At 65.0% G+C, this 57671-nt stretch carries 21 protein-coding genes (2 of these 21 only partly in view); 10 read left to right on the top strand and 11 right to left on the bottom strand.

The genetic code is table 11. From position 1 onward, the window contains the following. Both BLP99_RS07865 and tam read right to left on the bottom strand, forming a co-directional pair. Positions 1-481 carry the 5' end (the start) of a cupin-like domain-containing protein gene (locus BLP99_RS07865; protein WP_072392075.1) on the bottom strand. 653 nt of this gene lie to the left of the window's left edge, so the window shows 481 of its 1134 coding nt (coding positions 1-481); the start codon lies at positions 479-481; its stop codon lies beyond the left edge, outside the window. A 158-nt stretch (positions 482-639) separates the two neighbouring features. Next, positions 640-1410 (bottom strand): trans-aconitate 2-methyltransferase, encoded by a 771-nt coding sequence (tam, locus tag BLP99_RS07860; protein WP_072392078.1) that lies wholly within the window; start codon positions 1408-1410, stop codon positions 640-642. 279 nt (positions 1411-1689) lie between these two features. Between tam and BLP99_RS07855 the strand changes: the two genes are divergently transcribed. The 5 genes from BLP99_RS07855 to BLP99_RS07835 all read left to right on the top strand — a co-directional run bounded on the left by BLP99_RS07855 (position 1690) and on the right by BLP99_RS07835 (position 34721). Further along, positions 1690-2424 (top strand): thioesterase II family protein, encoded by a 735-nt coding sequence (locus tag BLP99_RS07855; RefSeq protein ID WP_072392081.1) that lies wholly within the window; start codon positions 1690-1692, stop codon positions 2422-2424. Positions 2425-2647: 223 nt separating this feature from the next. Next, entirely contained in the window at positions 2648-14992 is a 12345-nt protein-coding gene (locus BLP99_RS07850; RefSeq protein WP_092180105.1) for a non-ribosomal peptide synthetase, read from the top strand. Then, positions 14992-28530, top strand: coding sequence for a non-ribosomal peptide synthetase (locus BLP99_RS07845; RefSeq protein WP_092180103.1), 13539 nt, complete (start codon positions 14992-14994; stop codon positions 28528-28530). The genes BLP99_RS07850 and BLP99_RS07845 overlap by 1 nt, the downstream gene beginning before the upstream one ends. Beyond that, entirely contained in the window at positions 28527-31772 is a 3246-nt protein-coding gene (locus BLP99_RS07840) for a non-ribosomal peptide synthetase (protein WP_092180101.1), read from the top strand. Before BLP99_RS07845 ends, BLP99_RS07840 begins: the two co-directional genes overlap by 4 nt. A gap of 480 nt (positions 31773-32252) precedes the next feature. Next, entirely contained in the window at positions 32253-34721 is a 2469-nt protein-coding gene (locus BLP99_RS07835; RefSeq protein ID WP_072430711.1) for a TonB-dependent siderophore receptor, read from the top strand. 150 nt (positions 34722-34871) lie between these two features. Here BLP99_RS07835 and BLP99_RS07830 read toward each other — a convergent pair whose 3' ends face one another. The 5 genes from BLP99_RS07830 to pvdM all read right to left on the bottom strand — a co-directional run bounded on the left by BLP99_RS07830 (position 34872) and on the right by pvdM (position 44393). Beyond that, complete coding sequence (locus BLP99_RS07830) at positions 34872-39029, bottom strand: non-ribosomal peptide synthetase (protein ID WP_092180099.1); 4158 nt, start codon at positions 39027-39029, stop codon at positions 34872-34874. Between the two features lie 37 nt (positions 39030-39066). Further along, positions 39067-40725, bottom strand: coding sequence for a cyclic peptide export ABC transporter (locus BLP99_RS07825; RefSeq protein WP_072430709.1), 1659 nt, complete (start codon positions 40723-40725; stop codon positions 39067-39069). A gap of 89 nt (positions 40726-40814) precedes the next feature. Beyond that, a complete protein-coding gene (gene pvdO / locus BLP99_RS07820; protein WP_072430708.1) occupies positions 40815-41711 on the bottom strand; it encodes a dihydropyoverdine dehydrogenase in 897 nt (298 codons plus the stop codon). A 34-nt stretch (positions 41712-41745) separates the two neighbouring features. After that, on the bottom strand, positions 41746-43026 hold the full coding sequence (pvdN, locus tag BLP99_RS07815) for a pyoverdine-tailoring periplasmic protein PvdN (RefSeq protein WP_072430707.1): 1281 nt from the start codon (positions 43024-43026) through the stop codon (positions 41746-41748). Next, on the bottom strand, positions 43023-44393 hold the full coding sequence (gene pvdM / locus BLP99_RS07810; RefSeq protein WP_072392109.1) for a pyoverdine-tailoring dipeptidase-like protein PvdM: 1371 nt from the start codon (positions 44391-44393) through the stop codon (positions 43023-43025). The genes pvdN and pvdM overlap by 4 nt, the downstream gene beginning before the upstream one ends. A gap of 260 nt (positions 44394-44653) precedes the next feature. Between pvdM and pvdP the strand changes: the two genes are divergently transcribed. Beyond that, the gene (gene pvdP, locus BLP99_RS07805; protein WP_072430706.1) at positions 44654-46270 is read left to right on the top strand and encodes a pyoverdine maturation tyrosinase PvdP; all 1617 of its coding nucleotides are present in this window, start codon (positions 44654-44656) and stop codon (positions 46268-46270) included. 102 nt (positions 46271-46372) lie between these two features. Beyond that, positions 46373-46678, top strand: a complete 306-nt coding sequence (locus BLP99_RS07800) for a hypothetical protein (protein WP_092180097.1) — start codon at positions 46373-46375, stop codon at positions 46676-46678. Between the two features lie 234 nt (positions 46679-46912). Here BLP99_RS07800 and BLP99_RS07795 read toward each other — a convergent pair whose 3' ends face one another. The 4 genes from BLP99_RS07795 to BLP99_RS07780 form a co-directional block, all read right to left on the bottom strand. Then, positions 46913-47239 (bottom strand): DUF6124 family protein, encoded by a 327-nt coding sequence (locus BLP99_RS07795; RefSeq protein WP_072392118.1) that lies wholly within the window; start codon positions 47237-47239, stop codon positions 46913-46915. 523 nt (positions 47240-47762) lie between these two features. Then, entirely contained in the window at positions 47763-49157 is a 1395-nt protein-coding gene (locus BLP99_RS07790; protein ID WP_092180095.1) for an efflux transporter outer membrane subunit, read from the bottom strand. 10 nt (positions 49158-49167) lie between these two features. After that, a complete protein-coding gene (locus BLP99_RS07785; RefSeq protein ID WP_092180093.1) occupies positions 49168-51138 on the bottom strand; it encodes a MacB family efflux pump subunit in 1971 nt (656 codons plus the stop codon). Beyond that, positions 51139-52290 carry an efflux RND transporter periplasmic adaptor subunit gene (locus tag BLP99_RS07780; RefSeq protein WP_072392127.1) on the bottom strand — a complete coding sequence of 384 codons (1152 nt, stop codon included), beginning with the start codon at positions 52288-52290 and terminating at the stop codon, positions 51139-51141. Positions 52291-52601: 311 nt separating this feature from the next. On the opposite strand from BLP99_RS07780, the gene BLP99_RS07775 reads away from it, so the two are divergent. From BLP99_RS07775 to BLP99_RS07765, 3 genes are all read left to right on the top strand, one after another. Next, a complete protein-coding gene (locus BLP99_RS07775; RefSeq protein ID WP_072392130.1) occupies positions 52602-53084 on the top strand; it encodes a sigma-70 family RNA polymerase sigma factor in 483 nt (160 codons plus the stop codon). 153 nt (positions 53085-53237) lie between these two features. Continuing rightward, positions 53238-54572, top strand: a complete 1335-nt coding sequence (locus BLP99_RS07770; RefSeq protein WP_092180091.1) for a lysine N(6)-hydroxylase/L-ornithine N(5)-oxygenase family protein — start codon at positions 53238-53240, stop codon at positions 54570-54572. A gap of 272 nt (positions 54573-54844) precedes the next feature. Further along, positions 54845-57671, top strand: partial view of an ATP-binding protein gene (locus BLP99_RS07765; protein ID WP_092180089.1) — the 5' portion only. The gene runs 455 nt beyond the window's last position; 2827 of the gene's 3282 nt are visible here — the first part of the coding sequence; its start codon is at positions 54845-54847; its stop codon lies off the right edge, out of view.

Below are 57671 nucleotides of genomic sequence, written 5' to 3'. Positions count from 1 at the left end.
CCACCGGGATGCCGTGGGGCAGGTAGCGCGACTGGAACTCCTGCACCGACAGATCGCTGCGCGGGCGCCGCTCCACGGTGCGTTGAGTGGGCAGGCTGGCGGTGAGTTTTTCGCTGAAGCGCGGTGGGGTGGGATAGCGCTTGTTCATGTCGACTTTTTCTACCACGCCACCCCCATGCCGGGCATGGTCGATGATCTGCGGCAGCAGGGTCGCCAGGCCCATGTTGCCGCCGATCTTCAGGCGGCCGCTGGCGAACAGCTCCTCGACATTGGCCATGCCGGCCATGATCCCGAGGAAGTCTTTTTCCGCGACCTCGATGGTCACGTCGGGACTGGCGTGGTGGCCGGCCTGGGTGCGACTGCTGGCCTTGACCTCGGACCAGTACGCCTGATGAGGCCCGAACACGAATTGGAAAACGCCTTCGATACCAACGGCGCCGGCATTGGCGAACAGTTTGCCCAGGATGGTTTGCAGGTCCACGGCGGTCACTCTTGTGGGTTTTGGTCTTGGCAGGTAACGAGGGGCCGGAACAGAAATTTAGCCCCCCACCGCCGACCAGCGCCCAGGGCTTTGTACTTTTCGTACAAGCCCTGGTGGCCCGTGTGGTTCATTTGCCTGCGGGAATCAGCCACACGGTTTTAACGCGTGGCAACCATGAAGACCCGGGGGAACGGCAGCAGCACCGTGCCATCTTCCAGGGCGGGGTAGGCCTGTTCGATCGCCTTCAGGTATTGCTCCAGGTATCGGGCGCGCTGGGCTTCGTCCAGGGGATCGAGAAACGGCCGCAAGCCACTGCCCTTGAACCATTCCACCACCCCGGCGGCACCGCCGGCCAACGGATGGTGGTAGGTGGTGCGCCACACATCGACACGGGCGCAGTGGGGCTTGAGGATCGAGTAGTAGGTGCTGGCGTCTTCCACCTCGGTACGGGTATCGGCCGCCCCGGCCAGTTGGCTGGCCCAGGGACCGCTGGCGGCGATTTCGCGCATCAGGCGGTGGGATGGCTGGTGCAGGGTATCGGGCATCTGGACCGCCAGGCTGCCTCCGGGCGCCAGTTTGTCCACCAGCGCGGGGAGCAGGCGGGCATGGTCGGGCAGCCATTGCAGCACGGCATTGGCGAAGATCACGTCGAACGGCCCGGGCTCCTGCCATTGACCGATGTCCGCCACTTCGAACGCCACGTCGGGCAAGCGTTGGCGAGCGGCGGCGATCATGTCGGCGGAACTGTCCAGGCCCCGCACCGTCGCGCCGTCGAACTGCTGCACCAGCAGTTCGGTGGAATTGCCGGGGCCGCATCCCAGGTCGATCACCGAGCGGGGCGCCATGCTCGCGATGGCGGCCAGCAGGTCTCGGGCCGGACGGGTGCGTTCCTGTTCGAAGGTGACATATTGCTTGGCGGACCAGCTCATGACGGGCTCCTTTTCGGTGGGCCAGGCTCTGTACGAAAGTTTCGAGAGGAGGTCAGGCAAGGCGAAAGCAGCCGGGCAAGCGCAGAATGCATGAGCATTGCGAGGTTGTTCTCAACGCAGCCTGAACGAGTATCAAGGCTTTTCGTACAGAGCCTGGACAGGATGCCCGCCAGTATAAGGGCAGCCGATAGTCAGATGGCGCGTCGACGGTGCATTCGACTAATTCATTGCCTTGCCACTTCGTTATCTTCCATACACCACCGCTCGGAGAAAACCGCTGTGACCCAACTGACCTTGCTGTGCCTGCCTTACTCGGGCGCCAGCGCGATGGTTTACAACCGCTGGCGACGCAAGTTGCCCCAGTGGCTGCAGGTGCGGCCGGTGGAGCTGCCGGGGCGCGGGGCGCGTTTCGACGAGCCGTTGCACACCGACATGGGCCCGTTGGCGCTGCAACTGGCGCGGGAACTGCTGCCGACGCTCCAGGCGCCCTACGCCTTGTTCGGTCACAGCCTGGGGGCGCTGCTGGCTTGTGAAATCGCCCACGCCTTGCGTGAGCTGGGCTGCGCCGAGCCGGTGGCGCTGTTTGCCTCGGGCACTGCCGCGCCAACGATGCGGGCCGATTACGATCGTGGTTTCGCCGAGCCGAAAACCGATGCCGAGCTGATCGAGCAACTGCGCACCCTCAACGGCACCAGCGAAGAGGTGTTGGCCAACGAAGAGCTGATGGCGCTGACGTTGCCGGTCCTGCGCGCGGACTTCCTCATGTGCGGGCATTTCCAGCCCAGGATCCGGCCGCCCCTCAACTGCCCGGTGCATGTGCTGGGAGGCACCACGGACAAAGCCAATACCGAACAACTGATCGGCTGGCGCCGGGAAACCTCGGGCAGTTTTTCGGTGGACATGCTGGCCGGCGGCCACTTCTTCATCCACGAACACGAGGCCCGGGTGCTGCGGCTGATCAAGGATCAGTTGAGCGTGCATCACCGGCGCCATGGCCTGGCGATCAGCGCCTGACGCGCTGATGCACCCATAACCTGCTTTGTGGCGAGGGGATTTTCCCGCTGGGCTGCGCAGTCCAGCGGGAATCAATCCCCTCGCCACACTGTGGGCGGTCTATTGCACGTCGGGATGCTCTTCCTGACACAAATTCTCAAACGCTAATTTTTCCGGTCTGCATTCGTTTTATAGGGACGACTTGCCTTTGTGCCTTGTGCCCACTGATTCCGGATACCCAGAAATGAATGCTGAAGACGCCTTGAAACTTGCTCGCCGGTTTATCGGGTTGCCCCTGGAAAAGCGCCGGATGTTCCTGGCAGCGTTGGACAAGGAGGGCGTGCAGTTCAGCGGCTTCCCCATCCCCCAGGGCGTCGAGGCCGAAGATCGCCAGGCCTTGTCCTATGCCCAGCAGCGCATGTGGTTTCTCTGGCAGCTGGACCCTCACAGCGGTGCCTACAACCTGCCCGGCGCGGTGCGGCTCAAGGGCGCGTTGAGCCTGTCGGCCCTGGAGCAGGCCTTCGCCAGCCTGATGGCTCGTCATGAAACCCTGCGCACGGTGTTCCAGCGCCAGGCCGACGACAGCCTCCTGCAAGTGCCCATGACCGCGCCATTGGTGATCGAGCAAGAGGATTTCAGCGCGTTGGCGACCGCCGAGCGCGAGCGTGCGGTGGCCGAGGCGGCGCAACGACAGTCGCTGCTGCCGTTCGATCTGGCGGTCGGGCCGCTGTTGCGGGTCAAGCTGCTCAAGCTTGGCGAGCAGGAGCATGTATTGCTGCTGACCTTGCATCACATCGTCTCCGACGGTTGGTCGATGAACGTGCTGATCGATGAATTCATTCGCTGCTATGACGCGCATGAAGCGGGGCAGCCACCGCAACTCGCACCGTTGCCGATCCAGTACAGCGACTATGCCCTGTGGCAGCGCCGCTGGCTCGAAGCGGGCGAACAGGCACGGCAACTGGAATACTGGCAGGCGCAACTGGGGGATGAGCATCCGGTACTGGAATTGCCCACCGATCACTCCCGCCCGGCCATGCCGAGCTACCGTGGCAGCCGTCATGAATTCGCCATCGACGGCGCCTTGGCCGAGCAGCTGCGCAGCACAGCCCAGCAGCATGGCGTGACGTTGTTCATGCTCTTGCTCGGCGCGTTCAATGTGCTGTTGCATCGCTACAGCGGCCAGTGCGATATCCGTGTCGGCGTGCCCATCGCCAATCGCAATCGCGATGAAATCGAAGGCCTGATCGGCTTTTTCGTCAACACCCAGGTGCTGCGTACCGAGCTCGACGGGCAGACACGGGTGGTCGATCTTCTGCGGGCCGTCAAAGAGGCCGCCCTCGGCGCCCAGGCCCATCAGGACCTGCCGTTCGAACGCCTGGTAGAAGCCTTGAAGCTGGAGCGCAGCCTCAGCCATACGCCACTGTTCCAGGTGATGTACAACCATCAGCCGCAGGTGGCCGACGTCACCCGCATCAGCACGGCATCCGGGCTGGAGCTGGGCATGATCGACTGGCAGGGCCGCACCACCCAGTTCGACCTGACCCTGGACACCTTCGAGAAGGCCGGCAAGCTGCACGCCGCGCTGACCTACGCCAATGACCTGTTCGAAGCACCGACCATCGCGCGCATGGCGCGGCACTGGCTGCGTCTGCTGGCGGCGATGGTGGTCGATCCATCGCAGCGCATCGGCGAATTGCCCCTGCTCGATGCCGACGAGCACCAGGTCCTGGTGCACGACTGGAACACCACTGCCCAGCGCTACCCCACCGACCGGTGCATGCATCGGCTGATCGAAGCCCAGGTGGCGCGCACTCCGCAGGCCGTGGCGGTGTCTTGCGGCGAGCACAGCCTGACCTACGCCCAGCTCGACGCCCGTGCCAACCAACTGGCCCACCTGCTGATGGCGCAGGGCGTACAGGCGGACAGCCTGGTGGGGATCTGTGTCGAGCGCTCGGTGGAAATGGTTGTCGGCCTGCTGGCGATCCACAAGGCTGGCGGCGCCTATGTGCCACTGGACCCGGAATACCCGCAGGAGCGCCTGGCCTACATGATTCAGGACAGTGGCATCGCCTTGCTGCTGACCCAGGGTTCGCTGTCGGCGGCACTGCCCACCGATGACGTCAGCGTGATCCTGCTTGATCAGCCGGCCGGCTGGCTCGACGCCTACAGCGAACGCCGCCCCGAGGTGGTGGTCGATCCGTTGAGCCTGGCCTATTTGATCTATACCTCCGGTTCCACCGGCCGGCCCAAGGGCGCGGGTAACAGCCATGCCGCGCTGGTCAACCGTCTGTGCTGGATGCAACAGGCCTACAGCCTGGACGGCAGCGATGCGGTGTTGCAGAAGACACCGTTCAGTTTCGACGTGTCGGTATGGGAATTCTTCTGGCCCCTGATGACCGGCGCCCGGCTGGTGATGGCCGCGTCGGGAGCCCATCGCGACCCGCTGCAACTGATCGACAGCATCAACCGTCACGGCATCAGCACGCTGCACTTCGTGCCGTCGATGCTGCAAGCGTTTATCCACGAGCCCGGCGTGGAAACCTGTACCGGGCTCAAGCGCATCGTCTGCAGCGGTGAAGCCTTGCCCCTGGATGCCCAGCATCAGGTCTTCGCCAAGCTGCCGAACGCCGGGCTCTACAATCTGTACGGTCCGACCGAAGCGGCAATCGACGTGACCCACTGGACGTGTGTCGACGAAGACGCCGATTGTGTGCCGATCGGGCAGCCGATCGCCAATCTGCGCACCCATGTGCTCGACGCCCAGCTGAAACCGGTGCCGTGGGGTGTGTCCGGTGAGTTGTACCTGGGCGGGGCGGGGTTGGCGCGCGGTTATCACCGGCGCCCGGCATTGACCGCCGAGCGCTTTGTACCGTGCCCGTTCCATGCCGGCGAGCGCCTGTACCGTACCGGTGATCGCGTGCGCCAGCGTGCCGACGGCGTGATCGAATACCTTGGCCGCCTCGACCATCAGGTCAAGCTGCGTGGCCTGCGCATCGAGCTGGGTGAAATCGAGACCCGGCTGGTGCAACACCCGCTGGTGCGCGAGGCGGTGGTGCTGGTGCGGGACGGCAAGCACCTGGTGGGCTATGTGGTGCTGGAAAACCCCCAGCCGCCCGAGCAGTGGCAACAGGACGTCAAGGCCTGGCTGCTGGGCAGCCTGCCGGAATACATGGTCCCGACCTACCTGATGCCCCTGGCCAGGCTGCCGGTGACCGCCAACGGCAAACTGGATCGCAAGGCCCTGCCGCAACCGGATGCCGCGCCGCAGCAAGCGTTCGTCGCTCCTCAGGATGCGCTGCAGATTGCGCTGGCCGGCATATGGCAGGACGTTCTGGGGCTGGAGCGGGTCGGCCTGGAAGACAATTTCTTCGAACTGGGCGGTGATTCGATCATCTCCATTCAGGTAGTGAGCCGTGCGCGACAGCTCGGTATCCACCTCAATCCACGCGATCTGTTCCAGCACCAGACCGTGCGCAGCCTGGCGCTGGTGGCCAGCGTCGAGCATCACAATGCCGTGGACCAGGGGCCGGTCACCGGCCAAGCCCTGCTCGGACCGATCCAGCATCGGTTCTTCGCGCAGCCGATGCAGGCCCGAGCGCACTGGAACCAGTCGTTGCTGCTCAGCCCGCGCGAGCCCGTGGACGCGCAGCGACTCGACGAGGCGCTGACCTGCGTCATCAATCACCACGACGCCTTGCGCCTGCGCTTCGTCGAAGAAGCGGACGGCTGGCGACAGAACCATGGGCCGCTGCTGCAAGGCGCTGGCCTGTGGCTGCGCGATGCGCAATCGGTCGAACAACTGGGTGCGCTGTGCGACGAAGCGCAGCGCAGTCTTTGCCTGCGGGATGGGCCGCTGATGCGGGCGATGCTGGTCAGCCTGGCCGATGGCAGCCAGCGGCTGGCGCTGGTCATCCATCATTTGGTGGTGGACGGCGTGTCATGGCGTGTATTGCTGGAAGATTTGCAGCAGGCCTACGAGCAGTTGGCGGCGGGTGGCGGTGTGACGTTGCCGGCCAAGACCAGTGCGTTCCAGGGCTGGACCGAGCGCCTGAGCGCCGAAGCGTCGCGTTTCGACGACCAGTTGGCCTATTGGAAAGCCCAGCACCAGGGCGCGCAGGACCTGCCATGCGAGCGTCCGCAAGGCAGCCTGGAAAACGCCCATGGCGCCAGGATCCAATGGCGCCTGGACGCCGGGCTGACCCGGCAATTGCTGCAACAGGCACCAGCGGCGTATCGCACCCAGGTCAACGATCTGCTGCTGACCGCGCTGGCTCGCACCGTCAGCGGTTGGAGCGGGCAGCCGGGTACGCTGGTGGAGCTGGAAGGCCATGGCCGCGAAGACCTGTTCGATGACATCGACCTGACCCGAACGGTCGGTTGGTTCACGAGTCTGTTCGCCGTGAACCTGACCGCCGCCGACGACCTCGGCGCTTCCATCAAGGCGATCAAGGAACAATTGCGCAGCGTTCCCGACAAGGGCCTGGGCTATGGCGTGTTGCGCCATCTGGCTGCGCCCCAGGTGCGAGCCGAGCTGGCCGACCTGCCACCGGCGCGCATCACGTTCAATTACCTGGGCCAGTTCGACCGACAGTTCGACGAATCGGCGCTGTTCGAGCCGTCCAGCGAAGGCAGTGGCATCGCCCAGGACCCCACGGCGCCCCTGGCCAACTGGTTGACCGTGGAAGGGCAGGTGTACGGCGGCGAGCTGACCATGAGCTGGGGGTACAGCCGTGAGATGTTCGACAGCGCCACCGTGCAGCGACTGGTGGATCGATACGCCCTCGAACTCACGACGCTGATCGAACATTGTGCCAACCTGGCCGTGCCGCAAGCCACGCCCTCGGATTTCCCCATGGCCCGCATCACCCAGGCGCAGCTCGATGGGCTGCCCGTGCCGACCGGCCAGCTCGACGACCTGTACCCGCTGTCGCCGATGCAGCAGGGGCTGCTGTTCCACACCCTCTACGAGCAGGCCGCGGGCGAATACGTCAACCAGCTGCGGGTGGATGTGCAAGGCCTGGAGGTGGAGCGCTTCCGCGCGGCATGGCAGGCGTGCATTGATGCCCAGGACATCCTGCGCAGCGGCTTCGTCTGGCAGGGCGACCTGCAGCAGCCGTTGCAAATCGTCCACAGGCACCTGCCGGTGCCGTTCACCGTGCTGGACTGGCGTGAGCGTGCCGACCAGGCGCAGGCCCTTGCCGCGCTGGCCGAAGACGAGCGGGCCAAAGGCTTCGACCTGAGCCAGGCACCGCTGTTACGGCTGGTGCTGGTGCAGACCGGTGCCGGGCAATGGCATTTCATCTACACCCATCACCACATTCTGATGGACGGCTGGAGCAATGCGCAGCTGCTCGGCGAAGTGATGCAACGCTACAACGGCCACGCCTCGGCCAGCGTCACAGGGCGATACCGCGACTACATCGCCTGGCTGCAGCGTCAGGACGAGCAACTCGGCAAGGACTACTGGACGGCGCAACTGGCCACCCTGCAAGAACCGACCCGACTGGCCCGGGCCACCTCTGGCAGCGACAGCCAGCGCGGGCACGGCGACCTGTTCCAGACCCTCGATGCCCCGCGCACCCAGGTGCTGGAGCGCTTTGTCCGCCAGCAGAAAGTCACCCTCAACACCTTGGTGCAAGCGGCGTGGCTGTTGCTGCTGCAACGCTACACCGGCCACGACAGCGTGGCCTTCGGTGCCACCGTGGCCGGGCGTCCGGCGGATCTGCCGGGCATCGAGCAACAGGTCGGGTTGTTCATCAACACCCTGCCGGTGATCGCCGCGCCGCGTCCGGATCAATCCGTCGGGGCCTGGCTGCAAGCGGTACAGGCGCAGAACCTGGGCCTGCGGGAGTTCGAGCACACGCCGCTGGCGGATATCCAGCGCTGGGCCGGGCAAGGCGGCGAGGCGCTGTTCGACAACATCCTGGTGTTCGAAAACTATCCGGTTGCCCAGGCCCTGCAGGACGGCGCCGGACAAGGGCTGGTGTTCGGCGAGGTCGCTCACCTGGAGCAGACCCATTACCCACTGAGCGTCGCCGTGACCCTCGGCCAGACCCTGGCGCTGCACTACAGCTTCGACCAGGCGCATTTCAGCCCGGCGACCATCGACCAGATCAGTCGTCACCTGATGCACCTGTTGGAAACCTTCGCCGAATCGGCGACCCGCAACCTGGGACAGATCGCCCTGGTGGACGCCGGGGAACAGGCCCGGCAACAGGCCGCCAACCATCGGCAGCCATACCCGACCGACATCGCCGTGCATCAGCGCATCGCCCGCTTGGCGGCGCTGAAGCCCCACGCCACGGCGGCGATCTTCAACAGGCAACGGTTCAGCTATGGCGACATCGACCGTCGAGCCAATCAACTGGCCCATGCCCTGATCGCCCGCGGCGTCGGCCCGGAAACCCTCGTCGGCGTGGCCCTGCCGCGCAGCGAAGGGGTGATCGTCGCGTTGCTGGCGGTGCTCAAGGCCGGCGCCGCCTACGTGCCGCTGGATACCAGCTACCCCCGCGAACGCCTGGCATACCTGATCGAGGATTCGGGGCTGGCGCTGTTGCTGACCGATTCGCGGGTGTCGGCGCAGCTGCCGCTTGAGGGGGCCGCCCAGGTGCTGGAACTCGACAGCCTGGACCTGCGTCAGCAACCCCTCGATGCGCCCGATGTCCAGGTCGATCCGCAGAACCTGGCCTACGTGATCTACACCTCCGGTTCCACCGGTAACCCCAAGGGCGTGAGCGTGGCCCATGGCCCGCTGGCGATGCATTGCCAGGCCATCGGCGAGCGCTATGAAATGCGTGACAGCGATTGCGAATTCCACTTCATGTCCTTCGCCTTCGACGGCGCCCATGAGCGCTGGCTCACCAGCCTGACCCATGGCGCTTCGCTGCTGATTCGCGACGACAGCCTGTGGACGCCGGAGCAGACCTATCACGCGATGCGCGAACACGGCGTGACCGTGGTGGCGTTTCCGCCGGTGTACCTGCAACAACTGGCCGAGCATGCCGAGCGCGAGGGCAACCCGCCGACAGTGCGGATCTACTGCTTCGGCGGCGATGCGGTGCCCAACGCCAGTTTCGAACGGGTCAAGCGCGCCCTAGACCCGGACTTCATCATCAATGGCTACGGCCCCACCGAAACCGTGGTCACGCCGCTGATCTGGAAGGCCGGCCGCGACGTGGCCTGCGGTGCGGCCTATGCGCCGATCGGCAGCCGCATCGGTGATCGCAGTGCCTATGTGCTGGACGCCGACCTCAACCTGCTACCCCAGGGCATGGCCGGTGAGCTGTACCTGGGCGGCACGGGCCTGGCCCGGGGATACCTGAATCGCCCGGGGCTCACGGCCGAGCGCTTCGTCGCCGATCCGTTCAGCAACGGCGGCTTGCTCTACCGCACCGGTGACCTGGTGCGCCAGCGCGCCGACGGCACCTTCGATTACCTGGACCGCATCGACAACCAGGTGAAGATTCGCGGGTTCCGCATCGAGCTGGGCGAAGTCGAAGCCAGCCTGCAAGCCCTGGACGGCGTGCGCGAAGCCGTGGTGGTGGCCCAGGAAGGCACCGCCGGCAGCGGCAAGCGCCTGGTGGCCTATGTCGTGGCCGATGAGTCCGCGGCCCGGCGCCCGGCGTTCGCCGAGCAACTGCGCGAGCAGCTCCAGGCCACCTTGCCGGCGCACATGGTCCCGGCCTATCTGCTACTGCTGGAGCGCTTGCCACTGACGCCCAACGGCAAGCTTGACCGCAAGAACCTGCCCAAGCCTGACGTCAGCCAATTGCAGCAGGATTACGTAGCGCCGCGCAGCACCCTGGAACAACACCTGGCGTCCATCTGGCAGGATGTGCTCAAGCTCGGGCAGGTAGGGCTGCGGGATAACTTCTTCGAACTGGGGGGCGATTCCATCGTCTCGATCCAGGTGGTCAGCCGCGCCCGTCAGGCCGGCATCCACTTCACCCCGAAGGATCTGTTCCAGCACCAGACCATCGAGGCGCTGGCGAGCGTGGCGCGCTCGGGCCAGGCTGGCCCGGTCATCGATCAGGGACCGGTGAGCGGCGAACTGCCGCTGTTGCCGGTACAACGGCTGTTCTTCGAACAGGCGATCCCCGAGCGTCAGCACTGGAACCAGGCGGTGATGCTCAAGCCCACAGAAAGCCTCGATCCCCGGTTGCTGGAGCAGGCCCTGGACGCGCTGCGGGTGCATCACGATGGCCTGCGCTTGAGTTTCACCCCCGGGCAGGCGGGATGGACGGCACATTACCGCTCGCCGGCCAGCCCTTGCGCTGACCTGCTCTGGGTCGTGGATGCGCCGGATGCCGATGCATTGCACGACATCGCCAACCAGGCACAGCGCAGCCTCCACCTGCAGGACGGCCCGTTGTTGCGGGCCGTGCTGGCCAACCTGGCCGATGGCAGCCAGCGGCTGTTGCTGGTGATCCACCATTTGGTGGTGGACGGTGTGTCCTGGCGCATCCTCTTCGAAGACCTGCAAGACGCCTATCGCCAGTTGTCCACCGGCCAACAGGTGCGGCTGCCGGCGAAAACCACTTCGGCCCGGGTGTGGGCCGAGCGTCTGCAGGACTATGCGCGCAGCGCCGCCTTGCAGGAGGAACTGGCGTATTGGCAGGCCTGTCTGGAGGGTGTCGACGGGCAATTGCCGATGGACAATCCACTGGGCGGCCAGCAGGAGCGTCTCGCGTTGACGGTGCGCACCCGACTCGACGCGTCGTTGACCCGTCGATTGCTGCAGGAGGCGCCCCAGGCCTATCGCACCCAGGTCAACGACCTGCTGCTCACCGCCCTGGCCCGGGTCATGGTGCGCTGGACCGGAAGCGACAGCGCCCTGGTCCAGCTCGAAGGTCACGGCCGTGAAGCCCTGTTCGACGATGTCGACCTGACCCGCACCGTCGGCTGGTTCACCAGCCTGTACCCGGCCAGGCTCACCCCGACGGCCGACCTGGGCAGTTCCCTCAAACAGATCAAGGAGCAACTGCGGGCGATCCCGAACAAGGGCATGGGATTCGGTGCCCTGGCCCGACTGGGGGATGACTCGGCCCGGGCGATCCTGGCCGCGCTGCCGACACCGCGCCTGACCTTCAACTACCTGGGCCAGTTCGATGCCAGTTTCGACGAGGCCGACGGTGCCCTGTTCGTACCGGCCAGCGAAGGGGCCGGGGACGAGCTGGACCCGCAAGCACCGTTGTCCAACCTCCTGGCGCTCAATGGCCAGGTATTCGGCGGTGAACTGAACCTGGGCTGGACCTTCAGCCGCGAGGTGTTCGACCCGGCCACCATCCAGGCCCTGGCGGACGATTACACCCGCGAGCTGCAAGGGCTGATCGAGCATTGCTGTCAGGGCGGGCAGGGCGGCGTGACGCCGTCGGACTTCCCCCTGGCCAGCCTGAGCCAATGGCAACTGGACGGGCTGCCGGTGGCGATGACGCAGATCGCCGACCTCTACCCACTGTCGCCGATGCAGCAGGGGATGCTGTTCCACAGCGTCTATGGCGAGGCCAGCGGCGACTACATCAACCAGTTGCGCCTGGACGTCGAAGGGCTGGACCCGGAGCGCTTCCGCCAGGCCTGGCAGGCGGCGGTGGATGCCCACGACATCCTGCGTACGCGCTTCGTCTGGCAGGGGGACCTGCCGGAGCCGGTGCAACTGGTCAGCAAGCACCTGGAACTGCCCTACCGCCTGCATGACCTGCAAGGCGATCCGCAGCGCGATGAAACCTTGCTGGCGCTGGCCGATGCCGAATGCCGACAACTGGCCCTGGGCTCTGCGGCCCTGTTGCGATTGACCATCGCGCGTCTCGATGAGCAGCGCTACCACCTGATCTATACCCATCACCACATCCTGATGGATGGCTGGAGCAACTCGCAGTTGCTCGGCGAGGTGCTGCAACGCTACAGCGGCAATCACGTCGCCTTGCAGGGCAGCCGCTATCGGGACTACATCGCCTGGCTGCAACGCCAGGATGGCGCCGCCAGCCAGGCGTTCTGGATGCCTGCGCTCAAGCGCCTGGAGGCTCCGACGCGCCTGGCCGACGCCATGGCCTGCCCGGCTGAGACCGGCATCGGTTACGGCGACCATGTGCAAGTGCTGGACGAAGGGTTGACCCGACGCCTGGAAACCTTCGCCCGGGCCTCGAAAGTCACCGTCAACACCCTGGTGCAGGCGGCGTGGCTGTTGCTGTTGCAGCGCTACACCGGCAAGGACACCGTGGCCTTTGGCGCGACGGTGGCCGGTCGCCCGGCGGACTTGCCCGGTATCGAGCAGCAGATCGGCCTGTTCATCAACACCTTGCCGGTCATTGCCAGCCCACGGGCCGAACAGTCCCTGGACAGTTGGCTGCAAGCGGTGCAAGGGCAGAACCTGGCGCTGCGGGAATTCGAGCACACCGCATTGCTGGACATCCAGCGCTGGGCCGGCCAGGGCGGTGACGCACTGTTCGACAGCCTGCTGGTGTTCGAGAACTACCCGGTCGCCCAGGCCCTGGAGCAGGGCGCGCCTCAAGGCCTGCGCTTCGGCCCGGCAGCCACCCGGGAGCAGACCAGCTATCCGTTGACCTTGCTGGTGAGCCTGGATCGACAGTTGTCGGTGCACATGAGTTACCAGCGCGCCAGTTTCCAGGCCGACACCGTGGTGCGCCTGGCGGCGCACCTGGCTCAGTTGCTCGGACAGATGACCGGCCAGGGCGAGCGCTGCCTGGGGCAGTTGTCCATGCTCGGCTTCGATGAGCATCAACGCCTGACCCACGACTGGAACCCGGTGGACGCTCCGTTCGAGCAAACCCTGTGCGTCCATCAGGCGATCGCCCGCCAGGCCGAAGCCATGCCGGATGCCCTGGCAGTGACGTTCGCCGAAAACCGTCTCAGCTACAGCGAACTGGACAGCCGCGCCAATCGCCTGGCCCACAAGCTCATCGAACTGGGCGTGGGCCCTGAAGTGCGGGTGGGCGTGGCGATGCCGCGGTCCGAACACTTGCTGGTGGCCTTGCTGGCAGTGCTCAAGGCCGGCGGCGCCTACGTGCCACTGGACCCGGATTATCCGGCCGAGCGCGTGGCCTACATGCTCGACGACAGCCGTGCCCGCGTGCTGCTGACCGAACAGGCCGTGGCGGTGACCTTGACAGTTCCGGCCGACACCGCCGTGCTGATGCTGGACCGCATCGAGCTTGGGCAATATTCCCAGGATGCGCCGGCGACCGGCGTCACTCCGGACAACCTCGCCTATGTGATCTACACCTCCGGCTCCACCGGCAAGCCCAAGGGCGTGGCGATTGCCCATCGCAACGTGTTGGCGCTGATCGACTGGTCCAGGTCGGTCTATCGCCGCGACGACATCCAGGGCGTGCTGGCTTGCACTTCGGTGTGCTTCGACCTGTCGGTATGGGAGCTGTTCGTGACCCTGGCCAACGGCGGCTCGCTGATCATCGCCCGCAATGCGCTGGAACTGCCGCAGCTGCCGGCGCGGGATCAGGTACGCCTGGTCAACACCGTGCCATCGGCCATCGCCGCGTTGCAACGCAGCGGCGATATCCCGCCCGGCGTGCGCATCATCAACCTGGCGGGCGAGCCACTGAAGCAGAGCCTGGTGGAGGCGCTGTATCAATCGACCCGCGTCGAACACGTCTACGATCTCTACGGCCCTTCGGAAGACACCACCTATTCCACCTGGGCGCGGCGCTGCGTCGACGGCACGGCGAATATCGGCCGTCCCCTCAAGCACACGGCCAGCTACCTGCTGGATGCCGGTCTGCAACCGGTGCCCCAGGGAGTACCGGCGGAGCTGTACCTGAGCGGCGCGGGCATCACCCGTGGCTATCTCGGGCGAGCGGCGATGACCGCCGAAAAGTACGTGCCCAATCCGTTCTCCACCACCGGCGAGCGCCTGTACCGCACCGGTGACTTGTGCCGTTACCGCGCCGATGGCGTGCTCGAATACCAGGGGCGCATCGACCATCAGGTGAAGATCCGTGGCTTTCGCATCGAGCTGGGGGAAATCGAAGCGCGACTGCTGGCTCAACCGGGGGTACGCGAGGTGGCCGTCCTGGCCCAGGACGCGCCGGGAGGTCCGCAATTGGTGGCCTATGTGGTGGCGCCTGCGCTGGACCGGGAAGCCGACGACCTGCGTGCAGTGCGCGACCGACTCAAGGGCGGGCTCAAGGCGCATCTGCCCGACTACATGGTCCCGGCCCACCTGCTGTTTCTCGACCAACTGCCCATGACCCCGAACGGCAAGCTCGACCGCAAGGCCTTGCCGGCCGTGGAGACCGGCTTGTCCCAAGCCGGCTACGTGGCCCCGGTCAGCGAGCTGGAACGACAGGTCGCGGCGATCTGGGCACAGGTGCTCACCGTGGAACGCGTGGGTCTGAACGATCACTTCTTCGAGCTGGGCGGCCATTCGCTGCTGGCGGTCAACGCCGTCTCGCGCATGGCTCTCGAACTGGGGTTGACCCTGACCCCGCAGCTGATTTTCCAGCACCCCGTCCTGCAGGATTTCGTCGCGCAACTGGACACCGGGGACGGGCCGATCAATGAACAGAAACTGAACAAGCTGGAAGCCCTGCTTGATGAAATGGAGGAAGTCTGATGGACAAGAGTGTTGCTTTGAGGATTGCCAAGCGCTTTATCACTCTGCCCCTGGACAAACGCCGGCTGTACCTGGAAAAGATGCTCGAAGAGGGCGTCTCGCCGGCCAACCTGCCGATTCCCGAGGTGCGTTCCGGGTTCGAGGATATTCCATTGTCCTATGCCCAGGAGCGCCAATGGTTCCTGTGGCAGATGGAGCCCAACAGCTCGGCCTACCACATCCCCAGTGCGCTACGCCTCAAGGGCCCGTTGGATGTACCGGCCCTGGAGCGCAGCTTCAACGCCCTGGTGGAACGCCATGAAAGCCTGCGCACCACCTTCATCGAGCGCGACGAGCGGACAGTGCAGGTGATCCACCGGCAGTTGCCGCTGCGCATCAGCCTCGAGTCGTTGCCCGCGGACTCCACCGCCAGCCTCGAGGACAGCCTCAAGGCCTTCGTCGAGCGCGAGACCGCGCGTCCGTTCGATCTGCGTCAGGGGCCGCTGCTACGGGTTTCCCTGTTGAAACTCGCCGAGGACGACCATGTGCTGGCGCTGATCCAGCACCACATCATTGCCGATGGCTGGTCGATGCAGGTGCTGGTCAATGAACTGGTGAGCCACTACGCGGCGGACACCGTCGGCACACCGCTGGCCTTGCCGGAATTGCCCGTGCAGTACGCCGACTATGCGATCTGGCAACGCCATTGGCTCGAAGCCGGCGAGCGTGAGCGGCAGTTGGCCTATTGGGTCCGGACCCTGGGTGGCGAGCAACCGGTGCTGGAATTGCCCCTCGATCATCCGCGCCCGCCCGTACAGAGCTTTCGCGGCGCACGGCTGGACCTGGACCTGCCGCCGCAATTGGCGACGGCACTCAAGCAACTGGCCCAGCGCCAAGGGGCCAGCCTGTTCATGGTGTTGCTGGCCTCGTTCCAGGCCTTGCTGCATCGCTACAGTGGTCAACCGCAGATCCGCGTCGGCGTGCCGGTGGCTAACCGCAACCGGGTCGAGACCGAAGGCCTGATCGGCTTCTTCGTCAACACCCAGGTGCTGAACGCCCATGTGGACGGGCAACTGCCGTTCGACCGTCTGCTCGACCAGGTCAAGCAATCGGCCATGGCCGCCCAGGCGCATCAGGACCTGCCGTTCGAGCAGTTGATCGAGGCACTGCAACCGGAGCGCAGCCTCAGCCACAGCCCGATCTTCCAGGTCATGTTCAACCATCAGACCGCAGGCGATGCCCAGGGCCGGCAGTTGCACCTGCCGGGCCTGGGCATCGAAGACCTGGTGTGGGAGGGACGCACAGCCCAATTCGACTTGACCTTGGGCACGTATGAAACCGAGCAGGGAATCGCCGCCGAGCTGACCTATGCCACCGACCTGTTCGAGCCGCAGACCATCGAGCGTCTGGTCCGGCACTGGCAGAACCTGCTGCAGGGTATCGTCGACGCGCCGCAGCGACGCATCGGTGAGCTGCCGCTGCTCGACAGCGACCAGCAACGCCTGATGCAACGGCAATGGCACCGAGTGGTGGAGCAGGGGACACAGGCCACCTGCGTCCACCAGCGCATCGCCGAACGGGTCCGCCAGTCCCCCGATGCGCTGGCCCTGACCATCGATGGCCAAACCCTGACCTACCAGCAACTGGACACCCGGGCCAATCAGCTGGCCCACCGCCTGGTCGCCCTGGGCGTGACGCCTGACCAGCCGGTGGGCATCGCGCTGGAGCGCAGCGTCGAAATGATCGTCGGCCTGCTGGCGATCCTCAAGGCCGGCGGTGCCTACGTGCCGTTGGATCCGGCATATCCCGAGGATCGCCTGGCCTACATGATCCAGGACAGCGGCATCCACCTGCTGTTGACCCAGGCCCGGCTGCAGGCTGTGTTGCCCATTCCGGCGACCCTCCAGACCCTGCTGCTGGACCAGCCCGACGTGGCGCTACAGGATGCTCCCGGCACCTGCCCGGCGGTGCCACTGAGTGCCGAACACCTGGCCTACGTGATCTACACCTCCGGCTCCACCGGCAAACCCAAGGGCGTGATGGTGCGCCATGGCGCATTGAGCAACTTCGTCACCAGCATGATTGCCCAACCCGGCCTGACGGCTGGCGACCGCATGCTGTCGCTGACCACGTTCTCCTTCGACATTTTCGGCCTGGAGATCTACGGGCCGCTGTCGGCCGGGGCCAGCGTGGTGCTGACCGGCCAGAACGTGCACCAGGACCCGGAGGCGGTGCTGGCGCTGGTGGGGCAGCACGATGTGACCATGCTGCAAGCCACGCCTTCGAGCTGGCGCATGCTGCTGGACCACGAACAGGCTCCGCGACTGGCGGGGCGCACCTTCCTCTGCGGCGGCGAGGCATTGCCGCTGGAATTGGCGCAGCGGCTGCTGATGCTTTCGCCCAAGGTCTGGAACCTCTACGGCCCGACCGAGACCACCATCTGGTCAGCGGTGCATCCCTTGAGCCATGACAACAGTCGTCCGTTCCTCGGCAAGCCCCTGGACAACACTGCGCTGTACATCGTCGGCAGCGACCTGACGCTCAACCCGCCCGGCGCCCCGGGTGAACTGCTGATCGGTGGCCAAGGCCTGGCCCGTGGCTACTTCCAGCGCCCGGCGTTGACGGCCGAGCGTTTCGTCCCGAACCCATTCTCCACCACTGGCGAGCGGCTGTACCGCACCGGCGACCTGACCCGCTATCGGGCCGAGGGCGTGGTGGAGTACATCGGCCGCATCGACCATCAGGTCAAGATCCGCGGCCTGCGTATCGAGCTGGGGGAAATCGAAGCGGCGCTGCTGGCCCAGGACAGTGTGCGTGAAACCGTGGTGATCGCCCACGAAGGCCCGACCGGCTCGCAACTGGTGGCCTATGTGGTGCCCACCGCCAGTCCGATGCCCGACCCGCAAGGCGAGGCCGCGGCGCGCACCGCCCTCAAGGCCGCGCTCAAGGCGCAATTGCCCGAGTACATGGTTCCGGCGCACCTGGTGTTCCTGGCCCAGCTGCCGTTGACGCCCAACGGCAAGGTCGATCGCAAGGCGCTGCCGGCCCCGGATGTCAGCGAGGTGCAAAGGGCCTACGTGGCGCCCCGCAGCCTTCGCGAGCAACAGGTGGCGCAGATCTGGCAGCAAGTGCTCAAGCTCGAACGGGTAGGGCTGCAAGACAACTTCTTCGAGTTGGGCGGTCACTCGCTGCTGGTCACCCAGGTGGTGTCCCGGGTCCGTCGGGTGCTGGGCATCGAGGTGCCGCTGCGCAGCCTGTTCGAACACGGCACGTTGCAGGATTTCGTCGGCGCCCTCGACGCAGGCCAAGGCCCGCAGGCGCCCGCGCTGGTGCCGGTGCCACGTGACAAGCCGCTGCCGCTGTCGTTTGCCCAGGAGCGCCAATGGTTCCTGTGGAAAATGGACCCCGACAGCACCGCCTACAATATCCCGACCGCCTTGCGCCTGCGCGGTACGCTGGACAAGGACGCCTTGCGTCGCAGCTTCGAAGCGCTGGTGGAGCGTCACGAAAGCCTGCGCACCGCTTTCGTCGAAGACGAGGGGCGCACCTGCCAGGTGATCCGTCCACAGGGCCAGGTCAGTGTCGTCGAGCGGCGCCTGGACGGGGAGGACGAGGCCGCCATCCAGGCGTTCCTCGAACAGCAGACCCAAGGCCCGTTCGACCTCCTGAACGACGCGTTGCTGCGCGTGGCGCTGCTGGCGCTGGGCGAGCAGGAGCATATCCTGGTGCTGACCCTGCATCACATCGTGGCCGACGCCTGGTCGTTGCAGGTGATGGTCGATGACCTGATGAGCCTGTATTCGGCATTCGTCGAGGAGCGGCCCGCGCAATTGCCTCCCTTGGCGGTGCAGTACGCCGACTATGCGATCTGGCAGCGGCAATGGATGGACGCCGGCGAGCGGGAGCGCCAACTGGCCTACTGGACCGAGCAGTTGGGCGGCGAACAGCCGCTGCTGGAGTTGCCCACCGACCATCCGCGTCCGGCGCAGCAAAGCCAGCGTGGCGCGCGTTTGCCGATCGTGATCGATCCTTCGTTGAGCGATGCCCTCAAGGCACTGGCCCGACGGGAAAACGTCACCCTGTTCGTGCTCTTGCTCGGCGCTTTCCAGGCGCTGCTGCAACGCTACAGTGGGCAATCCGACATCCGCGTCGGGGTGCCGATCGCCAACCGCCAGCGGCTGGAGACCGAGCGGTTGATCGGGTTCTTCGTCAACACCCAGGTATTGCGAGCCCGGTTCGACAGCCAACTGACCGGCGCCGAGCTGCTGCAGCAGCTCAAGCAGACCGCCATGGCGGCGCAGATGCATCAGGACCTGCCGTTCGAGCAACTGGTCGATGCCTTGCAGCCGCAGCGCAACCTGAGTCACAGCCCGCTGTTCCAGGCCATGTTCAACCATCGCAACGAAACCGATGCAGCCTTTGCCAATGGATTGCCCGGCCTGGCAGTCGAGCCCCTGGGCTGGGCGCAGCGCACCGCCCAGTTCGATCTGAGCCTGGACACCGTCGACAGCCCGCAAGGCTTGCATGCGGCCCTGACCTACGCCACGGATCTGTTCGAGCCGGCCACCATCGAGCGCATGGGCCAGCACTGGCTCAACCTGTTGCAGAGCCTGGTGCAGGACCTGCATCGCCCTGTGGCGCAATGCACCTTGCTGGGGGCTGACGAGCGTCGGCGGATGCTCGTCGACTGGAACGCGACGGCGGTTCGCTACCCCCTCCACCGCACGGTGCAAGGCCTGATCGAGGAGCAGGTGCGCAACCACCCGGACGCTCCGGCGCTGATTTTCGGCGAACAGCGCCTGAGCTACGGCGAACTCAACGCCCGGGCCAATCGACTGGCTCATCGGCTGGTCGATCACGGCGTCGGCCCGGACGTGCTGGTGGGCATCGCCGTGGAGCGCTCCGTGGAAATGGTCCTGGGACTGTTGGCGATCCTCAAGGCCGGCGGTGCCTACGTTCCTCTGGACCCGGAATATCCGCGGGAGCGCCTGGCCTATATGTTCGAGGACAGTGGCATCGACCTGCTGCTGACCCAGGGCCATTTGCTGGACCTGCTGCCGATCCCGGGCGGCATGTACAGCCTGCTGCTGGACGCGCCTGACGACGGCCTGTATGCCGACCGCGACAGCGATCCGCAGGTCGACGTCCACGGCGAGAACCTGGCGTATGTGATCTATACCTCCGGTTCCACCGGCAAGCCCAAGGGCGCGGGCAACCGGCATTCGGCGCTGGTCAACCGGCTGTGCTGGATGCAGCAGGCCTATGGGCTCGATTCCACGGACAGCGTGTTGCAAAAAACGCCGTTCAGTTTCGATGTGTCGGTGTGGGAGTTCTTCTGGCCGCTGATGACCGGTTCGACCCTGGTGGTGGCCGCGCCGGGGGCACATCGCGACCCGACCCAACTGATCGGGCTGATCACCGCGCACCGCATTACCACGCTGCACTTCGTTCCATCGATGTTACAGGCCTTCGTGCAAGATCCCCACGTAGCCGATTGCACCAGCCTCAAGCGCATCGTCTGCAGTGGTGAAGCGTTGCCGGTGGACGCGCAGCAGCAGGTGTTCGCCAAGCTGCCGAATGCCGGCCTGTACAACCTCTACGGCCCCACTGAGGCGGCCATCGACGTGACACACTGGACCTGTGTCGAGGAGGGTCGCGACAGCGTGCCCATCGGCCAGCCGATCGCCAATCTGGGCACCTATATCCTGGACGACGAACTGGCCCCGGTGCCGGTGGGCGTGATGGGCGAGCTGTACCTGACGGGAGAGGGGCTGGCCCGCGGCTACCATCGCCGCGCCGCGCTGACGGCCGAGCGGTTCGTCACCGGGCCCTTCGGCCAGGGACAACGGCTGTATCGCACCGGTGACCTGGCGCGGTACCGCGCCGATGGCGTGATCGAGTACGCCGGACGCATGGACCACCAGGTGAAGATCCGTGGCCTGCGCATCGAGCTGGGGGAAATCGAAGCGCGCCTGGCCGAGCACGAAGAGGTGCGCGAAACGGTGGTCATCGCTCAGGACGGTACCTTGCTGGTGGCCTACCTGGTGCCCACCCGTGCCGAGCTGCTGGACGCCGACGACGATGCCCGCCAGGCGCTGCAAGCCCGCCTCAGGGATCACCTGGGCCGCGCATTGCCCGACTACATGGTGCCGCAGCGATGGCTGTGGCTGGAAAGGATGCCTGTCAGCCCCAACGGCAAACTGGAGCGCAAGGCACTGCCCCGTGCCGATATCAACGCCAGTCCCAAGGCCTGCATCGCACCGGGCACGGCCCTGGAACAGGCCCTGGCCGACATCTGGCAAAGCGTGCTGGGGGTTGGGCAGGTGGGTATCCACGACAACTTCTTCGAGCTCGGGGGCGATTCCATCATCTCCATCCAGGTGGTCAGCCGGGCTCGCCAGGCGGGCATCCATTTCAGTCCCAAGGACCTGTTCGTCCACCAGACCATCCAGGGCCTGGCCGGCGTGGCGAGCATGGGCGACAGCGGCCCGGTTATCGACCAGGGCCCGGTGACGGGCGATGCGCCGTTGCTGCCGTTCCAGCAACTGTTCTTCGACCTGGACATGGCCGAGCCGCATCACTGGAACCAATCGTTGCTGCTCAAGGGCAGGCGGCCGGTCCACGCCGGGCATCTGGAGCAGGCGCTGCAAGCGCTGGTTGCCCATCACGATGCCTTGCGCCTGGCCTTCGTCCGTGAGGGCGATGGCTGGCTCGCTCGCCATCGCACACTCGCCGAACAGCACGCGGTGTGGCAAGACTCGCCGCTGTTGTGGACCGCAGAGGTGGCCGATGCCCCGGCGCTCGAACAATTGGCCGAACGGGCCCAGCGCAGCCTCGCACTGGACCATGGCACGCTGTTGCGCGGGGTCTTGGCGAACCTGGCCGACGGCAGCCAGCGGCTGCTGCTGGTGATCCATCACCTGGTGGTGGACGGTGTCTCCTGGCGCATTCTGCTGGAAGACCTGCAACAGGCTTATGCCCAACTGCAAGCCGGACAGCCCCCGGCGCTTGCGGCCAAGACCAGCGCCACCCAGGCCTGGGCGCAACGATTGCAGGCCCATGCCGGCAGCGCGGCGCTACAGGCCCAGATGGCTTATTGGCAAGGCCAGTTGGCAGGCGCACGCGCCGACCTGCCTTGTGACCGCCCCCATGGGGACATGCTCAGGTGCCATGCCGCGCAGGTCCAGACACGCCTGGATAAACAGCAGACCCAGCGCCTCTTGCAGCAAGCGCCGGCGGCGTATCGCACCCAGGTCAACGATCTGCTGCTGACGGCCCTGGCCCGGGTAATCGGCCGCTGGACTGGCGAAGACTCCACCCTGATTCAATTGGAGGGGCATGGCCGCGAGGCGTTGTTCGATGACCTGGACCTGAGCCGCAGCGTGGGCTGGTTCACCAGCCTGTTCCCGGTGCGCCTGACGCCAGCGGCCACTGCGGCGGACTCCATCAAGACCATCAAGGAGCAGTTGCGGGCGATCCCCGACAAGGGGCTCGGATTCGGTGTGCTGCGCTACCTGGGCGACGAGCAGACGCGTCGCACCCTGGCGGCCCTGCCCATGCCTCGCATCACGTTCAACTACCTGGGCCAGTTCGACAGCGGCTTTACCGACGATGCCGACGGCTTGTTTGTCCCGGCCAGTGAATCGGCCGGTGCGCCCCAGAGTCCCCTGGCGCCGCTGGACAACTGGCTGACGCTCAACGGCAGTGTCTATGCCGGTGAACTGAGCATCGACTGGGCGTTCAGCACACAGATGTTCGACCCGGCCACCGTCCAGGCCCTGGCCCTGGACTACGGCCGGGAATTGCTGGCGCTGATCGAGCATTGCTGCCAGGCGCAGCACCAGGGCTTCACGCCTTCGGACTTCCCCCTGGCCGGCCTGACCCAGGCCCAGCTGGATGCCCTGGCCGTGGCGCCCGGGCAGGTCGAAGACATCTACCCGTTGTCGCCCATGCAGCAGGGCATGCTGTTCCATACCCTCTACGAGCAGCAGGCGGGCAACTACATCAATCAACTGCGCGTGGACGTCGAGGGGCTGCAGGTCGAGCGCTTCCGCCAGGCCTGGCAGGCCGCCATGGATGCCCATGAAGTGCTGCGCAGCAGTTTCGTCTGGGAGGGCGATTTCAAGCGGGCCCTGCAGGTGGTGCACAAACGGGTGGAGGTTGAATTCCTGTTCCACGACGGGCATGCCAACCCCGGGCTGTCCCGGGACCTGGACGCTCTCGCCCTGGCCCAGCGCCAGCAAGGCTTCGCGCTGGACGCCGCGCCGTTGCTGCGCTTGGCCGTGGTGCGGGTGGCGCAGGATCGCTATCACCTGATCTACACCAGCCATCACATCCTGATGGACGGCTGGAGCAATTCGCAGTTGCTCGGTGAAGTGCTGCAGCGCTACAGCGGCCAGGCACCGGCGCGACCGGCTGGACGCTACCGTGACTACATCGACTGGTTGTCGGCCCAGGATCCCCAGGCCAGCGAGCGGTTCTGGCGCGCACAATTGGCCGAGCTGGACGAGCCGACACACCTGGCAGGGGCCTTTGCCCGGGACTCGCGCAGTGAGGCAGTCACCGGCCACGGCGAGTACGAGCAGTGGCTCGATGAGCGCGCCACGGCGCGGCTGCATGCCTTTGCCCGAGAGCAGAAGGTGACAGTCAACACCCTGGTGCAAGCGGCCTGGCAGTTGTTGCTGCAACGCTGCACCGGACAATCGGCGGTGGCCTTCGGCGCCACGGTGGCCGGACGCCCCGCGTCCATTGCCGGCGTGGAGCAGCAGATCGGCCTGTTCATCAACACCTTGCCGGTGATCGGCAGCCCCCGGGCGGAGCACAGGGTCGGCCAATGGTTGCAGGAGGTCCAGGGGCGAAACCTGAGCCTGCGCGAGCATGAGCACACGCCCCTGTTCGACATCCAGCGCTGGGCCGGGCAGGGCGGCGCGGCACTGTTCGACACCTTGCTGGTGTTCGAGAACTATCCGGTTTCCCAGGCGTTGCAAGCGGGCGCGCCGGCCACGTTGCGTTTCGGCGAGGTGGCCAATCACGAACAGACCAACTACCCGCTGACCCTGGCAGTGAACCTGGGCGAGACGCTGTCGTTGCTGCTGAGTTACAGCCGCGACAGTTTCGCCCCGGGAGACGTTGCCCGCATCGGCCAGCACCTGGCGCACCTGCTGGAGCAGATCGCTCTGGGTGGCGAGCGCACGGTGGGGCAATTGTCACTGCTCGATGCCGGACAGCTGGCGGTTCAGCAGGGCTGGAACGCCACCGCCATCGAGTACCCCCTCGACCACAGCGTCCATCGCCTGATCGAAGCGCAGGTGCGGAGGACCCCTGACGCCTGCGCGCTGGTCTTCGGCCAGCAACGGCTCAGCTATGCGTTGCTCAATGCCCAGGCCAACCGCCTGGCTCATCTGCTGATGGAGCACGGTGTCGGTCCGGATGTGCTGGTGGGCATCGCCGTGGAGCGTTCGGTGGAAATGGTGGTGGGCCTGCTGGCGATCCTCAAGGCCGGCGGTGCCTATGTCCCGCTGGACCCGGAATATCCACAGGATCGCCTGGCCTACATGTTCGAAGACAGCGGCATTGGCTTGCTGCTGACCCAGGGGCATCTGCTTGACCAGTTGCCCGTGCCGACGGGCCTGCGCAGCCTGGTGCTGGACCAGCCGGGCGACTGGCTGGCGGGGCGCAGCGATGCCAACCCCGCGGTCGAACTGCAGGGCGAAAACCTCGCTTATGTGATCTATACCTCCGGTTCCACCGGCAAGCCCAAGGGCGCCGGCAACCGTCATTCGGCCCTGGTCAACCGCTTGTGCTGGATGCAGGACGCCTACCGGCTGGAGGCGAGCGACAGCGTGCTGCAAAAGACGCCGTTCAGTTTCGACGTCTCGGTCTGGGAGTTTTTCTGGCCCTTGCTGGCCGGCTCCACATTGGTGATGGCGCCTGCGGGGGCTCATCGCGATCCGGAGCAATTGATCGAGCTGATCACCACCCATCGGATCACCACGTTGCACTTTGTCCCCTCGATGTTGCAGGTGTTCATGCAGGATCCGGCGGTCAGTCGTTGCCAGAGCCTCAAGCGCATCATCTGCAGCGGCGAAGCGCTGCCGGTGGATGCCCAGTTGCAGGTCTTCGCCAAGCTGCCAGGGGCCGGTCTCTACAACCTGTACGGCCCCACCGAGGCCGCCATCGACGTGACCCACTGGACCTGCGTCGATGAAGGTCGCGATGCGGTGCCGATCGGCCAGCCCATCGCCAACCTGGGCACGTTCATCCTCGACCACAACCTGTCGCCATTGCCGGTGGGGGTGACGGGCGAATTGTACCTGGGCGGCGAAGGCCTGGCCCGCGGTTACCATCGTCGTCCGTCGCTGACGGCCGAGCGATTCGTCACCAGCCCGTTCGGCGACGGTGCGCGCCTGTACCGGACCGGCGACCTGGCGCGCTACCGTGCCGATGGTGTCATCGAGTACGCCGGGCGCATGGACCACCAGGTGAAAATCCGTGGCCTGCGCATCGAGCTGGGTGAAATCGAAGCGCGCCTGGCCGAGCACGACGAGGTCCGCGAAAGCGTGGTCATCGCTCAGGACGGCACGGTGCTGGTGGGCTATGTGGTGCCGCAGTCGCCAGCGTGGCTGGGCGGCGACGGCACTAGCAGCCAGGGGCTGGAGCAGGCGTTGAAGGCCCACTTGAGCCAGCACCTGCCCGACTACATGGTTCCACAGCACTGGTCCGTGCTGGAGCGCATGCCGGTCAGCCCTAACGGCAAGCTTGAGCGCAAGGCCCTGCCACGCTTCGATGCCAGCCAGGCGCAGCAAGGCTTCGCGATGCCCGAGGGCGAACTGGAGCAACGGATCGCCGCTGTCTGGCAAGAAGTGCTGGAAGTGGAGCAGGTCGGGCGCAACGACCATTTCTTCGAGCGCGGCGGCCACTCCCTGCTGGCGACCCAGGCCGTTTCCCGTCTGCGCAGGTTGACCCGTTATCCGCTGAGCCTGCGTGATCTGTTCAACCATCCACAGCTCAAGGCATTGGCGACGCTCATGGCAGGCCATGGGGAGGGGCCGGTGCGGGAGGGGGACTCTGGCGGGGTACGGCTCGTGGCCCATGGGCCGCGGCGCTCGGCACCGCTGTCGCTGGTGCAGCGACGCTTGTGGATCGCGGAACAGTTGTCCGGCGGCACCTCCGCGTATGGCATGCCCATGGCGCTGCGCCTGTGCGGCGAATTGTCGGTGGAGCGCCTGCTAGGCAGCTTTGCTGAGGTGATCCGCCGCCACGATGTGCTGCGCACCGCGTACACCCAGGATGACGAAGGCGACCCGGTGGCGCTGATTGCCGATGAGGTCCGGCTGGACTTCCCGGTGATCGATCTGTCCGGTCTCTCGCCCAGCGCCCAACGCGAGCGGGTGGCCCAGGCGACCCTGGAAAATGCCCGTACGCCGATCGATCTGGAGCAGGCGCCGCTGTTGCGCGGGCGGATCCTGCACCTGGGACCGACCGAGCATGTGCTGCTCTACGCCATGCATCACATCATCTCCGATGGCTGGTCCATGGGGCTTTTGATCAACGAACTGGTGCAGGCCTACGAGGCATCCGCCAAGGGCGAGCCGCTGTCGCTGCCACCCCTGGAGGTCCAGTACCAGGACTTCGCGTTGTGGCAGCAGGCACTGGAAGAGCAAGGGGTGTTGGCGCGTCAGGCCGAGTACTGGAAACAGCGGCTTCGCGGCTACGAGGGACGCCTGGACTTGCCGCTGGACAACCCCCGCGGCCAGACCGCTTCCTATGACGGCGATGCGTTGCAGTTCCAGCTGTCCGCAGCGTTGACCGAGGCCTTGCGCCGGCTGTCCAGCAGCGCTGGCGTCACGCTGTACAGCACCTTGCTGGCGTCGTTCCAGGTATTGCTGCACCGAGTCTGCGCGGCACAAGACGTGGTGATCGGGGCGGACGTGGCCGGACGCGAGCGACCGGAGCTGGAGCGCTTGATTGGCTTCTTCGTCAACGTATTGCCCCTGCGTTCGCGCCTTGACGCCCAAGCCACGTTCTCGCGGTTCCTGGGGCAGACCCAGGACGACCTGCTGGGCGCACTGGAGCACCAGGACCTGCCGTTCGACCAGATCGTCGACGTGTCGGGCGTGCCTCGCCACAAGGGCATGAACCCGCTGCTGCAGGTGCTGTTCGTGATGAACAACGTCCCGGTGCGTACCCGTTCCATGGCCGGCCTGAACGTGGAGTTCCTGCCGGCGCTGCAGACCCATTCTAAATTCGACATGGCGCTGTTCGTTGACGAAGAAGAAGGGCAATTGCGCGGTAATTGGCAATTCGCCACAACCTTGTTCGGACACGAGCGCATCCAGTACCTGACCCAGGCCTGGACAGCCCTGTTGGAACAGATCGTCGCTGATCAGGACATTCAATTGGGAGCTATCAGCATGCCAGTCGACAACTTGGCGGCAGCCGTCACGCCTGCCACCGTCCCGGGGCCCAAGGCCGATAAACTGGGCAAGTTCCTCAAGCGTTCCGTGACGCCGCTGGCCAAGGCCCGCCCTGCACGGGTGCGTGAATCGCTGGTGGCGGCGCCCCAGCGATTCCCGTTGATGCTGGAGCCGGGCGAGCCTCACCTGGATGTCATCGAGTGGATCCAGCAGAACCGGCCGTTGATCGAGCAGAAGCTGGCCGAGCACGCCGGCATTCTCTTCCGCGGTTTCGAGCTGGACGGCATCCAGGGCTTCGAGGCGTTCGCTGAAGCCATACAGCCGGGGCTTTATGGTCAGTACGGCGACCTGCCCAAGAAGGAAGGCGGCAAGAACACCTACCGCTCCACGCCGTACCCGGAGCGCAAGATGATCCTGTTCCATAACGAGAGCTCCCATCAGGACCGCTGGCCACGCAAGCAGATGTTCTATTGCGAACAGGCCGCGCCGGTAGGAGGCGCGACCCCGGTGGTGGACTGCCGGTTGATGTACGAACGGCTGCCGGCGGACATCCGCCAGAAGTTCGAGGACAAGGGGCTGCTCTACGTGCGCACCTTCACCGACAAGCTCGACGTGTCGTGGCAGCACTTCTTCAAGACCGAAGACCGCAGCGAAGTCGAGGCCCGCTGCCGGGCCGGCGGCATCCAGTGGCGCTGGCTCGACAACGACGAGTTGCAGACCCGCACACCGGGGCCCGCGATCATCACGCACCCGATCACCGGTGAGAAGTCGTTCTTCAACCAGGTGCAGTTGCACCACATCTACTGGCTGGACCCGGACGTGAGGGAGGACCTGCTGTCGATGTTCGGCCTGGAACGGATGCCCCGGCATGTCTACTACGGCGACGGCACCCCGATCGAAGACGAGGTGATGCAGCGCATCGGCCAGCTGTACGAAGCCTGCGCGGTGCGTTTCGACTGGCGCAAAGGCGATGTGATCCTGCTGGACAACATGCTGGTGGCCCACGCCCGGGATCCGTTCGAAGGCCCCCGCAAGATCGTGGTTGCCATGGGCGACATGTACGACCACAGCAGCCTGGAGCGTCCGTCGGTCGCCGGGCAAACCGCCCTGGGCGAACTCAATACCGAGGAAGTCGGAGCATGAACGAGGTCACGATGGACGCGCAGGATCCGGGTTTCGCCCTGGCGCCCGAACAACAGCGGGTACTGGAGCAGTTGCCGAACACGGCGACCTGTGGCGAGGCCATGCGCTGGCTGACGGTGCTCATCGATGGCGAGCTCGATCCACAGCGCCTGCAGCTCGCGCTCGATACGTTACTGGCGCAGCAGCCGATGCTGCTGGCGCGCCTGGTCAAGGTCGCCGGCTTCCACGGTCTGCGTCAGGTCGCCAGCGGTGCCGGGCGCTTCCCGCTCACGGTACGGACGGGTGAGCAAGGGGTCGAGCAAGTCCAGGCACAGATCGAGGAATCAATGGGCCGCGCCTTCGTGGCCGGCGAATCGGAAAGCGTCCAGGCGGCGCTCTATCGCCTGGCGCCGCAGCAATGGCAACTGGTGCTGGGCATCGCCCGCTACGGTGCCGATGCGCAATCCCTGCGCTTGCTGCTCGAGCACCTCCAGCAGGCATACGCTGCGGCTTCGGCACCGGAAGATGGAGCGCCGGGCGACGAAACGCCGGGTGAGTTCGCCCAGTACCTGGAATGGCGCAGCGAAGTGGTGCTCGATGAAGATGCCGCCAGCGCGCGAGCCTACTGGCAGCAACACCTGCAAGGCGTGCAGGCGGACATCGCCACGCCTTGGCTGGCCGATCGGGGCGCCAGTGGCGAGACGGGTGTCGCCGACGCGCGCCTGTCCCTGACCTTGACGCCTGCCCAAGGGGATGCCTTGCAAAGGCTGGCCGAACAGCTCGGTCAGCCCCTCGCCACGTTGCTGCAAGGTGCGTGGTGGCTGCTGCTGGGCCGTCTGGGCGGGCTCGAGCAGACGCTGGTGGGTGTGCGTCACGACAGCCGCGAGGATTACGATTACTTCGCCAACGCCGTGGGGGTGTTCGAAAAAAACTTGCCCCTGTGCGTTTCGTTGCCGGCCACCCAGCCGTTCAACGAGTGGTTGGCGGCGCTGGCGGTGCGCCTCGAAGAACACCGAACCTGGCAGGAATACTGGGCGCCGGAACTGACCCCCGAGGCGGCGCGCCCGGCCTATGGCTTTACGGCAGGGCAGGCGCCGACTGCCGGCCACGCCGGCGTCCTGGCCTGGGTCGTGTCGCAAAGCGCCGGTGTGCAGGCCGATGGGTTCGAGCTGCTGTTGCAGGTTCGATTGCAGGATGATCGGCGGCTAGCCTCGATCGACCTGTGTTATGCCCGTTCGCGTTATGCCCCTGCCTCGGCCACAGCCCTGTTGGAGCAGTACGGCGTGCTGCTGGCCTCGATCCTCGCAACGCCGCAAAGCCCATTGGCGCGGCTCAGCCTGCTGGGACACGTCGAGGAGCAGCGCCTGCTGGCGATCAACCCGGCGATGCAGGCATTGCCGGACAACCGTTACCTGCCGCAGCGCATCGCCGACCTGGCCGTTGCAACGCCCCATGCCATGGCCTTGACCGACGCCCACGAGCAATTGAGCTACGAACAGCTGCATGCCCGGGTCGAGCGCTTGGCGGGAGGGCTCAAGGCGCGTGGGCTGGGGGACGGTTCGATGGTCGCCCTGGCATTGCCGCGCTCGGTCGACCTGGTGATTGCGATGCTGGCGGCCTGGCGCGTGGGGGCGGCCTACCTGCCCCTGGATGCGCAGTGGCCCCAGGCGCGCCAGGCATTGATGCTGGAACAGGCCGGCGCGACGCTGTTACTGACCGACGCGGCGCATCTGTCGGCCTGGCAGGAGGCGCCGCACACGGTACTGACCGTGGCTGAACTCGGTCAGTCGAGCGCGCCATTGGCCGGGCTCGCCACCCGGGGCAACGATGTCGCATACGTATTGTTCACATCCGGCTCCACCGGCGTGCCCAAAGGCGTGGTGATCGAGCATCGACAGTTGCTCAACTACACCGCCCAGGCCAGCCAGGCGCTGGGACTGGAGCAGTGCAGGCACGTGGGTTTGAGCTCCACCGTGGCGGCGGACCTGGGCAACACGGCCCTGTTTGGCGCGTTGTTCAACGGGGCGGCCTTGCATGTAGCCAGTGATGAGCAGATGCAGGACGGCGTGTTGTTCGCCGAGTACCTGCAGCGACACGCGATCGACTGCCTGAAGATCGTACCGTCGCATCTGGCGGCGCTGCTCGACACTGAGCGGGCGACGCTGCCGCGAACGTTGATTCTCGGGGGGGAACCGATTGCCGCTCCGTTGATCGAGCGCATTGCGCGGGTGCGCGGCGATTGCCGGGTGTTCAACCACTATGGGCCGACCGAGGCTACCGTTGGCGTGATGATCCATCCGTTGACCCTGGACGGTGGCGCCGACGATTGCTCGGCCCTCAGCCAGGTGCTGGGCAATAACCGGGTCTACGTGCTGGACGCCGACCTGCGCCTGGCGCCGGTGGGCATGCTGGGTGAGTTGTATCTGGGCGGCGCGCAGCTGTGCCGGGGCTATCTGGATGCCGAAGCCGATGGGCAAGCGTTCATCCAGAGTCCTTTCGATCCGGCGCAGCGGTTGTATCGCACCGGCGACCTGGCGCGTTACCGCGCGGACGGTGCGATCCAGTTGCATGGTCGGCGCGATCAGCAGGTCAAGGTGCGCGGGTTCCGTATCGAACTGGCGGAAATCGAGGCCGAGCTGCTGCACCTGCCAGGGGTGGCTGAAGCACTGGTGCTGCCGGCAGCGTCGGGCGAACAGGGACTGCTGGCCTTCGTCGTGGCGCAGCCGGGGCAATCGGTGGGCTTGCTGGACGCCGCGCGTAGCGGGCTGAGCGCTCGCCTGCCCAGTGTGATGGTGCCAGCGCACCTGCAACTGATCGAACAATTCCCACGGTTGGCCAACGGCAAGATTGATCGCAAGGCGCTGCAACAGCTGGCCGGCGCGGCGGCGAATAGCCAGGACGCCGCGCCGCGCGATGGACTGGAGCAGTTGCTTGCCACGCGTATGGCGCAGTTGCTGGGGCTGGAGCGAATCGGCATCGACCGCGACTTCTTCGCCGCAGGGGGGCATTCGTTGCTGGTGATCAAGTTGGTGGCCGGTATCCGCAAGCTGCTGCAGTGCGAGATCCATCCAGGGCTGGTCTTCGATCATCCGACGGTGGCGTCCCTGGCGTCGGCCTTGAAGGCGGTGGAAAGCAGCCCGGGGCAACTGGAAAAAATGGCCCAGGTGCGTTTGCGCATGGATGCGATGAGCCCCGAGGAAAAGGCCCGCTTGACCGAACAGGCGCGGCAGCAGCAAGCCGCCAGGGTCGCCCAGGGCAACTGACCCGGCGGCAGACCTGAGCCCGGGCTCATCACGTCGGCCCCAGGCTCTGCGCGGGAATGCCTCGCCGGGCGCCCAGCGTTCGGCGGTTGAAGGGAAAAAGGGACGTCCCTTGCTGTGAACCCGCCGCTAGCGCGGGAGCGATCATGGATAAGCAGGAACGAAGGCCGTCGCTTGACTGCGACGGCCTTTTTTTAAACTTTGTTACGTGAATGATAAATAAACTCATTCCGGTTTTTTGCAGATGCTTCGTCTTACTAAGGTGTGTAGGCAAATCGGGTCGGGCAGGGCAGCCCGGACAGCGGATTTGTCCAGCAAGAAAATTGCCGTCATCCAGCCGCATGACCGCGCCCGGGGAGGGGCCGGTCAGCGCGCACTGATGCATTGCCAGGGGCAATCGTCAGGGCGGGTTCACCAGTGCTGGCGGACGGCGGGCCATTCGGCCCCATGGACCTTTCACTTCTACCAATAATAGAGAGCACGATGTCATCCATTCATGAGTTGAAACCTCTGTTCAAGGCACTCGTCATGTCCCGCGGCCTGCGCTCGCGTGGCGTGTTGACCGGTCTGGGGCTGGCCTGCGCATTGCCCTTCAGCGCTCAGGTGATGGCGCAGGACGTCAGCATCGACATCCCTGCGCAACCGTTGCCCAAGGCCTTGCAGGCGTTCGGTCAGCAGACCAACCAGCAGGTGATCTACAACGCTGACGACCTGGCCGGCCTGAAGAGCAACCGCGTCAGCGGCAAGATGAGTCCCCAGGCCGCCATCGCCGAACTGCTCAAGGGCACCGGCGTAAGCTACAGCCTGGAGGGCAACACGCTGATGCTGGTGCGGGGTTCCGCGGCGGGAGGCCTGGAGCTGGGCGCCACCACCGTCAAGGCCACGGCACCGGACGCGACGACCGAAGGCAGCAACTCATACACCAGCAACGCCGTGACCATCGGCAAGGGCACCCACACCCTCAAGGAAATCCCCCAGTCGATCACCGTCATGACGCGCAAGCAGATGGATGACCAGAACCTGGTGGACCTCAAGGACGCGGTCAACCAGACCACCGGTATCGTCGGCCTGCAGGGCGTCGGCCAAGGCATGATCCTGTCGTCGCGCGGCTTCCAGATCGACGACTGGCAATACGACGGCGTGCCGATCCCGCGCAACACCTACTCCCTGGGCAACTGGGCGACCCAGGACCTGATCTTCTTCGATCGCCTGGAAATCATGCGTGGCGCCTCCGGCCTGCTGCAAGGCACGGGCAGCCCCGGCGGTGCCGTCAACCTGGTGCGCAAGCGAGGCCAGAGCGCCCCGACCGTGACCCTGACCGGCAAGGCCGGCTCCTGGGACCACTACGGCCTGCAACTGGACGCCGGCGGCCCGCTGAACGAAGCCGGCAACATCCGCGGCCGCATCGTCGCCGACGAAGACCAGAGCAATTCCTTCGTTGACCATGCGTGGAACAAGACCCACTCGCTGTACGGCGCGCTGGACATCGACCTGAGCGAGGCCACCACCCTGGGTCTGGCGGTCAGCCGGTCCGAAGGCGAGTCCCGGGGCAACATCCGCGGCCTGCCACGCTACGTCGACGGCTCGATGCCGGACGTTTCGCGTTCGACCTATACCGGCGCGCGCTGGAACCGTTCCGACATCGACGTCACCACGGTCTATGCCGATCTGGAACACCGCTTCAACGAGGACTGGGGCTTCAAGGTGGGCGCGGTGCACATGACCGAGGATAACCAGGCGAAAAACCAGCGGACGCAAAATGGCAACGTGGGCCTTAACCTGGATGGCACCGGTGTGCAATATGCCGACTTCGTGACTGACTTCCAGTCCACCAAGGTCGGCCTGGACATGAACCTGTCCGGCAAGTTCGAAGCCTTGTCGATGCAGCAGGAAGTCATGCTGGGTAGTAACTACTCCCAACTGGAGACCGATGACAAATACGCTCGTACGTTCAACAGCAGCAGCGACAACATCTTCGATCTCGACAACAACCGGCCGGATATCAGCTATGACAGCCTGGTCAACGCTTCGAACGGGCGGGGGACCCTCAGTAAATACGATATCCGCCAGAAGGGTGTGTATGGCACCTGGCGCGTCAAGCCGGTGGACGATCTGACGCTGGTACTGGGCTCTCGTGTCAGTTGGTATGACTACAGCTACAAGTCCAAGACCCAGAACTCGAGCGGCATCACCACGAATACCCCTAGCACTGGAACCGAGACCGGAGAGGTCACGCCCTATGCCGGTGTCATTTATGACCTGAGCCGTGAATGGGCGGTGTATGCCAGCTACACCGATGTCTTCCAGCCGCAGACCAACCTCGACCCCAACGGTTCGGTGCTCAAGCCTATCATCGGTACCAACTACGAGGTCGGCCTCAAGGGTGAGCTGATGGACGGCCGGGTCAATACGTCCCTGGCGGTGTTCCGTTACGACCAGGAAAACCGTGCGATTCCCATCGCCGGCTGTACGGGTGTGAATTGCTCCTCGGCCGCAGGGGAAGTGCGTAGCCAGGGCATCGACGCCGAAATCAGTGGTGAAGTGACGGAGAACCTCCAACTGTTCGCAGGCTACACCTACAACACGACCAAGTACCTGGAAGAGCCCGGCAAAGAGGGCAAGGTCTTCAGCACCTGGACGCCGAAACACATGTTGCGCGCATGGGGCAACTACCGGTTCACCGGCGACTGGAGTCGTCTGAGCACCGGGCTGGGCTTTACTACCCAAAGCCATACCCTGGTCTACGACTATGACCGTGAGATCCCAGGCTACACCGTATGGAATGCCCGCGTTGGCTACCAACTGACGCCGGAGATCGATCTGGCGGTCAACTTCAATAACCTGTTCGACAAGACGTACATTGCGCCCGGTTACAACCAGCTTAATGGCAACAACAACTTTGGCGATCCACGTAACATGATGTTCACCGTGAAATACACCCCGCAGTTCTGATCCCCGCGTCAATCATAAAAAACCGACCCGCCTTGTGCGGGTCGGTTTTTTATTGGGTTGCGTTCCAGCTACTTTGCAAAAAAACGAAAACCTGTGGCGAGGGCGCCAACTCCCTTGCCACAGGTTTATCGTTTGTTCTTCGGTGTGGCGCTACTGCGTTTGCGCCGCGCTGCCCAGAAATGCTTCCACCAGCGAATCGAGCAAGCCATCGTCGAAGATCATGCTGCGATGGCGTAAAGGCGAGTGCACCGAGCATTGCAGCTCCCCCGTCACGCTGTGGGCCTGGATCAAGGTTTCGCAGAACGCCAGTTCCTGCGCTGTCTTCTCCGTTTGTGTCCACCAGCAGCTGGGGCGAACCCGTACCGGCTTGAAGGTGAACCCGTCGAAGGCTTCCAGCAATCGGTCATGCACCGAGAACGCCTGGGCGTTCATGACCTCCTCCTTGACGCTTTGCACCACCGACAACAGGTCGCTGCGGCCTGGTTCGATCTGGCTGGCGGCCCAGTCATGGAAGGCCTTGACCGAGCTCTCGGGGTGTTCGCGCCGATAAGCCGCGGTGCGTTCCGTGAGGGTGGGGAACAGCAGGTCGAAATATTCGATGGCTTCCACCAGGTCCTGGGAAGCCAGGTCGGTTTTTTCTTGGCCGGGCACATGCCGACGACGGGGCAACGTCTCCGGGTACAAGTGTTCAGGGATCGTGCTGTCCACCAGGCCCAGGAAACCGACGGTATGGCCCTGGCTTTCCAGCGTCGCGGCGATGTCCAGGGCAATCGTGCCGCCCAGGGACCAGCCCATCAGGTAGTACGGGCCTTGGGGCTGGGCCTTGACGATTTCCCGGCTGTAGTCGGCAATCATCTCGTCCCAGGCTTCGGGACCGACATGGGGTTCGCTGAAGCCGCGGTGCATGACGCCGAAGGTGCGCGCCCGATTCTGCAGTTTGCGCGCCAGGGGTTGGTAGCAGAACACGATGCCTCCGCTGGGGTGCAGGCAAAACAACTGCGGGGCGCTAGCGGGGGCCTGGTTCAAGGTCACCAGGCATTGAGCCTGTTCCCGATGCTTCTGCGAGATGAACAGGGCCAGTTCGGCGATGGTCGGGTTGCTCAGCAGTTCCTGCAGGCGCACCGTGATGTCCAGGCGCGCCTTGAGGCTGGCGATCAGCTCGATCGCCAGGATCGAATGCCCGCCCAGTTCGAAGAAACTGTCGTCGATGCCCACGCGCTCGACCCTGAGGGACTGTTGCCATAGCTGCGCCAGGGCTTGTTCCAACTGGGTGCGAGGCGCCACGTAGCGCGCATGCAGGAGGCTGGCGTCGGGCTCCGGCAAGGCCTTGCGGTCGAGCTTGCCGTTGGCGTTTAGAGGGAACCGGTCGATGAACAGCAGGTGGCTGGGCACCATGTAGTCCGGCAGGTGCGCCTTGAGTTCGGCCAGCAGGCTTTCGCGCAGCTCGTTGCCGGAGGGTGGCGTGGCGATGACGTAGGCCACCAGTTGCAGGCCACCCGGACCATCATGGGTCAGCACGACACAATCCTGCACGGGTGGCAGCCCTTGCAGGCGCGCCTGGATTTCCCCCAGTTCAATGCGGAAACCGCGAATCTTGACCTGGTGATCCAGGCGTCCGATGTACTCTATGCTGCCGTCGGCACGGTAGCGGGCCAGGTCGCCGGTGCGGTACAGGCGTCCGCCCGGCAGCGGGTCGAACGGATCGGGAATGAAGCGGCTGGCGGTCAGGTCGGCGCGCCGGTGATAACCCCGGGCCAGGCCGGCCCGGCCGACGTACAGCTCACCGGTGCAGCCCTTGGGCACCGGGTTCAGGTGCGCATCGAGCAAGTACCAGGACAGATCGACGATGGGCTCGCCGATAGGGCTCGCGGCCTCGCTGTCCAGATCTTGCAACGACAGCGGTCGCCAGGTGACATGGACCGTGGTTTCCGTGATGCCATACATGTTGATCAGCTGTGGCGTGCGGTCCCCGAAGCGTTCGAACCAGGGGCGCAAGCTCTGCACATCGATGGCTTCACCGCCGAAGATCACCTGCCGCAGATGCTGGTCAAGGGGCTGCCGTGACGCACAGGCGACCTGCGACAACGACTTGAACGCCGACGGCGTCTGGTTCAGCACGGTGACACGTTCGTGGCACAACAGGGCATGAAAATCTTCCGGCGAACGGCTCACGACGTGGGGCACGATGACCAGCCGGCCGCCATGCAGCAGCGCGCCGAAGATCTCCCACACGGAAAAGTCGAAGGCGTAGGAGTGGAACAGGCACCACACGTCCCGGTGGCCGAAGCTGAACCAGCGGTCCGTGGCCTGGAACAGACGGGTGACGTTGTGATGCGCCAGCAACGCCCCTTTGGGCTTGCCCGTGGAACCCGAGGTGTAGATCACATAGGCCAGGTTGTCCGGGTGCAGGGGCACTTGTGGATTGTGCTCGGGACCGGTGTCATCGGCCTCGTCCGGATCCAGCGACAGGCAGACCGTGCCGGCGGGCAATGCCAGGGCGTCGCGCAGAGGGGCCTGGATCAGGACCTGCGTGACGCCGCTGTCCTGGATCATGTAGGCCAGGCGGTCGGCCGGGTACGCCGGGTCCAGCGGCACGTAGGCGCCGCCGGCCTTGAGAATCGCCAGCAGGCCGATGATCATCTGCGGCGTACGCTGCGCAGCGATCCCCACCAGCACATCGGGCCCCACGCCTTCGGCGATCAGCCGATGGGCCAAGCGGTTGGCCTGCCGGTTGAGGTCGGCATAGCTCAGGTGTTGCCCTTCGAAGGTCAGGGCAATCGCGTCGCCCGTGGTGGCCGCGTGGCTTTCGATCACGTGGTGCAGGCATCGCTCGCGGGGCAGTTGGGTCGGTTGCCGGTTCCAGTCATCCAGGGTCTGGTGGCGCTCCCGGGAACTCAGCAGTTGCAGTTCGCCCAATGCACATTGCGGGGTGTCGATCAGGCCCTGCAACAGGTTTTGCCAATGCTCGGCCATGCGCTCGATGGTCGCCGTCCGGTAGAGATCACGGCTGTACTCAAACGTCGCCAGCAATTGCTGCGGTGAATAATCGACATCCAGCGACAAGTCGAATTTGGCCTGACTGTCGCCAGTGGGCAGAAATTCCAGTGCCAGTCCATCCTGGATCGTCATCGATGTCGTGGGCGCGCCGGTGCGCCAGTTGAACAGGACCTGGAACAGCGGGTTGGAACCCTGTGCGCCGGGGCGTTGCAATTGGTCGAGGATCAGTTCCAGCGGGTAGTCGGCATGTTCAAGCGCTGCCAGGGATTGCACGCGCAGGTCGCGAAGAAAATCCAACGCGGTGCGCGTCGAATCGAGCTGCGCCCGATAGACTTGGCTGCTGACGAAAAACCCCACCAGCTCCTGGCTTTCAGGGCTGTTGCGGTTGGCGTTGGGGACGCCGACGGTGAAATCGCTCTGGTTGGCGTACCGGCCCAGCAACAGTTGCCACGCGCCTAGCGCCACCACGAACGGCGTAAGCCCCTGGCGTCGGCAAAACGTCTCCAGGGCCTGGGCCAGGGCCGGTGCAAGTGTCACCAGGACGCGTCCGGCCATGTGCTGCTGGCTCGCGGCGCGAGCGAAATCCTGAGGCAGTTCCAGAACGGGTAGGTCATGGCCCAGGCACTGGCGCCAGTAGTCGCCGCTGCGCTGGCAGGCCGTGCTCTGCAGGTATTCGCCTCGTTGGTGGGCTGCGTAGTCGGCGTATTGCAGGGGCAAGGCCGGCAACGGTGAAGCGTCGCCGAGTAGGGCGCGGGCGTAGGCCTGGGTCAGGTCCTGCATGAGAATCGTGTTGGACCAGGCGTCGGAGACGATGTGATGCATGTTCAGCAGCAGCACGTGTTCATCGCTGTCCAGCCTGAGCAGCGTTGCTCGCATCAGCGGTGCCTGGCTGAGATCGAAGGGGCGCCTGGCGTGCTGTTCGATGCGCCGTGCGAGCTCGATGGTCCGTGCCTGGTGGTCGAGCGCGCCAAGGTCATCGCGCTGCAGGACCAGCCTGGCGTTGCGCTCGACCACCTGGGCCGCCGCGCCATCGATTTCAGTGATCGCGGTGCGCAGGATGTCGTGTCGGTCTATGACGCGGTTGAGCGCCTGCTCCAGGGCGTCGGCATCGAGCTCGCCCGTCAGGCGCAGGGCCCGTGGCAAGTTGTAGGCCGAACGCGTCGGGTCACGCTGTTGCTCCAGCCACAAGCGTTGCTGGGCGAAGGACAAGGGGGCGCGGTCCAGCCGGTCGCGGCCGGGCCCGTCGGGCATGCTGCCTTCGGCCTCTTCGAGCAGTAGCGTCAGCAGGTCATCATCTAGCAGTTCGTTCATGGTGTTCTCGCGGTAAACAGCATTGCGTCGGGTCGGTTCAGGCAAAGGCCTGCGGGGCTTTTTCACTGATGACCCGACCGGCCTGCATCCGGACCAGTTGGTCGGCGATATCGAAATAACGGTCATCGTGGGAAATGACGATGATGGTCTTGCCCAGCGCTTTGAGTTCCGGCAGCAGCTGCGTATAGAAAATCCGGCGGAACACCGGGTCCTGGTCGGCGGCCCATTCGTCGAAGACCAGCACCGGGCGGCCTTCCAGCCAGGCGTTGAGCAGGGCCAGGCGCTTGCGCTGGCCGGTGGAGAGGTCGGTGGTGCTGAACACGCCGTCGTGGATGCTGACCTTGTGGGCGATTTCCAGGCGTTCCAGGTAGCGGTTGGCCTCTTCAGGCACCTGCTGGTCGCCCTGGACCAGTTCGTCGAACAGGTAGTAGTCGGCGAAGATCGTGGTGAACAACTGGCGGTAATCGTCCCGTCCAGCGGCTGTCACCGGTTTGCCGTCAAGCAGGATATCGCCGCGCTGGGGCGGGTAGAGCCCCAGCAAAAGCTTGATCAGCGTGGTCTTGCCGCCGCCGTTCTCGCCGACGATGAAGACGATTTCACCCTGGGTGATGGACAGGTTGACCGGCCCGAGTGCGAAGGGTTGGCTGCCCTCGACTGCCGGGAAGGCATAATGCACATCGCGTAACTCAAGTCGCTGGATCGTTGCCGTGGCTGCGTTCCTGTCATCGAGCAACAGGTGGGACTCGGGAGAGGAAAACTGCTCGGCCAGTTCGGCGATGCGCTTGAAGGCGATGTTGGCCCGGCTGATGACCGGCAAGGTCATCACCAGGTATTCCAGCGGGCCCTTCATGTACAAAAGCACCAGCACGAAGCCGCTGAGCACGGCCTTGTCGGTACCCAGCCAAAGCGATTGCAGGGCCAGGACCAGGCCGATGACCACGAAGAACAGCATCGAGCCGAAGGTCTTGGCGACCACGAAGGTATTGACCGAGCGGATGTTGGTCGCGCAGATGTCATCGGCGGTCGCTTCGATGCGCTGGCTGAACATGCGCTGGCGGCGTGGACGGTGGATGCGCAGTTCCTTGGCACCGGCGGCGATGGCGCTGTAGTGCTTTTGCAGGGCGTCCTCGGCCTCGCGGGCCGCTTCGAACCCCCTGATGCCCCGCGCCCGGGCCACGTACTGGATGACGGTGCCGATCACCAGCGCCACCAGCAGCACCGCGAACATCGGCAGCGAAAGGTACGCCAGGTAGGCCAGGCAACCGAGGGTGACGGTGAATGCGATGGCCAGTGGAGCGAAGGAAAACGCGAAGTTGCTGACCATGTTGACGTCATGGGTCAGTACCGGGATGAGCCGGTGGCTGCGAAAGCGTTCGATCTGCTCGATGGGGGCCAGCAAGACTTTCTTGCCCAGGGATTTACGCAAGCCGGCGATGATGTTCTGGCCGACATGGTTGGTTCCGATGTCCGAAAGGATCGAGGTCAGCAGGGCCGCCGCGCAGAGTCCCACGAACGTCGCCAGCACCTGCGGCGTGGGCTTGGTCGCGGCATTCAAGGCGTCGTTGATGGTGGCGAGCAGGGCGGTGATGCTCAGGCCACCCAGCATGCCGAGCAGAATCGACGCCACCACAATGAGCCGGAAAGGCTTGAGCAGGCTGAGCACTTCACTGAGGGCTCCGCGGGAGTTCGAGGTCATGGGGTTCCCCTTGTAGGGCCGGTGACGGCAATGGTTCAAGGCGCTGGCGCGAGGCACGGGCAGGGTGGTGTGGGCAGGGCGGTCACGGTTCACATATCCCGGGCCACCCGGAACCCCAGCCAGTCGCCCCGTGCGTCGGGATAGACCGCGTTGCGGTTGCCCGAGCGGGAGAACACCGGCGCTTCGCCCCAGTCATTGCCGCGGATGCGCCGCACCTTGCAGTCGCCGCTGAGCCAGGCGCTGCCGTCGCTCGGGGCGCCGACGTAGTCCGGGTTGTAGCAGTCGGCCGTCCATTCGTAGACGTTGCCGTGCATGTCGTACACCCCGAAGGCGTTAGGCGCGAAGCGTCCGGCGGGGGACGTGAAGTTGTAGCCGTCGGCCGCGCCGTAGGTATTGGCGTGCTGGGCGATGCTATAGTCCTTGCCGTCATCGAAGGGGAAGGGGAACGGGCCGGTGCTGCCGCCGCGGGCCGCGTATTCACGCAACGACTCGCTGACCAGGCGGTATTGTTTCCCGGTCTTTTTCGACAGCCACGCCACGTAGGCATTGGCTTCTTCGAAATTCATGCACACCGCCGGGTGCATGTCGGTGTACTGCTTGCCCGGGTCGCTGCCCTGGTAGTCGGGAACACCGGCCTTGCAGGCACGGCCGGGGCGCTTGTCGGCGTCGGGCATCGTGTAGCCGGTGTCCTGCAGATAAGCGAACCATTCGCCCTTGAGCACTTGGAAGCGGCTGATGGCCACGGGCCTGGCGAATGTCACCGGGTGCATCGGTCCTTCATCGGGTTCGCGGCCGACTTCGTCGTCCGGGGTGCCCATGGTGAAGGTGCCACTGGGCAGCACCACCATTTGCGGGCAGTCCTTGCAGTCCCGGAATACCTGGCCCGGCTGTGCCGCCTGGGCGCCGATGCAGAGCAGGCCGGTGGCGGCGGCGAGGGCCAGCGCGGGCAGTGTCTTCACTGAAAAACTGTGCAACTCACGGTTCATCATCTTTCTCGATAAAGTCAAAGAAGGGAGCGGTTCAGAGCGTCTTGCTCAGCAGCCCCATGAAGTGATCGATCTCGGCTTCGGTATTGAGTAGCCCAGGCGCGGTGCGGACCACTGGGCCGGCGTCGCGATGCACCGCGTCGGCAATCACCCGGTTCTTCATCAGGTAGGCGGCGATCTCGTCGCTCTCGCGGCCCTTGACCCGAAAGAAGGTGAAGCCGGCCGACAGGTCCGGGCTCAAGGGCGTGACCAGCTCGATCTGCGGCTGTGCCAGCAACTGTTTTTTCAAGTAGGTATTGAGGGCATGGATGCGTGCCTGCACGTCGGCCTTGCCCAGTTGCAGGTGCAACTTGAAGGCTTCGTCCGCCGCCCAGCGATGCTCGAAGGCGTGGAAACCCCCTGGCGTCATCACGGTGGAAAACGCGGTGGCTTCGGAGAACGTTGGAATGATCGGCGTGACGTACTTGAGCTCTTCGCTGCGGCTGCATACCAGGCCCGTGCCCCGGGGGCCGAACATCCACTTGTGGGTGCCGGCGATGAAGAAGTCGCAGTTCATCGTCGGGAAATCGAGGTCCTCGACACCGAAGCCGTGCACGCCATCCACCACGTAGACGATGCGCTGGGCGTCGCTGCGGCCCTGGTTGTGCTTGTCGACGAGCGCGCCGATCTTGTCGATGGGCAGCTTGACGCCGCTACCCGAGTGCACCCAGGTCATGCCCAGCACGCGAGTCTGCGGACGAATGCTGCGGTCGATGGTGGCGAGGATTTGCGCCTCGCTGGCCTCGTGGGCGCTTTCGAACAACTTGATCTTGCGCACCTGTGTGCCGTTGCGCTGGGTACGCAGGCCGAGGATGGTGTGGGTGGAGTAGTGTTCGTGGGCGGTGGTGAGGATCTCCTGGTCGGCGCTCACCTGAACGCCGCCATAGATCATCGCCAGGCCTTCGGTGGTGCTGCCGGTAAGGGCGATCTGTTTGGGGCTCGCTTGCAGGTAGCGACCGGCCCAGGTCCGGACGTTTTCCTCGCGTTCTTCGGTGACCCCCAGGTCCCAGTCCATCAACAATCCCGGATTCTTGTCCAGCGCGGCGCGGTGTCGTTCGATGGCTTCGCGTACCGGACGCGGGTGGGTGGTGACCAGGAAGTTGGAAAAATGCAGGTAGTCCGGATCCTGGTCGAACAGCGAGCGCAGCTGTGTCCATTTGTCCCGGGAAATCGGCGGCAACGGATCGGCGATCGCCGGGGCCGGGAGGCTGGCGGCCAGTGGCAGGCCGGCGGCGAGGATGCCGGCCTGCTTCAGGAAAGTACGGCGTTCATTCATGGCTGGACGGCCTTCTGGTTCGAGGCCACGGCTGGCCGGGCGGCTTTCTGCACCTGGTCCCAGACCCGCAGGAAATTGCCGCCCCACAGCTTGGCGATATCGGTTTCGGAGTAGCCACGGGTCAGCAGCTCGGCGGTGACGTTGCGAATGTCGCCCACGTCCTCCCAGCCTTTCACGCCGCCGCCTTCGTTGAAGTCCGAGCTGATGCCGACGTGGTCGATGCCGATCTTGCGCACGGCATAGTCGATGGCATCGCCCAGATCCTTGAGGCTGGCCTTGGGTTCTTCCTCCAGGATGCCGTAGAGCTGGGCGGCGTATTCGCCAAACCGTTGCTCCGGCCAGGCGGCGATGATCGGGTCGCCTGGCATCAGTGCCATCGCCAGGTTAGGCAAAGGCGGCAAATCGAAACGCGCGCGCAGGGCGTTGAGTTTGTCCTGGGTTTTTTGCGTCAGTGGGCGCAGGTACTGGGAAAAACCGACGATCTGCACCACGCCGCCGCTGGCCTTGATCAGTTGCATTTCCTTGTCGCTGAGGTTGCGCGGGATGTCCACCATCGCCCGTGGCGCCGAATGGGAGGCCACCAGTGGTGTGCGGCTCAGTTGTGCGACTTGCTCCAGGGCCTGGGTCGACATCTGCGACACGTCGATGATCACGCCCAGGTCGTTCAGGCGGCCCACGGCTTGCTTGCCGATGTCGGAAAGACCGCCCAGGGCGTCGGCGGAATCGTTGAAGAAGGGCAGCGGCCGCGAAGAGTCGGCCCAGTCGTTGTTGCCGATGTAGCTGAAGCCGAACATGCGCATGCCTCGCGCCGTCCACAGGTCCAGCAGGCTCAGGTCGTGGCCCAGGGGATAGGCATTGAGCATGCTGATGAAAATCGCGAACTTGCCTTCGCCGTGCAGGCGTCGCAAATCATCCGGCGTGTAGGCGATGGCGACCTGGTTGGGAAAATCCCGAACCATGCCGGTGATGATCTTGTAGCGTACCTCCTGCTGGTTGCGCGCCTCTTCGACGAAACCGGCGGTGGGCCTGTGGGGGGCGTTGGGGCCGTTCCACAGCTCGGGCCAGCCGAAGATGGTCAGGGCTGCGCCGGACAGGTGCCCGCGGTTGGCTTTCACCAGGTCGAACTGGCCCTTGCCGTCCTTGTCGGCCTCGTTGCCGGCGGTGCCGAAGTCCAGCGGCACGGTGATGTGACTGTCGAAGGAGAGCAGGCGTTCATGCAGCTCCCGGGCTTGCTTCATCACCTTGACCGGGTAGCCGGGGTTGTCCCGCCACCAGTGGTCCCAGGCCGCGAGGCCACCACCGACCACCAGCGCCAGGGCCAGGGGCACGCCGATGAACAGAGCCTTTTTCGAACGTCGTGTTGTCATTGCCGATCTCAGTCAGGTTCGCCTTGGAAAGACAGGCGCGGGGGCCTTTGCTATCTGGGGGGAACGAGTGATCGGGCGGGAAATTTAGGCGTTCTCGGGCCCGCCATCCCGAGCAAGCTCGCTCCCACCATCTGGAATGCGCTCACCTGTGGGAGCGAGCTTGCTCGCGATGAGGCCCCCCGTTTCCCTATAAATTTGTCAGTCCACCCATCGTTCTAGCTTGGATAAAGCCCGCTCCAGGGCCTGACACAGGTAAGGCAATGACGATTTCTCGACGATGGTTCATGGCAGGCCTGGCGCTGACCGGCGCCGCCGTGCCTGCGGTGTATTACGGGCATCGCGAATTGACCCGGCCGGACCCCACCATCACCCCCGGCGAGGCTTCATTCGATGTGGCGGACGTGGCGGGCCAGCGCCGGGCGGACAAGCTGCGCGGTATCTGGACGATCCGCTTCACGGGACGCGATGCCGGCCTTGACGGTCTGCCGCCCGAGGGGCTGCAGGTATTCCTCGACATCGCCCACAAGGGCCGTGGCCTGGTGGGATGCCTCGATACCGCCGAACGCCTGCGCGCTGGCGACGAGCCTCGTTACCGGCTGCTGGGCGACCTGGCCGGCGCCGACCCCAGGCAATTGAGCTGGCGACTCACCGGTGCCGAGCATGCGGCGCCGGACTACGAATTCATCATGACCCTGGACGAGGTCTGGGCCGGCTTCGGCAATGCCGGCCGCGCCACGCTCAGCGGTCGGGTGTCGCGCCTGGACCGGTCGGCGGCCCTGCCGGAACTCGACAATCAGTTCATCGCCCTCAAGCAAGCGTTCCCCGAAGCCCGCGAACGCACGCCGCTGAGCCCTGCGCTGCTGGCCTGGCTGGTGTCGCCCGAGCATCGTCTGTTCCATCAGCTCTGGCATGCCTCGCGGGATAAATGGCACGCCCTGGACGAAGACAAGCGCGACGCCCTGCGGGGCCTGGGCTGGCAGCCCGGGCCTCGGGACCAGGAGCGTGACGCTCGCGGCCCGCGCAAGGACCGCAACGGCTCGGGCATCGATTTCTTTTTCATGCATCGGCACATGCTGGGGACGGCGCGTTCGTTCCAGCCGCTGCCGTCCTGGCAACGCTTTCCCTTGCCGCAGCCAGAGCTTGACCGTGATCGCCTGGGCTTCGCCCGGTATTTCGACAACCTCGACGGTACGGCCTTGCCGCCGACCTGGCTGGCCGCCGGTGACGAGCAATACGCCCAATGGGTGAGCGACATCAAGACCGCGGAGACCTACCACAGCAATTTCCTGGTCTGGGAGTCGCGTTACCGGGATCCGCGTTACCTGTCGAAACTGACCCTGGGCCAGTTCGGCTCGGAAGTGGAACTGGGCCTGCACGACTGGCTGCACATGCGCTGGGCCTCGGTGCCTCGGGACCCGTCCAACGGCCACCCGGTGCCGTTCGCCCGCGATCAGGCCGACTTTGCCCAGCGCTGGTTCGCCCCGGAGAACGACTTCCTGGGGGATCCGTTTTCGTCCCATGTCAATCCGGTGTTCTGGGCTTTTCATGGCTGGATCGACGACCGCATCGAAGACTGGTTCCGGGCCCATGAGCGTTTCCATCCGGGGGAAGTGAGCCGGCTTGAAGTCAAGGGTGTGCCCTGGTTCGCCCCGGGCCGCTGGGTGGAGATCGCCGACCCCTGGCTGGGCCCGGACACCCATGGCTGCAGTACCACGCCAGGGTTGCAGGTTGGCCGCTCGGTAGAGATGGATCCGGAAACCATGAAGCTGGCCCTGCGCATCACCTTCGGCAGCGATGACAAAAAGCTTTCCAAACTGTTGCGCCGGGTGCCGCAACGGCCCTGGTATGCGCGCAATCTCAAGGCCAGACCTGTGTAGTGCCTGGCGAGGAGACCTGTTAGTTCTTACAGCAGACAGCCTCGTCCTCTCGGCATAGAGTGCCTGCACTGCCATCGGATCATCTGCCAAAGGAGGCTTCGAATGGAAACCAGCAAAGGCATCCTGATTACCTTGACCGAGAAAACCGGGACGACTTTCGGGACGGTGGAGATTGAATTCGTGACCCGCATGACGGGGTTCATCGATGACGACCCGGACACTGAGTTCATCGACTCGATTGTGTCCGCCTACGGCGTCCGGGTGACCAGGACAAACCCGCAAGGTCCCCTCGACAGGGTTTCGGTACATGGAGACATGGACGGGGATAATGACGTTGACGCGGCCGACAGTCAGGCGCTGATCGATCTCGCCATCGCCGCAACCAGGGTGCCCGAACCGGCAGGATAAACCCAGGCCACAGTGACCGCGGTCCGTCAGATACACCGCCATCGCGGGCAAGCCCAGCTCCCATAATGACAGCAGCTTGTCAGATACACCGCGAACCCCTGTGGGAGCGAGCCTGCTCGCGATAGGGCGGCACATCCAGCATCACCGGTTCAGGTAGACCGCATCGCGAGCAGGGCTCGCTCCCACAAAATGTGGCTCTTTCATATTGGGGGCTTGATAGGACTTTGCTCAGGGCTACGGCCGTTCGGCGATATCCAGGGCGCGGTTCGCCAGCAGTTCGCCCAACTCGACCATCTGCTGGATCCCCAGCGCAAAATGCCGCCGCGAACCCTCCAGCTCGAACGCCAGTTCACTGGCCATGACATTGACCGAGGCCAGGGTCTCGCTGAGGTTGGCCAGCAGGCATTCCATGTCCACGCCTTCTGCCACGGTGAACAACTGGCCCGGTAATGGATTGGTCTTTTCAGGTTTGGGGTCGAGGTAGAAGGCGAGGGCGCGGTCGGCGGCTTCGTTGAGTTTTTTCGAGTCGTCTTCGGGGGGATTGGGGGTGATCTTGAACATGGTGCAGCTCCTGGTTATTCACGTGGGCTGACATTCATCACTTGCAGATGATGGGTGGCAGCTATGCGCGGGTCTGCAAGACCGGGAAACCAGGCACCCGGCAGACCCGAAGGTCTCCCACACACAGCCGCCATGAAACGAACAAAACCGTCTCGATGGGCTTGCGGCTACGCGCCTGGTTTTCGTCGGGCTTGCAGACCCGATCGCTGAAATCAGCGACCCGGAAACAGTAAAAGCCACGAGCCAGGCACACAAGCCGGCGGATTCTGGCGCAGTTGTAGGTAATGGCGCAAGGCGATGTAGCCTCGCTCGGGAGTCCTACATTGCAGCCTCAACAGCACTGAAGCGAACGCAGTTGTGGCGAGGGGATTTATCCCCGCTGGGCTGCGAAGCGGCCCCAATCAACTACCCACAATACACCTGACACACCGAGGTGCCAGCTCTGGGAGCTGCTGGGCAGCCCAGCGGCGATAAATCCCCTCGCCACAGATGTGTGCGGTTTGGGCTTGAGCATTGGGGGACGTTACATCACCCGCCAACCCCCACCCAATGCCTTGTACAACGCCACGCTAGCCTGCACCCGCGCCAATCGCAATTGCACATTCATGTCCTGGGCGGCGTACAGCGTCCGTTGGGTTTCCAGCACCGTGAGCAGGTCTTCTGCGCCGGCCCGGTAGCGGCTCTGGGCGATGTCGAAGGCGGTCTGGGCCTGGTGCAGTTCTTCGGTCTGCCACTGCCGTTGCTGGTCCAGGCCGTCGATGCCGTTCAGGGCTTTCTCGACATCGGCGAAGCCGTTGACGATGGCGGCGCGGTAGAGCTCCAGCAACTCCTCCTGGCGGGCGGTGGCCCTGTCCCGTTCGGCCTTGAGGCGGCCGTTGTTGAAGATCGGCGCGGCCAGGCCGGCGCTGAGGTTGTAGACGTTGTTGCGCAACAGCTGGTCGGCGATGTCGGCGCCGGTGGCCAGGCCCAGGCCCAGGGTCACGGAGGGCAGCATCGCGGCGCGGGCCACGGTGATGTCGGCCTGGGCCGCCGCGAGGCGCGCTTCGGCGGCGGCAATGTCCGGCCGCCGGCGCAGCAGCTCGCTGGGTACCCCGGCGTCGACGGACGGCCAGTTCAGGCGGTCGAAGGGTTCATCCTCGATCCGGATCGACTGCACCGGTTGTCCCAGTAAGGTGGCCAGGGTAATCAGGGCTTCCCGGGCCTGTTGCTGCACTTGGGGCAACCGGCGCTGTTGGGCCGCCACCAGGCTTTTTTGCTGGGACAGCTCCAGGGCCGTGGCGCTGCCGGCGTCGTAACGGGTCTGGACCAACTGGAGCACGTTGTGGGCGTTGGCCAGGTTCAGCTCGGCGATGCGCTGTTGTTCGCGAAGGGACAACGCCTGGGTGTAGCTATTGGCGACCCCGCTGAGCAGGGTCAGCTCCACGGTCGCCTGGTCGAACCGGCTGGCTTGCAGTGTGTTCAGCGCGCTGTCCCGGGCCGCCCGTTTACCGCCCCAGAAGTCCAGCTCGTAGGTGGCGCTGAGGTGGGCATCGTAGTAATCGATGGTGCGGTTGTTCCGGTCCACGTCCAGCTGGCTGTAACCCTGGCCTCGCAGCAATTCCTGGCGGTTGCCGTTGAGCCCGGCGGTGATCTCGGGCAGCAGTGGGGCACCGGCGATCACCGCGCTGGCCTGTGCCTGGCGAACCCTGGCCATGGCGGCGGCCAGGTCGTGGCTGTCCAGGCGCGCCTGTTCGATCAGGCGGTTCAATTGCGTGCTGCCAAATTGCGTCCACCATTGCTGGTTATCTGCGCGAGCATTGGGCGTATGGAGGCTCTGCCAGGCCGGTGGTGGCTGGATGCCGCTGTCCGGCGCTGGCACCGGGCTGGCGCAGGCCGCCAATAGCAGGCTGGCGGCCAGGAGGGTCAGGTGCGCTTTCATAGATTGGGATTCATTCACTGGTGAGGGCCGTGACCGGGTCGAGGCGGGCGGCCTTGCGAGCCGGCATGAAGCCGAAGACGACGCCGGTGACCAGGGCGCAGCCGAAGGCGCCGAACACCGCCAGCCATTCGAAGGCCACGGCGATCCTGCCCAGCAGCAACGCGCCGCCCACCAGCAGGGCCAGGCCGATGCCAGCGAGCCCACCCACCACCGAGAGCATGACCGCTTCGGTGAGGAACTGGCGCAGGATGTCGCGCTGGCGAGCGCCGGTGGCCATGCGGATGCCGATCTCACGGGTCCGCTCGCGCACGGTCATGAGCATGATGTTCATCACGCCGATGCCTCCCACCAGCAGCGAGATCGCAGCAATGGCCCCGAGCATCAGCGACAGCGTGCCCTGGGTCCGGGCTTCGGCCTGGATCATCGCGGCGTTGTTGGTCAGTTCGAAATCCTGCTTGCCGTCGTGCAGGCGCAGCAGGGTCCGGGAAATGGCCTGCTCGGCCTCCTTGACCTTGCCCGCGTCCCGGGCGGCGATCACCACGTATTCGGGATGACGGGTGCCGAACAGCCTGACGCTGGCGGCGGAGTAGGGCACGGCGATGCGGTTGTCGGCGTCCGAATCCCCGGAACTGGCGCCTTTTTCCGCCAGTACGCCGACCACCTGGAACGGCATGTTCTCGATCAGGATATAGCGGCCGATGGGATCGGCGATGTCCTTGAGCAGTTTCTGCCGGACCTTGTGGCCGATCACCGCCACCGCCGCCGCGCCTTGTTCATCGGCGTCGGTGAAATAGCTGCCCTCGGTCACCGGCCAGTTGAAGATCGTCGGGAAATTCGTGTCGTTGCCGCCCACGTAACTGGTGTGGTCGAGGTTGCCGAAACGCACGCTGGCGTTGGCGCCGTTGACCGGCATGATGCGTTGCACCTCGGGCAGGGCGGCGAGGGCCGCCAGGTCATGCTCGCTGATGATGCCCTTGGCGGCGCGTGGAGTGGGCGCGGAGCCGTTGAGGTACATGATGTTGGAGCCGAACGCTCCCATCTGCGCCATGACCTGGCGCTTGCTGCCTTCGCCCACCGCCAGCATCACCACCACCGAGGCCACGCCGATGACGATGCCGAGCAGGGTCAGGGCGGTGCGGAAGCGGTTGATCCACATCACCCGCCACGCCGCCTGTACCGCGTCCACCAGCTCGCCTTTCCAGGCGCCGTTGTGTTCGCTGCCGGCGCTCAGGCGCTGGCGCAGGTCCACGGCCTGCAGTGCTTTCGGGTTGGCTCGCGGCGGTGGCGTATCGGTGCGGGCGCTGTCGCTGATGATCAGCCCGTCGCGGACCTCGATGATGCGTTTGGCCCGGGCCGCGACTTCGCGGTCATGGGTAATCAGGATCACCACATGGCCCTGGCTTGCCAGTTCGTCGAGCAAGGCCATGACCTCGATGCCGCTCTGGCTGTCGAGGGCGCCGGTGGGCTCGTCGGCGAGGATGATGTGCCCGCCGTTCATCAAGGCCCGGGCAATCGACACCCGCTGCTGCTGGCCACCGGACAATTGATGCGGACGGTTGCCGGTGCGGCTGGCCAGGCCCAGGCGTTCGAGCAGGGCGCTGGCCCGGGCGTGACGCTCGGCGGCAGAGGTACCGGCGTAGATGGCCGGCATCTCGACGTTTTCCTGGGCCGTGCCGGACGGGATCAGGTGATAGCCCTGGAACACGAAGCCGAACGCCTCGCGCCGCAACCAGGCCAGTTCATCGCTGCCCAGGCGAGCGACGTCCTCGCCGGCAAAACGGTATTCACCGCTGGTAGGGCGATCGAGGCAACCGAGGATGTTCATCAAGGTGGACTTGCCGGAGCCGGACGCCCCGACGATCGCCAGGAAATCCCCGGCATGGATCGACAGGTCGATGCCGCGCAGCACCTCCACCCGCGGACTGTCGCCGCCACCATAGGCCTTGCGGATGTCCCGCAGTTCGATCAGGGGCGTGTCCATTCAGCCCCCGTTGCCAGCGGCCGGACCGATGAGCACCCGCTCGCCCTCGCTGAGGCCGTCGAGGATCTGGGTGCGCAGGCGATCGCTGACGCCGGTCCGGACGCTGCGTGCCTGGACATCGCCGTTGGCGGCCAGCACCCGCACCTGGCCGGCGTTGTCCTGCAAGGCCGCGGTGGGCACGGTCAACACATCGTGGGCCTGGGCGGCGACGAAGAACACCTGGGCGGTCATGTCGGTCATCAGGGCGCGGTCGGCGTTATCCACATCCAGCAACACGGTATAGAGCACCACCCGCTCGGTGCCGCTGCGCCCTCCCGTGGGGCTGCCGCCCTGGCTGGCTTCCAGCGGGCGCGGCGGCACGGGGAGAATCTGGCGCACGGTGCTGCTCCAGCGCCGGCCGCCCCCCGCCAGGGTGGTGAAGTAGGCGGTCATGCCCGGCTTGACGTGACCGATGTCCGCCTCCGACACCTCGGCCCAGACCGTCATCGGCGACAGCCGGGCGATGCGCAGGATCAACGGTGTCTGTTGCTGGGCATTGAGGGTCTGGCCTTCCCGGGCCCCGACAGCCACCACAGTGCCGGCCATGGGCGCATAGATGCGGGTATAGCCCAGCTCGGCCTCGTCACTGCGCAGGCTGGCCTGGGCCTGGCGGATCTGGGCCTGGAACATGTCGATGCGGGCCTGGGTCGCGCGCACTTCGGCCTGGGCCGTCTGCACGTCTTCCTCGCGGGTGGCGCCGCCGGCCTTGAGCTGCTGCTGACGGCGGAATTTCTGCTGCGCCAGGTCGTGCTGGGCCCGTTGTTCCTGGAGCTGGGCCTTGAGGTTTTCGATGGAGAAGCGCCCGGCATCCAGCCTGGCCTGTTGCGTGGAAGGATCGATTTCCACCAGCAACTGCCCCTCGCGAACCTCGTCGCCGGCCTCCACGTGGATCTTCTGGATCTGCCCGGAGGCCTGTGCGCCCACATCCACATAACGTCGTGGCTGCAACGTTCCCAGGGCGGTCACGCTGTTTTCGATATCGCCCCGGGTGACGGCGACGGTGGCCAGGGGGGCGTTATTCGGTACCACCGCCTGCCAGGCGGCGAAGGCCACGGCTGGGAGCACGGCGAAAGTCAGAAGCCAGGCGCGACGGGTGGGTCGGGGACGTTTCATGCAGGGTTCCGGCCGGTGAAATCGGGCCCGTTCCAGGGAGGGCGGGGACGGGGGCTGTTCTGGTAAACGAGCGCTTTGGACGGGAATTTACTGGCTTGAAACACTTGGTAGCAGGTTGAAGGGAAGACAACTCGATCGCCGATCCATGGATGCGGTGGTGGCGGGATTTATCTGTGATACAAACGAATGCTTTAAATCTATATGAGAATTACTATAAATTACGCGATTGAATCTGACACCATTGTGCTACGCCTTTTCGAGCGGGCCGGGTGGCAGAGGGATAGCTGTCGCAGCCATTGCGCACGGGAGTCATGTTGGAAAACTACTATCGCGAGCTGGTGTGTTTCCTGAACGCCAGGCTAGGCAACCGCCAGGCGGCCGAGGATGTGGTGCATGACGCCTATGTGCGGGTGCTGGAGCGTGCCAGCGATACGCCCATCGAACAGCCCCGGGCGTTCCTTTATCGCACGGCGCTGAACCTGGTGATCGACGGGCATCGACGCAATACCCTGCGCCAGGTCGAATCCCTGGATGTGCTCGACAGCGAAGAACGTTTCTTCACACCATCGCCCCATACCAGCCTCGACCATGGCCAGCGCCTGGACATGCTGCAACGTGCCCTGGCCGAACTGCCGCCGCTGTGCCGGGAAAGCTTTTTGCTGCGCAAGCTCGAAGGCCTGTCTCACCCGCAGATCGCCGAGCGCCTGGGCATTTCCCGGGCACTGGTGGAAAAGCACATCGTCAATGCCATGAAACACTGCCGTATCCGCGTCCGGCAGTGGGACAAGGGCTGAACCTCGTCGCGCGTTAAATTTCCTTTCATCGTCCTCGTTACCACTCAACAGCAACTACTGACGACTTGCCGGCCCGGTTGCATGGGCACCGCCGGCCGGTTTTCCCGGCTTTTCGCGCCCTGTTGAGGGGCTTCTCTCCAGAGGACACTGGACATGACACAGGCAACTGCAACGCCCCACGTTCACGATTTGATCGGCATCGGCTTCGGCCCCTCGAACCTGGCGTTGGCCATCGCGTTGCAGGAGCGCGGCCCGGTCCAGGGCGAGCTGGATGTGCTGTTCCTCGACAAGCAGGCCGACTATCGCTGGCACGGCAATACCCTGGTGACCCAGAGCGAGCTGCAGATCTCCTTCCTCAAGGACCTGGTGACCCTGCGCAACCCCACCAGCCCCTATTCGTTCGTCAACTACCTCAAGCAGCACGGTCGCCTGGTGGACTTCATCAACCTGGGCACCTTCTACCCGTGTCGCATGGAGTACAACGACTACCTGCGCTGGGTCGCCGCACAGTTCGCCGGGCAGAGCCGCTACGGCGAGGAAGTGTTGCGTATCGAACCGGTGCTGCAGCACCAGCAGGTCGAAGCCCTGCGGGTGATCTCCCGGGACGAGCAGGGCAAGGAGCGAGTGCGTACCGCCCGCTCGGTGGTGGTGAGCGCCGGTGGCACGCCGCGTATTCCGGCGGCATTCAAGGCGTTCAAGGACGATCGCCGGGTGTTCCACCATTCCCGCTACCTGGAGTGCATGGCGGCCCAGCCTTGTGTGAAAGGCCAGCCCATGAACATCGCCATCATCGGCGGCGGCCAGAGTGCCGCGGAAGCCTTCATCGACCTCAACGACAGTTTTCCTTCGGCGCGGGTCGACATGATCCTGCGCGGCTCGGCCCTCAAGCCGGCCGACGACAGCCCGTTCGTCAACGAAGTGTTCTCGCCGGAGTTCACCGACCTGGTGTTCCAGCAACCCCACAGCGAGCGCGAGCGCCTGATCAACGAGTACCACAACACCAATTATTCGGTGGTGGACATCGACCTGATCGAACGCATCTACGGCATCTTCTATCGGCAGAAAGTCTCCGGCATCGCCCGCCACGCGTTCCGTACCCTCACCACTGTGGAAAAAGCCACCGCCACCGACGCGGGCGTGGAGCTGGCGGTACGCAACAACGCCACCGGCGAGGTGAGCGTGCGTCTCTACGACGCCGTGGTGCTGGCCACGGGATACGAGCGCCAGACGCACCGCACCTTGCTGGCGCCGCTTGCGCAATACCTGGGCGACTTCGAAGTGGACCGCAACTACAAGCTGGTCACCGACGAGCGCTGCAAGGCTGCGATCTATATGCAGGGTTTCTGCCAGGCCAGTCATGGTCTGAGCGATACCTTGCTGTCGATCCTGCCGGTGCGCGCCGATGAGATCGCCGGCTCGCTGTATGAGCATGCCAAGTACCACGACCATAGCCGCCCGGTACGCGACCAACTGCTGGCCGCGGTGTAGACGACATCAGCGCGATCCCTGTGGGGGCAGGCGGCACCCACAGGTCTTGTTCACGTCTTTTCGGCGGGCCTGGGCCATAAGTCGTTGGCCTCAGGCAGGCAAATCCTCGGAAATTTCCTACACTCAATCCACGCCTGTCACCGTTCGATAGGCGTATGGACGGTTCGCTGTTCCCTCGCATTGGCAGTCTGAACCTATCAGCCGGTCACTCGGGCTCGACCTGAAGCCAGCGGTGCGCCGGGCCGATTTCGCCAAGCGAAACCCCGATTCAGATGATGCAGCTTCTACGCACGGGCCTGGTGGCACTGTTGCTGGGCTCATTGAGTGTGACGCCACAGGCTGGCGCGGCTCCCGAATGGCTGGAGGTACTCGGGCGCTCTCACGTGGACGATTATTCGGTGTCCCTGGAGGCGGCGGACCAAGCCTGGTTGCGGCAGAAGGGCACGTTGCGGCTGGGGGCCTCGGCGCCGGATTACGCACCCTTCAGCATCACCGGCAATGGCCGCGACTATGAGGGCCTGACCGCCGACTACGCGCAGTTGCTCGGGCAGCTGCTGCAGGTCCAGGTGCGGGTGCTGCGCTATCCGTCCCGTGCCGAATCGCTGCAGGCGCTGCGCGAGGGTGAAATCGACCTGCTCGGCACGGCCAACGGCTTCGAGGCCGACGATCCGGCGCTGGTGATGTCGCGGGCCTACGCCGATGACCTGCCCACCCTGGTGGCCCGCATCGACGACAGCCAGGATCTGCCCCCGGACCTGGCGGGCAAGCGGCTGGCGATGCTCTACCACTATTTGCCACCGGAACGGGTCGAGGCGTTCTATCCCGACGCGACCTTGCAACTGTACCCCTCGACATTGAGTGCCATCGGCGCCGTGGCGTTCGGCCAGGCCGATGTCTATCTGGGGGATTCCATCAGTTCCAACTACCTGATCAGCAAGAATTACCTGAACAACGTCCAACTGGCGGACTTCTCGCGCCTGGAAGTACAGCCGTTCGCCTTTGCCCTCAGGCGCGACAATGCGCGCCTGCTGCGGCTCGTGAACGCGGCGTTGCAAGCCATTCCCACCGGCGAAAACATGGTGATCCAGCGCCGCTGGAGCGCCGGCGGCGCGAGCATGCCGGGCCAGCAGGCGCTGCATTTCAGCGTCGATGAACAGCGTTGGCTGGAGGCCCATCCGCGGATCAGGGTGGTGATCGACGAGAACTTCCTGCCGCTGACGTTCACTGACGAACAAGGTCACTTGCGGGGCATCAGCGCCGATGTGCTGGCCAGGATCAGCTTGCGCACCGGCCTGAAGTTCGATATCCAGCGTGGCAAATCGGTGTACGACCTGATCGACCAGGTCAGGAGTGGCCGGGCCGATGTGTTGGCGGCAATCACCATCAGCACCGGCGCCGAGGATGACGACACGCTGCGTTTCACCCGGCCGTACCTGACCAACCCCTTCGTGCTGGTGACCTCCCTGAAGGGCAAGGCTCCGTTGACCCTCGACCAGATGGAAGGCAAGCGGCTGGCGCTGGTGCGAGGCAATGTCTTGCAGCCCTACCTGCAGGAAACCTTTGCGAAGGTGCAACTGGTGCCTGCGCAAAACGTGCCCGAGGCCATGGCCATGGTCGCCGCCGGTACCGTGGATGGTGCGGTCAATTCGTTGATCAGCGCCCGCTACATGATCTCGCGCCAATACCGCGACCGGTTGCAGGTCACCAGCACCGTGGGCACCTTGCCGGCACGCATTGCCCTGGCGACCCACCGGGATGCGTCGCAGCTGCATGGCATTCTCGACAAGGCGCTGCTGGGCATCTCTCCCGAGGAAATGGACGAGCTGACCAACCGCTGGCGCAGTGAGGTGGTGATCGATGACAGCTACTGGCTGCGCAACCGCACCACCATCGTCCAGGGATTTGCCATCGCCGCGCTGCTGTTGCTGCTGGCCCTGGGCTGGGTCGCTTATCTGCGGCGGTTGCTGGAGCAATTGCGTGTGGCCAAGGCCAGCGCCGACGACGCCAATCGGGCCAAGACCACGTTCGTGGCAACCATGAGCCATGAAATCCGCACGCCAATGAACGCGGTGATCGGCATGCTGGAGCTGGCGCAGAAAAAAGCCGAACAAGGCGTCGTGGACCGGGAGGCTATCGAGGTCGCTTCCGGGGCGGCCCATGGCTTGCTGGATCTGATCGGCGACATCCTCGACATCGCCCGTATCGAGTCAGGGCGCCTGTCCCTGGCGCCGGAACGGGCCAACCTGCGGCAGTTGGTCGAGTCGGTGGCGCGGATGTTCGAAGGCCTGGCGCGACACAAGCACCTGGACCTGCCCCAGGACCTGGGCGAGGCGGCCAATCGCGATGTGCTGATCGATCCGTTGCGCTTCAAGCAGATCGTCTCGAACCTGCTGGGCAATGCCATCAAGTTCACCGACCGGGGACAGGTGCGCCTGAGCCTGCAGGCCGAGCCAGGGCCTGACGGTGAGCGCCTGGATATTCGCCTGCGGATCGAAGACACCGGTTGCGGGATCGCCCGGCAAGACCAGGAGCAGCTGTTTCGCCCTTTCACCCAGGCCCCTCACTCGCGCCAGTCGGCTCGCAGCGGGGCCGGGCTGGGATTGGTCATCAGCCACACCTTGTGCGAAATGATGGGCGGTAGCCTGACACTGGAGAGTGCGCCGGGGCAGGGGACTCAGGTGGAGGTGCGCCTGAGCCTGCCCTTGCTCGACGCCCTGGCGCCGGTTCCCAAGCTGGAGGTCGAGCCGGCGACGTCGGCCCGGCGGCTGGACATTCTGGTGGTGGACGACCACCCGGCCAACCGTCTGCTGCTGTCCCGGCAGTTGAGCTACCTGGGGCATCGGGTCGAGGTGGCCGAGGACGGTGTCCAGGGGCTGCGCGCCTGGCGCGACGGACACTTCGACGCGGTCATCAGCGACTGCAACATGCCGTCGATGAACGGCTATGAACTGGCCCGGGCCATTCGCGCCGACGAGCGCATCCGAGGCCAGGCGCCAGCAGTGATCCTGGGGTTCACGGCCAATGCCCAGCGCGAGGAAAAGGACCGCTGCGTCGAAGCCGGGATGGATGATTGCCTGTTCAAGCCCATCGGTCTCACGG

The sequence above is a fragment of the Pseudomonas sp. NFACC32-1 genome, assembly GCF_900101215.1.
Taxonomy (GTDB): domain Bacteria; phylum Pseudomonadota; class Gammaproteobacteria; order Pseudomonadales; family Pseudomonadaceae; genus Aquipseudomonas.
The sequence above is the reverse complement of the archived record's forward strand: the minus strand, read 5'-3'. Positions and strand labels throughout refer to the sequence as shown.

Bases quoted from the DNA above. Each gene is read 5' to 3' on its own strand.
- BLP99_RS07840 (WP_092180101.1), top strand. From the start codon at position 28,527: ATGAACGAGGTCACGATGGACGCGCAGGATCCGGGTTTCGCCCTGGCG.
- BLP99_RS07850 (WP_092180105.1), top strand. From the start codon at position 2,648: ATGAATGCTGAAGACGCCTTGAAACTTGCTCGCCGGTTTATCGGGTTG.
- pvdM (WP_072392109.1), bottom strand. From the start codon at position 44,393: ATGACAACACGACGTTCGAAAAAGGCTCTGTTCATCGGCGTGCCCCTG.
- BLP99_RS07835 (WP_072430711.1), top strand. From the start codon at position 32,253: ATGTCATCCATTCATGAGTTGAAACCTCTGTTCAAGGCACTCGTCATG.
- BLP99_RS07785 (WP_092180093.1), bottom strand. From the start codon at position 51,138: ATGGACACGCCCCTGATCGAACTGCGGGACATCCGCAAGGCCTATGGT.
- pvdO (WP_072430708.1), bottom strand. From the start codon at position 41,711: ATGAACCGTGAGTTGCACAGTTTTTCAGTGAAGACACTGCCCGCGCTG.
- BLP99_RS07830 (WP_092180099.1), bottom strand. From the start codon at position 39,029: ATGAACGAACTGCTAGATGATGACCTGCTGACGCTACTGCTCGAAGAG.
- pvdN (WP_072430707.1), bottom strand. From the start codon at position 43,026: ATGAATGAACGCCGTACTTTCCTGAAGCAGGCCGGCATCCTCGCCGCC.
- BLP99_RS07800 (WP_092180097.1), top strand. From the start codon at position 46,373: ATGGAAACCAGCAAAGGCATCCTGATTACCTTGACCGAGAAAACCGGG.
- BLP99_RS07775 (WP_072392130.1), top strand. From the start codon at position 52,602: ATGTTGGAAAACTACTATCGCGAGCTGGTGTGTTTCCTGAACGCCAGG.
- tam (WP_072392078.1), bottom strand. From the start codon at position 1,410: ATGAGCTGGTCCGCCAAGCAATATGTCACCTTCGAACAGGAACGCACC.
- BLP99_RS07795 (WP_072392118.1), bottom strand. From the start codon at position 47,239: ATGTTCAAGATCACCCCCAATCCCCCCGAAGACGACTCGAAAAAACTC.
- BLP99_RS07825 (WP_072430709.1), bottom strand. From the start codon at position 40,725: ATGACCTCGAACTCCCGCGGAGCCCTCAGTGAAGTGCTCAGCCTGCTC.
- BLP99_RS07770 (WP_092180091.1), top strand. From the start codon at position 53,238: ATGACACAGGCAACTGCAACGCCCCACGTTCACGATTTGATCGGCATC.
- BLP99_RS07845 (WP_092180103.1), top strand. From the start codon at position 14,992: ATGGACAAGAGTGTTGCTTTGAGGATTGCCAAGCGCTTTATCACTCTG.
- BLP99_RS07790 (WP_092180095.1), bottom strand. From the start codon at position 49,157: ATGAAAGCGCACCTGACCCTCCTGGCCGCCAGCCTGCTATTGGCGGCC.
- BLP99_RS07780 (WP_072392127.1), bottom strand. From the start codon at position 52,290: ATGAAACGTCCCCGACCCACCCGTCGCGCCTGGCTTCTGACTTTCGCC.
- pvdP (WP_072430706.1), top strand. From the start codon at position 44,654: ATGACGATTTCTCGACGATGGTTCATGGCAGGCCTGGCGCTGACCGGC.